Source organism: Blastococcus atacamensis, from assembly GCF_002938425.1.
Lineage (GTDB): Bacteria > Actinomycetota > Actinomycetes > Mycobacteriales > Geodermatophilaceae > Blastococcus > Blastococcus atacamensis.
This window is the reverse complement of record NZ_POQU01000005.1, coordinates 1-56,676: the sequence shown is the minus strand read 5'-3', so window position 1 is coordinate 56,676 and position 56,676 is coordinate 1. Positions and strand designations below refer to the sequence as shown.

Below are 56,676 nucleotides of genomic sequence, written 5' to 3'. Positions count from 1 at the left end.
ACGACCGTCGAGCAGGGAGCCCGTATGAGCAGCAGCGACATCCTCGAGCGCCCGGACGTCCGCGACGCGGACACCGGCAACGCCAACGAGGTCTTCCACTACGTCCGGAAGAACAAGATCGCCGAGAGCGCCGTCATGGGCACCATGGTCGAGGCCCTCTGCGGCGAGGTCTTCCCGGTGACGAAGAGCCCCAAGCCCGGCAGCCCGGTGTGCCCGGCCTGCAAGGAGGTCTACAACCAGCTGAAAAAGGACTGATGCCTGCGTTGGGCTGATGGTGGACCGGTTGCGGGGCCCGGAGGGCTCCCGACCGGGACATGGGCAGCGGCTCAGCGGTGCTGGGGTACGGCACATGGCCGCGGTGCGCTCCGGAGGGGCGCAATGTCATCGTCATAGCAGGCCGAGGCGCTTGGCTTCTTCCTCGAGCTTCGCCGCCCGCCGCGCCCGCCGCCGGCGGTCGTGCCGGCGCAGCGGGGCGGGCCACCGCGCCTGGATGGTCGTGTTGAGCTCCGCGCCGAGGAGCACGGCCATGCCGAAGAAGAAGCAGAACAGCAGCGCGCCGATGGGGGCCGCGAGCGCGCCGTAGGGCAGCGCCGTGGTCAGGATGTCGCCGATGTAGGCGCGCAGCAGCATGGCCGCCACGAGGAAGAAGCCCAGGCTGAGGAACGCGCCGGGCAGGTGGCGGCGCCAGGGCAGCCGGTGCGGCAGCACGACGTGGAAGAAGCTGGTCAACGCCAGCAGGAGCCCCACCAGGACCACTGGCCAGTAGACGGCGTCGATGAGCATCCCGGTGGTCGCGCGCCATTCCGGTGGCGGGAGTGCGACGAGCACGTCGCGACCCAGCACCAGCAGGGGCAGGGTGAGCACCGCCATCACCATGCCGACGATGAACAGCCACAGCGCCTTGAGGCGGGTGCGGATGGGCCCACGCACGTCGCGCTGGTCGTAGGCGATGACGATCGTGTTCATGAACGTGGCGGTGGCGGACGAACCCGCCCACAGGGACAGCAGGAAGCCCACGCTGACGACGTCCAGCCGACCGGACCCGAGGATGTCGGCGAGGGTGGGCGCGACCAGCGAGTCGACCACGCCGGGGGTCAGCGCCTCGGAGGACGCGTCCAGCAGGCGGTCCTCGATCTGCCGGACGGCGTCACCACCGATGACGTCGCCCAGGTAGCCCAGCGAGCCGAGCAGCCCGATGAGCAGCGGCGGGACCGACAGGATCTGCCAGAAGGCCGCCTCGGCCGACAGCCCGAGGATGCGGTCCTGCCAGGCCTTGGCGACGGCGCGGCCGAGCAACTGGAGCGGGATGCGGACGACGGCCGGCAGGCGCTCCATCCGGGACGGTGCCGGGGGCCCGGCGCGGGTGGCCCCGGCGGGCTCCTCGTCGTCCGGTGCCGTCGCGGGGTCCGTCCCGACCGCGGCGGCCGGGCCGCTGGGCAGGAGGGCGCTCACGTCGACAGTGTGCACGTCGTCGCGGCGGACACCGACGCGGTGCTCATCGGCGTGGGTCGGGCGCCGGAGGGGCACGGCCCGCTCAGGCGCTCCGGGGACGGCTGGCACGACGGCCACCGGCGGAGGGCTGGGCGGGCGGCGTGGTGCCGTCCGGAGCGGGCGCCGGGGGAGCCGGCTGCTCGACGCACCGGAGGACCGCCTCGGCGGCGTACCGGGTCCGGAAGTCCTCGCGCCTGATCTCCGAGCCGGTGCCCAGGTCGCGGAACACCCGGGTCACGGTGACGTCGAAGCCGCGGACGCCCGACTGCGGGATGCAGTTGTCGCCGGCCGGCTTCTCCAGCACCGCGGGCTCCCGGTAGTTGGTCCGCGGACCCTCGATGGCCTGGATCTCGTAGCGCTTGGTGCCGTAGAAGGTCACGGTGAGGCTGCTCGGCGTCCAGGCGGTGTCGACGTAGATGCCGGTGTCGCTGTCGTTGCGCCACTGCAGGTCGATCAGGCCCTCGTAGACCGTGGCCTCGCGGCCGGCGGGGTAGCGGTCGATGTAGAAGCTGTGCGGCTTGTGGTAGACGTCCTCGAGGCCGGCGAAGAAGACGGCGTTGAACATCGTGGTGGCGAACTGGCTCACGCCGCCGCCCACCGCCTTGGACAGCTGGCCGCCGCTGATGACCGTGGCCTCGACGTAGCCCTGCGCGGTCCCGCGGGGGCCGGTGTAGTCGTTCAGGCTGAAGGTCTCGCCGGGCTTGATCAGTGCGCCGTCGACCTCGGCGGCCGCCACCCGGATGTTGGTGCCGCTCACCGGGTTGCTGATCCGCGTGGTGAAGGTGCTGACCTGCTCCTTGATGCCCAGCGCCTGGGCCTCCTCGGTGGTCAGGTCCGCCGGGATCGGGCCCAGCTCGGCGGTGACGGTGCGGGGCGCGTCGGCGGTGAGCACCGGCAGGAGCTGCTGGGCGAGGTTCGCCGGGTCGATGCCCGTGCCGTCGACCGAGGGGACGACGGACACCGCGCCGCCGGAGACCTCGAAACCGGCGTCCTTGGCGGGCGTGCCGAAGCGGCCCAGCACGTCGCCCAGGGCGCCCTGCAACGTCGCCGGGTCGATGGCGACGGCCAGCGTGCCGTCCTCGCCCGGCGTGAAGGTGAGGGAGGCCGCGATCGCGCTGACCGGCACCTCGGCCGAGACGGCGCCGTCCTGGCTCACGATGGCCACCGGAGCCGAGAGTGCGGGGGTGACCGTCTCGTCGAGCACGCGCTGGGCCTCGGCCTCGTCGACGGAGACGCCCTGGACGTCGACGGGGAGGTCGATGGGCGTGGAGGGGTCCTGGCCGGTGGCGAGGGCCCCGAGGATCGCCTCGGCGGCGCCGTCGCGGTCCAGGGTCCGGCCGTCCTGGGGCGGGACGACCGAGGCGGTGCTGCCCTCGATGGCGATGGTGGCGTCGACCGGGGCGCGGTCGACCTGCTCGCCGAGGGTGTCCATCTGGGCGGCGAGGGCGGTGTCCTCACCGGTGAGGATGGCGTCGATCCGGCGCTCGGTGAAGAAGCTGGTCAGGCGGGTCCACGGGTTGAGCGGCTGGTCGTCGGCCGCGTCCACGGTCGCGTCGACGTCGAGTGCGATGCCGGCGGTAACCGGGGCGAAGGGCACGCTGACGTCGTCGGCCCGCACCTGGTGCTCGGCGGCGACGCGCTCGGCCAGCCGCTGCTCCAGGGTGTCGGCCGCGGCGGCGGGGGAGAGGCCCCCGATGTCCACGCCGGCCACGACGGTGGAGCGTGGGATGTCGCCGGAGGCGACGGCGAGGTCGACTCCGTAGGCGGCCGCCAGGACGGCCACCGCGCCGGCGGGCACCAGGACGGCCCGGCGGCGCCACCAGGGGCCCTGGGGGCCCGCAGGAGCCGCCGCGGCGGCGACCCCGTCATCGGCGGAGGAAGGGTCGGGCTCCTGGAGCAGTGGGACGACGGCGGTCCGCGCGGCGAGCTCGTCGTCGCCCAGGTCGATCCGCTGGGTCTCGCCGCTCTCGACCGTCCCGGCACCGGCACCGGCACCGGCACCGGCACCGGCGGGGGCGGGCGCGGGGGCCGGCTCGGCCGCCGGAGCCGGGCCCGGCTCGGGCGCGCCGCTCTGCCAGTCCCTGCTGACGGGCCGGGTGTCGTCGTGCTGCTCGCCGAAGGCCTGTGCGGGCACGGCCGGCGCGGACCGCTGGCCGCCGCCGTCGGCGGGCATGCGGACGGTCTCGTCCGATGCCGGGTACTGCTGGGACATGGGGGCTTCCTCCGGTCGCCGCGTACCGGGGGTTCCCGGAGACGACGGAGCCGCCGGCCCGACGTCCGCACGAGGCGGGAGATCGGACGCGGCGGCGTCGTCAGGTGAGGCGGTCATCGCGGGCGCGACGATAGCGCCTCGGTTACGCGGTCAGGTGCTGCTCGCCGTCTGTGTCGATGATGTCGACAGCAATGTCACGGAGCTTGCTCTCGTACTCACGGGCGTGGTGCCCGCAGAACACGAGGTCGCTACCGCTGGCGAGCACGACACGGACCTTGGCCAGGGCGCCACAACGGTCGCAGTGGAAGGGCACGACCAGGTCGTCGGCGGCGGGGGTCGTCGTCAGCGTCTGGGTCATCTGGGTCATCACTCGCTCTCTACCGCACGGACCCGCGGCTGCGGATCGGCCTCCTGCACAGCGCCAGGATGGCCCCTCGTGTTCCCGTTGCGGATGTGAAGGTCGCGGACTCGCCGAAAGAGATGAGTCCGTGACCGACGGGGCACCGGTCGGGTCCAGCAGGGGACGTCACTGGGTCTTGCTGATGGTGCACGTGCTGGTCGTCGCCGGAGCCTCGTGTGGGAGACCGGGACGACCGGTGGTCACCTGCTGTCTTGCTCCTCCCACGCTACGCCGTCTACCCGACAGGTGTCGGACTACACCGCTCGTCACCCAACCGACACCATGTGCTGCCCCGTTCGAGGGACGGCCGGCGCGGGACGACGACGGCCGGTGCCCCCGCAAGGGTCACCGGCCATCCGTGACGTGCTGGAACGGCCCCTGGAGAGGGGCCCTTCGTCAGTCGAGGTAGTCGCGCAGGACCTGGGATCGGCTGGGGTGACGCAGCTTCGACATCGTCTTGGACTCGATCTGGCGGATCCGCTCACGCGTCACGCCGTAGACCTGCCCGATCTCGTCGAGCGTGCGCGGCTGGCCGTCGGTGAGGCCGAACCGCAACCGGACGACGCCGGCCTCCCGCTCCGAGAGGGTCTGCAGCACGCTGGTGAGCTGGTCCTGCATCAGCGTGAAGCTCACCGCGTCGACCGCCACGACGGCTTCGGAGTCCTCGATGAAGTCGCCGAGCTGGCTGTCGCCCTCGTCGCCGATGGTCTGGTCGAGGCTGATGGGCTCCCGGGCGTACTGCTGGATCTCCAGCACCTTGTCCGGGGTGATGTCCATCTCCTTGGCCAGCTCCTCCGGAGTGGGCTCGCGGCCCAGGTCCTGGAGCAGCTCGCGCTGTATGCGGCCGAGCTTGTTGATGACCTCGACCATGTGCACCGGGATGCGGATGGTGCGGGCCTGGTCGGCCATGGCGCGGGTGATGGCCTGGCGGATCCACCACGTCGCGTAGGTCGAGAACTTGTAGCCCTTGGTGTAGTCGAACTTCTCGACCGCGCGGATCAGACCGAGGTTGCCCTCCTGGATCAGGTCCAGGAACGCCATGCCGCGGCCGGTGTAGCGCTTCGCCAGGGAGACCACGAGGCGGAGGTTGGCCTCCAGCAGGTGGTTCTTGGCGCGCTCGCCGTCGCGGACGATCCAGTTGAGGTCGCGGCGCATCTGCGGGGAGAGCTTGGTGCCCTCCTCCTCGACCTGGCGCAGCCGCTCGGAGCCGTAGAGACCGGCCTCGATCCGCTTGGCGAGGTCGACCTCCTCCTCGGCGTTGAGCAGCGCGACCTTGCCGATCTGCTTGAGGTAGGCGCGGACGGAGTCGGCCGACGCGGTGAGCTCGGCGTCCTTGCGCGCCTGGCGCAGCGCCTCGGACTCCTCCTCCTCGTCCCACTCGAAGTCGCCGGACTCGCCCTCGGCGGCAGCGGCGGGGGCCTCGGCCTCCGGGCCGTCGGCGCCCGAGACGACGGCCTCGTCCAGCTTGAGGCCCTCGGTGCCGGCGTCCACGACGGCGACGGCGGAACCGTCGCTCGCGACGGCGGTCAGCACGGTGCCCTCACCGGCGCCCGGGGACGGGGTGATGGCCGGCTTGGTGCGGCTCTTGGCCGGGGCCTTCTTCCGAGCGGAAGCCGGCTCGGCGGCCGCCTTCTTGGCGCGGGTACCGGTGGCGGCCGTCCTGGCGCGCGGGCTGGTGCTCGCGGCGGCTGCTTCCGGTGCTGGCTGGTCGGCGGGCACTCAGGTTCCTTCCCGTACTGGGTTCGTTCCCCGGGGGACCGTGTGGTCCGCGGGCAGCGGCTCCGGCCAGTGCCCCGGGCGGGGGAGGACCCGGCGAACCCATGCGGAGTTTGACCGCGACGGGAGCAGGGGATCCCTCCCGGCTCGAAGGGCTACGGGCTGGGGCTTCACCATTGTAACGGCGTTCCTCGGTGAAACCATCGCCCCGGATCCAGGACCCTCGCTCCGACGGGGCGGGCGGGGCCGACCCGGTGGGGTCACGCGGAGCCGCTCAGGGCGCCAGTCGCTCCACGGCGGCCAGTGCGGCGCCCACGATCCCGGCGTCGTTCTGCAGCTCGGCCGGGACGACCGGCGTGCGCGTGCTGAGCAGGGGCACCCACTTGCTCGCCTTCTTGCTCACACCGCCGCCCACGATGATCAGGTCGGGCCACAGACCGGCCTCGAGCACGTCGAGGTAGCGGTCGACCCTCAGCGCCCAGGCCGGGTAGCTGAGCTCCTCGCGCTCCCGCGCCGCGGCCGACGCCCGCCGCTCGCCGTCCTCGCCGTCGACCTGGATGTGACCGAACTCGGTGTTGGGCACCAGGCGGCCGTCGACGAACAGGGCGCTGCCGATGCCGGTGCCGAAGGTGAGCATCAGCACCACGCCGCCGCGGCCGCGGCCGGCGCCGTAGCGCATCTCGGCCAGGCCGGCGGCGTCGGCGTCGTTGAGTGTCTGCACCGCACCGGGGATGCGCTGCTCCAGACCGGCGTCCACGTCGGTGCCGATCCAGCTCTTGTCCACGTTGGCGGCCGTGTGCGCGACCCCGGCCTTCATCACCCCGGGGAAGGTCACACCCACCTGCCCACCCCAGCCGAAGGATTCCACGATGCCGGCGACCACTCCGTAGACGGAGTCCGGCAGGGACGGCTGGGGTGTCTCGATCCGCACCCGTTCGCCGAGGAGTCGTCCCTCGTCCAGGTCGACCAGGCACCCCTTGATGCCGCTGCCGCCGATGTCCACTCCGAAGCCCTGCACGGCGACAGGCTAGTGGAAGGCCCTCTGGCGCCCCGCCGCTCGCGTGGTCACCGACGGGCCCCGCCGATCGGGCCGGGGAGCGGGGCTGGGCAGGATCGTCGCGTGAGCACCCCCACGTCGTCCCAGCTGCTCGACGTGGCCGTGTCCGCGGCCCGGGAGGCGGCCGACCTCGTCGCCCGCGGCCGGGACGGCGCCGGAGCGCACGTGGCCACCAAGTCCAGCCCCGTGGACGTGGTGACGGCGGTCGACGCCGCCAGCGAGGAGCTGCTCGTGCGGCGGCTGCTGACCGCCCGCCCGGACGACGGCGTGCTGGGGGAGGAGGGTGCCTCCCGGAACGGCACCAGCGGCGTCCGCTGGATCGTCGACCCGATCGACGGCACCGTGAACTTCCTCTACGACGTGCCCGCCTACGGCGTCTCGGTCGCGGCGGAGGTGGACGGGTCGGTCCGCGCCGGGGCGGTGCTCAACGTCGCCACCGGCGAGCTCTTCACCGCCTCCGCCGGGGAGGGCGCATGGCTGTCCGCCCCGGGGCGCACCGTCCGACGGCTGCACACGGGCCGGCCGGCGTCACTGGAGCAGACGCTGGTGGCCACCGGGTTCGGCTACCGGGCGGAGCAGCGCCGGGCCCAGGGACGGGTGGTCGCCGAGCTGCTGCCGCGGGTGCGCGACATCCGGCGGTTCGGCAGCGCGGCGCTGGATCTGTGCGCGGTGGCGGCCGGACGCGTGGACGCCTACTACGAGCTGGGGCTCCACCCCTGGGACCACGCCGCCGGAGCGCTGGTGGCCGCCGAGGCGGGTGCGGTGGTGAGCGGTCTGCGCGGAGCCCCGGTGGGTGAGCCGATGGTGGTCGCGGTCGCGCCGTCGGTGGCCGAGCCGTTCCTCGACCTGCTGGCCGAGCTGCACCCCTGACCGGGGTCAGCAGCCGAGCGGGGCGTCGGCGCCTTCCTCGACCGCGGCGGCGACCTCCTCGGCGGAGGCCAGCGCCGTGAACTCCGGCCCGAGCACCAGGTCGACCTCCGCGGTCGCACGGGTGTCCTGGTGCTCGCCCGCACCGGGCAGGTAGGCGGCCACGAACCGGGCCTGCTCGCGGCCCCGGGCACCGAACCGCACCTCGCCCACCCCCTCGACCGTGCGCTCGCTGCTGTCGTTGGCCACCTCGCTGACGGTGAAGCCGCGGGCCTTCAGCTCCTCCGACACGTTCGTGGCCAGGCCGGGCAGGTCGGTGGCGTTGTAGATGCGCACCGACACGGTGCCGGGATCCAGCCCCGGCGGCGCCTCCTCGGCCTCGGCGCAGGCGGCGGCCTCGTCGGCCTCACGGGCGCGGTCCTGGCGGATCACCGTCCACCAGACGGCCCCGGCCGCGAGGGCGAGCACGAGCAGGAAGATCAGCGGCGGCAGCGGCCGGCGACCGCTCCGCGGGCGCACCGAGGGGCGGACGGCGGTGCGCTCGGTCACTGCATCTCCTCGACGAGGTCCCGGTGGGCGGCTGACGCCCGGAGCTTAGGGGCGTGGCCTGCTCCTAGATCGCACCGTCCTCCAGTGCGGCGCGTCCCAGCTCGACGCACGGGCCGATCCGGTCGGCGTAGCCGCTGGTGTCCTTGCCGGCCATCGCCCCGGCGGCCGACCGGGCGAGGATCCCGGCGATGATCGCGGCGAACTTGAAGAAGGCGAAACCCACGTACCAGTTGAGGTCCGAGAGGTCCGTGCCGGTGCGCGCGGCGTAGCGGTCGGCGACCTCGAGCCGGGTGGGGAAGCCGGGCAGCGTGGTGACCGGGCTGAGCGTCGATGGTCGCTGCTCGCCGGCCTCGGGCCAGTAGACGAACATCATCCCGATGTCGGTGAGCGGGTCGCCGAGCGTCGACATCTCCCAGTCGAGGACCGCCTTGATGCGGCCGGGTTCGTCCGGGTCGAGCAGGCAGTTGTCCAGGCGGTAGTCGCCGTGGGTGATGCCGGCGCGGGAGGTCGTGGGCACGGTGGCGGCCAACCGCGCGGCGAGTGCGTCGAGGTCGGGCCGGTCGCGGTCGCGGGTGGCCTCCCACTGCGTGGTCCAGCGGCGCACCTGGCGGGCGAGGAACCCCTCGGGCCGGCCGAAGTCGGCCAGGCCGACGGCGGCAGGGTCCACGGAGTGCAGGTCGGCCAGGGTGTCCACCAGCGCCTGACCGATGGCGCGCCGCTGCTCGGGGGCGTCGGCGTAACCGGCGGGCAGCTCGCTCACCACGTGGACGCCGACCACCCGCTCCATCACGTAGAACGGCGCACCGAGCACGGCGGTGTCCGTGCAGAGGTGCAGGGTGCGCGGCACGGGCACCGGCGTCGGGCCGAGCGCCGAGATCACCCGGTGCTCGCGGGCCATGTCGTGCGCCGTCGCGAGAACCGCGCCCGTCGGCGGGCGGCGGAGGATCACCGCGTCGTCCGGGTCCCCCTCCGCCGGCGTGACCACGTAGGTGAGGTTCGACATCCCCGCCGCGATGAGCTCGACGGTGACCGAACGCCATTTCTCGTGCCCCAGCGCGGAGGCCAGGTACGGGCCCACGACAGCTGGATCGGCACCCGGGGAAGTCGCCACGGCGGCAGGGTAACCTCTGCGGCTCCGTCGCCCGCCCGCCCGTCCACGGGCCCGACGTGCCTCCTCCCCGGAGTCGGGCACAAACCGGGCCCTGTCGGCGTTGGGGGGCCTGCCGGTCCTCTGCGAGGAGGTGCGGCGGTGGAGGGGAGCCCCAGCAACGGGCCCCGCCCACACGACCACTGGTCGCCCACCGGCGACCGGAAGGACGACGGCGCCGCACCCGGCGCCTCGTCAGACGAACGGGCACGACGCCCGAGAAATCCGGAGGAGGGGCACACCACATGGCCACCGACTACGACGCCCCACGCCGCAACGAGACCGACGAGCTCGGCGAGGACTCGCTGGAGGAGCTCAAGGCGCGGCGCGCTGAGGCGCAGTCCTCCTCGGTCGACGTCGACGAGACCGACTTCAACGAGAACCTCGAGCTCCCCGGCGCCGACCTCTCCGGCGAGGAGCTCACGGTCCGCGTGCTGCCCAAGCAGGAGGACGAGTTCACCTGCTCGCGCTGCTTCCTGGTGCAGCACCGCAGCCGTCTGACCTCCACCAAGGGCGACCAGCTCTTCTGCCGCGACTGCGCCTGAAAGGACCCCGTCCTCCCCACCCTTCGCAAGCTCAGGGCGGGACCCGGGACGGGGCCACACGGAAGGCCCGGCAGGGGGCCGTTCCAGCACCTCACCTGGGGGACGGATGACGGAGCCGCGCATGGGGGCGCCGCGTGAGGTGCCGCCGCCCCGGCCGGTCTCCCCGGCGGCGGAACCCGTCGAGGAGAGCCCGCTCGCGCGGGCCGGCCGCGCCGTGGCCGACGCCGTGGCCGGCGTGGCCGGCACGGCCTCCGGGCGGTCCGGCGCCGGCGGGCTCCGCGACGTCGTCGGCGCCGTGGCCGGCGCGGTCGCCGGCGCCTTCGCCGGTGCGCCGTCCGCGACCGGGGAGACCGGTCCGGCGGGCGGCCATCCCGGTGACCCCGGGGTGCCGCCGGCCGGTGGGCGCAGCCCGAGCGCGCTCCTCGGCGAGCTGCTGGCCGTCACCGCTCCCCGCCTGCCGGTGCGTGACCGGGAGCGCCTGCGCCGCGCCCATCCCGGTGCCTCCGACGACGAGATCGCCGAGGCGCTCGTCCAGCGCGCGGCCCGGGCCACCTCCGGGATCGGCGCGGCAGCGGGGGGTCTCTCGGCGGCCCACTGGCTGGTTCCGCCGTCCCTGATGGCGGTGCCCCTGGAACTGGGTGCCGAGACCGTGCTCGTGGCGGCCGTGGAGATCGTGCTGATCGCCGAACTGCACGAGCTGCACGACCGCCGCCCGCCCGGCGACGCCGCCCGGCGCGGAGAGGCATACCTCGCCGCCTGGTCCGAACAGCGAGCCGTGGGCGCGCAGGCCGCCGGTCTGGGTTCCCTCCTGGGCGCCGCCGGCATGCGCGCCCTGCGGCGGCGGCTGACCCGCCGGCTCGCCGGCGCGGTCCCCTCGGCCGCGCCCCTCCTCATCGGGGCGGCGCTGGCCGGGCGCGGCAACCGGCGCGCGACCGAGAACCTGGCCCGTCGGGTCCTCGCAGACCTGCGCCGGCTCCGCGGCTAGGGTCGCCGTCGTGCCCGAGCCACTCGTCGAGCCGGACGTGCCCGTCCTGCTGACCGGCCCCGGCGGCGCCGTGCCCCGCTACGCGCTGCCCGGTGACGCCGGAGCCGACCTCACCGCCGCCGAGGACGTCGAGCTGGCTCCGTTCGAGCGGCGTCTGGTGGGTACCGGGATCGCGGTCGCCATCCCCGACGGCTACGCCGGCTTCGTGCACCCCCGGTCGGGTCTCGCGCACCGGCTGGGGCTGAGCATGGTGAACGCACCGGGCACCATCGACTCGGGCTACCGGGGCGAGATCAAGGTCAACCTCATCAACCTCGACCCGCACAGCACGCTCCGGCTCAGCCGGGGCGACCGCATCGCCCAGCTGGTCGTCCAGCAAGTGGCCCGGGCCCGGTTCGTGCCGGTGCCCGAGCTGCCGGCCAGCGAGCGCGGCGAGGGCGGGCACGGGTCCACCGGTGGGCACGGGCCCGCCGATCCACCAGCACGTGAGGGGCGGAACTGACATGCCGTTCGGACGGCGGCGCAACCGCATCGACCGCAGCCTGCGCGAGCGCGGGGTGCCCCCGGAGCCGCAGCAGCGGGTCCGCGACGTCGAGGCCACGACGGGGCCCTACGACGAGGCCGACGCGCCCCAGGACGGTCTGGCGCGCATCGACCTCGGCGCCATCCGGCTCCCGGCCCTGCCCGGCATGGACCTGCGGGTGGAGCTCAACCAGCAGCAGCGGGTGGTCGCAGCGACCCTCCGCTCGGGGAAGTCGCTGCTGCAGGTCTCCGCCTTCGCCGCCCCGCGGGCCGCAGGGATCTGGGACGACGTGCGCACCGAGCTGGGGCGCAGCGCATCGGGCCAGGGCGCCTCGCTGCGCGAGGTCGAGGGCCCGTTCGGCATCGAGCTGTCCGGCACCATGATGGCCCCGGCCGCCGCGCAGCCGGGCGCCCCGGCACCGCAGCCGGTGCGCCGGCACGCGCGCTTCTTCGGCGTCGACGGCCCGCGCTGGTTCCTGCGCGGCCTGCTCAGCGGTCCTGTCGAGGACGAGGCGCGGGCGGCCGAGTCGCTGCTGGAGGAGGCGTTCCGCGGCATCGTCGTCGTCCGGGGCACCGAGCCCATGCCGGTGCGCGAGCCGCTGCCGCTGACGCTGCCCGCGCAGGCGGCCGCGCAGCTGGCGCAGCAGCAGGCGGCCGCCCAGCAGCCCGGGGACCGGCCCACCGCCGGCCCCGCCTGAGCGGCGCGCCACGATGGCAGCGGTGCCCGGCCCCGTCCGCGCGGAGCCGCACTACGCTGGAGGGGTGACCGAGACCCGACCTGCCGGCTGGTGGTCGCGCGCGATCCAGCGGATCACCGCGGACGACCAGGCGATCGACGCGCAGGAGCTGCGCGCGGAATCGGCCAGCGCCGGCTGCGACCGGGTCAGCGCCTGCCGCAAGGGCGAAGTCGTGACCGTGACCGGCCGGCTCAAGTCGGTCGTCTACACGCCGCGCGAGACGGTTCCCACGCTCGAGGCCGAGCTGTTCGACGGCTCGGGTTCGGTGACGCTGGTCTGGCTGGGCCGGCGGCGCATCCCCGGCATCGAGCCCGGGCGTTCGCTCACCGCGAGGGGTCGATTCGCGGCCTTCGACGGCCGGCAGGTCATCTACAACCCCTGGTACGAGCTCTGCTCCGGCTGACGCCCTCGCGGCAGGCGGGGCGGCGGCCGGCGCCGGACCGGACGTGGGGACGGGGGGAACCGGCGTGACCACAGCAGGCCCGGACGACGGCGTGACCGAGGGCACCGACCGCCGGGCGCCGATGTTCGACCGCGACATGGTGCTCGACCAGCTGGGTGGCTGGCGGGGCATGGTCGACGCGACGCTGCCCACGGTGGCCTTCGTCGTGGCCAACGGCATCGACGGGCTGCGCACCGGCATCTGGGCCGCCGTCGGAGCCGCGCTGGTGGTCTTCCTCCTCCGCGTGGTGCGCCGGCAGAGCATCCAGCAGGCGGTCAGCGGGCTGTTCGCCGTCGGCGTCGCCGTCGCCATCGCATCGGTCTCCGGTCAGGCCCGCGACTACTTCGTGCTGGGCATCGTCCGCAGTCTCGCGGTCGGCGTCGTGCTGCTGGGCTCGATCCCGTTCCGGTGGCCGCTGGTCGGCGTCGCGGCGGAGTTCCTGGCACCCAGCCACGTCGGGTCGCTGGCCGGCCGCACGCGGCCGTGGGAGAGGTCCCGCCGGCCGGTGGACGCGGAAGCCGCGGAGCCGGCCGTCGCCGCGACCGAGCCCGGGCGGCACTGGCGCGACGATCCGCGGCTGCTCCGGGCCTACGCCTGGCTGACCGTGCTGTGGGCGGCGAGCTTCTTCCTGCGCGCGGGCGTGCAGTGGATCTACTACCTGGCCGACGACGTCGAGCTCCTGGGCACGTTCTCGGTGCTGCTCGGTCTGCCGCTCACCGCCGTCGTGCTGCTGGGAACGCTGTGGGTGGTGGCCCGGCTGCACCGCCACCGCACGTCGGCGGAGGACGGACCCGCCGGCTGAACCTCCGCGGTCGGTCAGCCGGCGACCGAGCCGGGACCGCCCGGGGCGAACACCTGCTGGAGCTGGTCCTCGTTCTCGCCGTGCGAGACGAACAGCAGCTCGTCCCCGGACTCCAGCGGCTCGTCCGGCGTCGGGGTGATCACCCGGTCGCCGCGCAGGATCGTGGTGAGCACGGTCTCGCGGGGGAGCGGGACGTCGCGGAGCGGGTGACCGACCCAGGGGGTGTCGTCGCCGAGGGTGATCTCGACCAGGTTGGCCGCGCCCTTGCGGAAGCTCATGAGCCGGACGACGTCGCCGACCGTCACCGCCTCCTCGACCAGTGCGGCGAGCACGCGTGGCGTGGAGACGGCGACGTCGACGCCCCACGCCTCGGTGTAGAGCCACTCGTTGCGGGGGTCCTTGACGCGGGCGACCACCCGGTTGACGGCGAACTCGGTCTTGGCCAGCAGCGAGACGACGAGGTTGGCCTTGTCGTCGCCGGTGGCGGCCACCACGACGTCGCACGTGGCGAGCTGCGCCTCCTCCAGGGAGGTCACCTCGCAGGCGTCGGCCTGGACCCACTCGGCGCCGGGCACCGAGCGGGTGCGGACCTTGCGGCCGTCCTTCTCGATGAGCATCACGGTGTGCCCGTTCTCCAGGAGTTCCCCGGCGATGGAGCGACCGACGGCGCCGGCTCCGACGATGGCGACGCGCATCAGTGCTCTCCTCCCCGCGGACCCTGCTCGACGACCTCGTGCACGCGCGCGGTCAGCTCGTCGGTGGCGGCGACGACGAGCTGGTCGCCGTGCTGGAGAACCGTCGTCGGCGTCGGCAGCTGGGCCTCGCCGAACCGGATCAGCCACGAGGCACGCGCCCCGGTCGCCGTCTCCAGGTCCGCGAGCCGGCGCCCGACCCAGACCTCGGTGACGGTGACCCGCATGAGGAGCACCTTGCCGGTCGGCTCGCGCCAGAGCTCGCTGACCTTCACCGACAGCAGCTCGCGCAGCAGTCGGTTCACCGTCCACGGAACGGTCGCCACGCTCGGGATCCCCATGCGCTCGTAGACCTCGGCGCGCTTGGAGTCGTAGATGCGGGCCACGACGTGCTGCACGCCGAAGGTCTCGCGGGCCACGCGGGCGCTGATGATGTTGGAGTTGTCGCCGCTGCTCACCGCGGCGAACGCCCCGGCGGAGTCGATGCCGGCGTCGAGCAGCGTCTGGCGGTCGAAGCCCAGCCCGGTGATCTGACGTCCCGCGAAGTCGGGGCCCAGACGGCGGAACGCCTCGGGGTCCTGGTCGATCACGGCCACGCTGTGCCCGATCTGCTCCAGCCGACGGGCGATCGCCGAGCCGACACGGCCGCAGCCCATCACGACCACGTGCACGTGTCACTCCCTGCGGCAACGGTCGCGCGGGCGCCGTCCGCCCGCGTGTTTCCCGGCCGCGAAGCTACACCCGGTGCAGTGCCCGGAGGATGCAGGCGGGCGGGTTCCCCCGACGGGGCGGGGTGTGCCGAGTCACCCGCGCGGACGGTCCCCGGATCCGTACCATCGCCGCCGTGCCAAGCCTGTCCGACCTCGGACAACTCCCGAAACGCCTCGTCCTCGGCCGCCCCGTGCGCAGCGACCGGGCGGGGGAGTCCCTGCTGCCCAAGCGGCTCGCGCTCCCGATCTTCGCCAGTGACCCGCTCTCCTCCGTGGCCTACGCCACCCAGGAGATCCTCATCGTGCTCACGCTCGCCGGTACGGCATTCCTGTACCTGGCACCGTGGCTGGCCGCGGTGGTCGTCGTCCTGCTGGTGACAGTGGTGCTGTCCTACCGCCAGGTGGTGCACGCCTACCCCTCGGGCGGCGGCGACTACGAGGTCGCCATGAAGAACCACGGGCAGTTCGCCGGCCTGGTGGTGGCCAGCGCGCTGCTCACCGACTACGTGCTGACCGTCGCGGTGTCGGTCTCGGCGGGCACCGACAACATCATCTCGGCGTTCCCGTCGCTGAACTCCCACCGGGTGCTGATCGCGGTGGGCCTGGTCGCCCTGCTCGCCGCGGCCAACCTGCGCGGTGTGCGCGAGTCCGGCCGGGCCTTCGCCGTGCCGACGTACCTGTTCATCAGCGGCATCCTCGTGATGATCGTCACCGGCCTGGTCCGGTACTTCCTCACCGACGGGGGCCTCACTGCCGAGAGCTCCGGCTACTCGGTCACGCCCGAGCCCGAGTACACCCAGATGGCGGGGCTGGCGCTGATCTTCTTCGCCCTGCGGGCCTTCGCCTCCGGCTGCACCGCACTCACGGGTGTGGAGGCGATCGCCAACGGCGTCCCGGCCTTCCGACCGCCCAAGAGCCGGAACGCCGCGACCACGCTGGCGCTCATGGGCGGCATCGCGGCCACCATGTTCGTCGGCGTCACCGCCCTCGCCCTGCTGGCGGACGTGAAGTACGTCGAGCACCCCTGCGACCTGAACGGCTTCGCCGACTGCGAGACCGAGCCCCAGCGCACGGTCATCGCCCAGCTCGCCGCGGCCGTGTTCGGTGGGAACGGTTCGATCGGCTTCTACCTGATCCAGGCGGCCACCGCGTTGGTGCTCATCCTGGCCGCGAACACCGCGTTCAACGGGTTCCCGCTGCTGGGCTCGGTGCTGGCGCAGGACCGGTTCATGCCCCGGCAGCTGCACACCCGCGGCGACAAGCTGGTGTACAGCAACGGCATCCTGCTGCTGGCCGGGTTCGCAGCCCTGCTCATCGTCGCCTTCGAGGCCGACGTCTCGCGGCTGATCCAGCTCTACATCATCGGCGTCTTCACCAGCTTCAGCATCGGCCAGTGGGGCATGGTGCGGCACTGGAACCGCGAGATGCGGACGGCCGACCCGGCCGAGCGCGGGCGGATGCGCCGCTCGCAGATCATCAATGCCGTCGGCGGATCGATGACCACCGCGGTGCTGCTGATCATCGTCGTCACCAAGTTCACCCACGGCGCGTGGCTGGTGCTGCTGGCCATGCCGGTGCTGTTCGTGCTGATGAAGGCGATCTACAAGCACTACTGCCACGTCTCCGACCAGCTGCAGCCCGACTCGGACTCGCGCACGCTGCCGAGCAAGGTGCACGCCGTGGTGCTGGTCTCCAAGGTGCACAAGCCGACGCTGCGCGCGCTGGCCTTCGCGCGGGCGACCCGCCCGGACGCGCTGACCGCGCTCACGGTCAACGTGGACGACGCCGAGACGCGGACCCTGCAGGCGCAGTGGGACCGCTACGACATCCCGGTGCCGCTGACCGTCCTGGAGTCGCCGTACCGCGAGATCACCCGGCCGGTGCTGGACTACGTGAAGGGCATCCGCCGCGACAGCCCGCGCGAGCTCGTGGTCGTCTTCGTGCCCCAGTACGTGGTCGGTCACTGGTGGGAGAACGTCCTGCACAACCAGAGCGCGCTGCGGCTGCGCGCGCGGCTGCAGTTCCAACCAGGCGTCATGATCACCACCGTGCCCTGGCAGCTGGAGAGCAGCGTCGGTCACGACGACGACGGACGGGGCAGCGGCCCGGCACCCGGCGATCTCCGCCGCGGCTACACCGACGACCAGGCCGACGTGACGCCCTATGGCTGAAGGATCCCGTCCACCTCGCCCCTCGCAGGCTCGGCGCGGGCCCCTGCGGCGGGGCCGCTCCAGCACGTCACCTGACCGTGACGGCGGGTGGGTGGGGCAGGAGTTCGAGGTGACCGTCGGTCCGGTCGCACACGGTGGGCACTGCGTGGCCCGGCACGAGGGCCGGGTGGTCTTCGTCCGGCACACGCTGCCCGGTGAGCGGGTGCGGGTGCGGGTGACCGAGGACCGGCATGCCGGCTTCTGCCGCGCCGACGCCGTCGAGGTGCTCGAGGCATCGCCGGCACGCATCGAGCGGCCGTGCCCCTACAGCGGCCCGGGGAAGTGTGGCGGCTGCGACTGGCAGCACGTGGACCCGGCCGAGCAGCACCGGCTCAAGGCGTCCGTGGTGCGCGAGCAGCTGGTGCGGCTCGGGGGCTTGGACGCAGGGGACCCGGTGGTGGCCGGGCTCGTGGTCGAGGAGCTGCCCGGCGGGGCGTTGCGGTGGCGCTCGCGGGCCCGGTTCGCCGTCGACCGCACCGGGGCGCCCGGACTGCGGCGGCACCGCTCGCACGACGTCGTCGTCCTCGACGACTGCCCGATCACCGTCGAGCCGGCCGCGCAGGCCGTGCTCGCCCGGCGCTGGCCGGGTGCCGGCGCCGTCGACGTCTCGATCGACTCGACCGGGGCGGTGACCACCTCCCGGCTGGACCGTCGCGGCCGGCCGCAGGTGGCCGAGGTGCTGCAGGCCGGTGAGGAGCTGCCCGCGGAACCGGCCGGACGTGCCGAGCGCCGCGCCGGTGGTCGGGACTGGGAGGTGGAGGGCACCGGGTTCTGGCAGGTGCACCCCGCTGCGGCCGACGCCCTGGTCTCCGCCGTCGAGGACTTCGCCGCGGTGCTCCCGGGAGAGATCGTCCTGGACCTCTACGCCGGGGCCGGCCTGTTCGGCGGCGCCCTCGCCCCGCTGGTGGGCGAGGAGGGCCGCGTGGTCTGCGTGGAGTCCGACCCCGGCGCCTGCGCCGCGGCCGATGCCAACCTCTCCGCGCTCCCGCAGGCCGAGGTGTGGGAGGGCATGGTCGACGCCGAGGGGCTGGAGGAGCTGCTCGTCGAGGTGGGGTCGGTGCCGGACGTCGTCGTCCTCGACCCGCCGCGTGCCGGCGCGGGGAAGGCGGTCAGCCGGTTGCTCGCCGGCACCGGCGCACGGGCGATCGTCTACGTCGCCTGCGACCCGGCCGCCCTGGGCAGGGACGTCGCGGCGTTCGTCGGCGCCGGGTACCGCCTGGCGGGGCTGCGTGGGTTCGACGCCTTCCCGATGACGCAGCACGTCGAGTGCGTGGCGCTGCTCGTCCCCGCCTGACCCGGCGACGTCCCCCGCCGGGCCGCCTCGCTACCGTCTAGGGGTGCCCACGTGGGAATACGCCTCGGTCATCACCGCCAACGACGCCGAGTCCCAGCGCGCGGGGGTCAGCGTGAAGCTCCCCGGCGGTCAGTCGGAACGGCAGCAGGGCGACGTCAGCTCGGTGCTCAACAAGCTCGGTGCCGAGGGGTGGGAGCTGGTCAGCTACCACTCCAGCGGCGCCGGCACCTGGGGCTTCGAGCAGTTCTGGCTCAAGCGGCAGATGTCTGCCTAGCTCGGGCGCGCGCCGGTCGAACGGATGTTCGACCGATGGCGCAGAATGGTGCGGTGGACGGAACGGTGCCGCCGGGGTGGCCGGAGCAGGTGCGGCCTCCTGGTGCGCCCGACTGGGAGCGCACCGCCGTGGCCTGGCTCTTCGACCTCGTGCCGTCGGACTACCGGGCCCACGAGGTGCTCCGCCGGTACCCGGTCCTGCTGGCCCGTTTCGCCGGTGACCACGTCGCCGCCGGGCTGGAGGCCGCGCGTCGCGGCTGGCGGACGATCCGGGTGGAGCTGGCCGACCAGCTGCCCACCGAGGCGATCGAGGCGGCCATCGCGGCCTACGAGCGCGAGGGGACGAGGCTGGCGGCCGCGGCCCGCGGCGTCGAGGTGGTCGGCGGTGCCCTGCGCGGCGAGCGATGGGTGCCCCGGCTCTGACGCCGCTTCCGCCCACCGGCCAGGTGGCCGAACGCGACTACAGTGGGCGTGCGTCCTTCCCCCGGTCGCGCCGCCCATGGAGAGAGGACACCGCCGAGCCGTGCCGCTCCTGCGATCGCTCCGGAGCCCCGAGGACCTGCGTGCCCTCCCGGCCGAGCAGCTGCCCGCCCTCGCGGCGGAGATCCGCGACACCCTGGTCACCAGCGTGGCCAGGACCGGTGGCCACCTGGGCCCCAACCTCGGCTGCGTCGAGCTGACCATCGCGCTGCACCGGGTGTTCGACTCCCCGCGCGAGCCGATCGTCTTCGACACCGGGCACCAGTCCTACGTGCACAAGATGCTCACCGGCCGGGTCGAGGGCTTCGAGCGGCTGCGCCAGCGCGGCGGGCTCTCCGGCTATCCCAGCCGCGCGGAGAGCGAGCACGACTGGGTCGAGAACAGCCACGCCTCGACGTCGCTGTCCTACGCCGACGGGCTGGCCAAGGCCTTCGCCGTCCGCGGTGACGGCCGGCCCGTCGTGGCCGTCATCGGCGACGGCGCCCTCACCGGTGGCATGGCCTGGGAGGCGCTGAACAACATCGCCGCGGCCCAGGACCGCCCGGTCGTCATCGTGGTCAACGACAACGGCCGCTCCTACTCACCGACCATCGGCGGCGTCGCCGATGCGCTGGCCACGCTGCGGCTGCGCCCCGGCTACGAGAACGCGCTGCTCCAGGTGCGCCAGGCGCTGCACAAGGCGCCGGTCGTGGGCTCCGCGCTGTACGACGCGCTGCACGCGATCAAGAAGGGCCTCAAGGACGTCCTGTCGCCGCAGGGCATGTTCGAGGACCTCGGCATGAAGTACATCGGCCCGGTCGACGGGCACGACGTCGAGGTCATGGAGTCCGCGCTGCGCCGGGCCCGGTCCTTCGGGGGACCGGTGATCGTGCACGCCGTCACCACCAAGGGCTTCGGCTACCCGCCGGCGGAGACCGACCAGATCGACGCCTGGCACGCCACCGGCGTCTTCGACCCCGACAGCGGTGCCAGCGCGGCCGCGGCCCGCGACTGGACGACGGCGTTCTCCGACGAGCTGGTGCGGATCGGCGCCGAGCGCTCCGACGTCGTGGCGATCACCGCCGCGATGCTGCACCCGACCGGGCTGGCCGCCTTCGCCGAGCGGTTCCCGGAGCGCACCTTCGACGTCGGCATCGCCGAGCAGCACGCGCTGACCTCGGCCGCCGGCCTGGCGATGGGCGGCCTGCACCCCGTCGTGGCCGTCTACTCGACGTTCCTCAACCGGGCGTTCGACCAGCTGCTCATGGACGTCGCCCTGCATCGGCAGCCGGTGACCGTGGTACTCGACCGCGCCGGTGTGACCGGCACCGACGGCGCCTCGCACAACGGCATGTGGGACATGTCGATCCTGTCGGTCGTCCCCGGCCTGCGGCTCGCCGCGCCGCGGGACGAGCCGACGCTGCGGGAGGCGCTGCGCGAGTCGGTCGCGGTCACGGACGGGCCGACCGTCGTCCGCTTCCCGAAGGGCGCGCCGCCGGTCGGCATCCCGGCGCTGGAGCGGCGGGGGCCGGTGGACGTGCTCCGCCGTGACGAGCGCCGCGACGTGCTGCTGGTCGCCGTCGGCTCGATGGTGCCGATGTGCCTGGCCGCGGCCGACAGGGCCGCGGACCACGGCATCGGGGTCACCGTCGTCGACCCGCGCTGGGTGCTGCCGGTGGCTCCGGAACTGCTCGACCTGGCCGCCGGCTACCGGCTCGTGGTCACCGTCGAGGATGGCGGCCGGGCCGGGGGAGTGGGCACGACCGTCACCCAGGCGCTGCAGGACCGCGGCGTCGACGTGCCGGTGCGCGCCATGGGGCTGCCGCAGCAGTTCTTCGACCACGGCAGCCGTGGCCAGGTGCTGGCCGACGCCGGGCTGACGGAGCAGGACGTCGCCCGCCGGATCGCCGAGTGGACCTCCCGGCTCGCCGAGTACCGCGAGGACCACGTCGTCGAGCCCGTGGACGGGGCCCAGCAGTAGAAGGACCCCGTCGCTCCCCGCCGCTCGCGCGCCCCCGGCGGGTCCCTGCGGCGCGGTCATCCAGGAGGAAGAAGTGCTCATGATCGCCGAGATCCAGGTGGCGCCCTCACCCCCGGGCACCCCGGAGGACCCGCACGCCCACGTGGAGGCCGCGATCGCGGTGATCCAGGCGTCGGGGCTGCGCTACGAGGTCGGCGCGCTCGGCACCACGCTCGAGGGGGAGGCCGACGAGGTGTGGGCGACCCTGCGGGCGGCGCACGAGGCGATGATCGCCGCCGGCGCGACCGGTGGGCTCTCGCACATCAAGGTCGCCTCGGTGAACCGCACGATGGACAGCCTCACCAGCAAGTTCCGCTGAGCGATGACCCCGACGGGGAAGGTGGAACGGGGCATGCCGGCGAACGATGGCCGGCCGTACACGCACCTGGTCCCGCTGGTCGAGGACCTGGTGCGGCGGGGTGATCCGGTCGCTCGCCGGGGAGCAGAGGGCGGGGTCTGCTTCAGCAACCAGGGTGGCTAGCTGGCCATCCTCGAGCACCCCGTGGACATCGACTACATCCGGACCTACGACCTGACGGGGTTGCACTACCACCCCGACCAGGACCTGTTGTTCGACAGCCGGAACTGGGTGTCCCTCTACGGCAGCGCCGCCCGCCTGGCCTGACCGGGGTGCGGATCCTCCCGCGCGCCGTATCGACGTGAGATTTGCCGTCGACCGCGCACCCGGCTGCGACACGGCGAACCCGAGCCGCGGCCCGGGGCGGACCGCCGTCCACCCGCGGTCAGCACCCTCGCGGTGGGGTCGCCGTCGGCGCGTTCGGGCGCGGGGGTCGCGTGCCGCAGGTGATGTCGGTGGCCGAGGACGACGGACGGCCCCGCACGTCGCCGTTGACGTGCGAGGCCGTTCGCGTTCAGGGCGCTCAGGCGGGCAGCGAGGCCACGCCCTGCGGCAGGAACCGGGAGCCGGTCACCTTCTCCGAGACGCCGGTGCGGTCCAGATAGGCGGAGATGCCGCCCAGCCAGAACGGCCACCCGGCGCCGAGGATCATGGCCAGGTCGATGTCCTGCACCGCCTGCACCACGCCCTCGTCCAGCATCATCCGGATCTCCTGGGCCAGCGCCTCGACCGCCCGGTCGTGCACCTGCTCCTCCGTGAGCGGGGAGTCGCCGGCGAAGGCGTCCACGAGCTCGGGGTCGACGACGCCCGGCTCGCTGAACACGCTGGACTTGCCCAGCTCGACGACCTTGCGCAGCCCTTCGCCGACCGCGAACCGGTCGGGGAACGCCTCGTGCATGCGCTCGGCTACGTGCAGCGCCACCGCCGGCCCGACGAGCGAGAGCAGCTCGAACGGCGTCATCGGCAGACCCAGCCGGTCCAGCGCCTTCTCCGCCACAGGCACCGGGGTGCCCTGCTCGACGGCGGCGGTGACCTCACCCAGGAAGCGGGTGAGCAGCCGGTTGACCACGAACGCGGGAGCGTCGGCGACCAGGATGCAGGACTTCTTCAGCGACCTGCCGACGGCGAAGGCGGTGGCCAGCGACGCGTCGTCGGTCTGCTCGGCGCGGACGACCTCCAGCAGCGGCAGGACGGCCACCGGGTTGAAGAAGTGCAGGCCGACCACGCGCTCGGGGTGCTCGAGCTCGGATGCCATCTCGGTCACCGACAGCGCCGAGGTGTTGGTCGCCAGCACGCATTCGGGGGAGACGATGGCCTCCACCTCGGCGAACACCTGCTGCTTGACCGACATCTCCTCGAACACGGCCTCGATGACGAGGTCGGCGTCGGCGAAGACGTCCTTGGACAGCGAGCCGGTGACCAGTGCCTTGAGCTGGTTGAGCTTGTCGGCGCTGAGCCGGCCGCGCTGGGCGAGCTTGTCCAGCTCGCCGTGCACGTAGGCCACACCCTTGTCCACCCGGGCCTGGTCGACGTCGGTGAGCACGACCGGCACCTCGAGCCGGCGCACGAACAGCATCGCCAGCTGCGAGGCCATGAGCCCGGCGCCCACGACGCCGACCTTGGTGACCTTCCGGGCCAGCGCCTTGTCCGGTGCGCCGGCCGGCCGCTTGGCCCGCTTGTTGACGAGGTCGAACGAGTAGAGCGAGGCCCGCAGCGGGTCGCTCATCAGCAGCTCGGTGAGCGCGTCGTCCTCGGCGGCGGTGCCGGCGGTGAAGGCCTCGGCGTCCACGCCGTTGCGGGCCAGGTCGAGCAGGTCGACGGAGTGGACGGCGCCGGGGGAGGCGTTCCGGGTGCGCGCGGCGACGACGCCACGCGCCCGGGCGATGGCGTCGTCCCAGGCCGAGCGGTCGACCTCGGAACGCGCCACCGTGACCGAGCCGTCGAGCACGCCGACGGCCCACTCGAGCGAGCGCTCGAGGAAGTCGGCCGGCTCGAACAGCGCGTCGGCGATGCCGAGCGACGCTGCCTTCGGTGCCGGCGTCATCTTGTTCTGCGCCAGGGCGTTCTCGACGATCACCGTGACGGCGGCGTCGATGCCGATCAGGTTCGGCAGCAGCTGCGTGCCGCCCCAGCCGGGGACCAGCCCGAGGAACGCCTCGGGGAACGCGACGGCCGCGCCGCCGCTGATCGTCCGGTAGTGGCAGTGCAGCGCCAGCTCCAGGCCGCCGCCGAGGGCCACCCCGTTGACGAAGGCGAACGTCGGGACCGAGGAGTCCTTCAGCCGGCGGAACACCCGGTGGCCGGTCTCGGCGATCTCCCGCGCGGCGGAGGCGTCGGTCACCGACGGGACGCCGGAGAGGTCCGCGCCGACGGCGAAGATGAACGGCTTGCCGGTCACACCGATCGCCGCGGGGGCGGGGGAGTGCGCGGCGATCTCGTCCAGCGCGGCGTCCAGCGAGGCCAGGCCGCCGGGGCCGAACGTCGACGGACGGGTGTGGTCGTGCCCGTTGTCGATGGTGATCAGCGCGAACTCACCGGACAGTCCGGGCAGGTCGAGGAACCGGACCTTGGCCTCGGTGACGACCTCGGTCTCGAAGACAGCGGTGCTCACTTGTCGCCCTCCCAGTGGGGGTTCTCCCAGATCACGGTGGCGCCCATGCCGAGGCCGACGCACATGGCGGTGAGGCCGTAGCGGACGTCGGGGCGCTCGGCGAACTGCCGCGACAGCTGGGTCATCAGCCGGACGCCGGAGGAGGCGAGCGGGTGGCCGACGGCGATGGCGCCGCCCCACGGGTTGACGCGGTCGTCGTCGTCGGCGATGCCGAAGTGGTCGAGGAAGGCGAGCACCTGGATGGCGAAGGCCTCGTTGAGCTCGAACAGTCCGATGTCGTCGATGGTCAGGCCGGTGCGGGCGAAGGCCTTCTCCGTGGAGGGCACCGGGCCGATGCCCATGACCTCGGGCTCGACGCCGGCGAAGCCGTAGCCCACCAGGCGCATCCCGATGTTCAGGCCCAGTTCCTCGGCGACGTCCTCGGCCGCGAGCAGGCAGCTGGTCGCGCCGTCGTTCAGACCGGCGGCGTTGCCGGCGGTCACGTTCCCGTGCGGGCGGAACGGCGTCTTCAGCGTGCCCAGGCCCTCGAGGGTGGTCTGCGGCCGCGGCGGCTCGTCGACGGTCGCGACGCCCCAGCCGAACTCCTTCGACCGGGTGGCCATGGGAACCAGCTCCGGGCCGATCTTCCCGTTGGCGACGGCCTTGGCGTACTTCTGCTGGCTGGCCAGGGCGAACGCGTCGGCGCGCTCCCTGGTCAGGTGCGGAAAGCGGTCGTGCAGGTTCTCGGCGGTGGAGCCCATGACCAGCGCGGAGGGGTCGACCAGCTTCTCGCTGATGATCCGCGGGTTGGGGTCCACGCCCTCGCCCATGGGGTGGTTGCCCATGTGCTCGACGCCGCCCGCGATGGCGACGTCGTAGGCGCCGAAGGCGATGCCCGAGGCGGTGGTGGTCACCGCGGTCATGGCACCGGCGCACATGCGGTCGATGGAGTAGCCCGGGACGGACTTCGGCAGGCCCGCCAGCAGCGCGGCGGTGCGGCCGAGGGTCAGGCCCTGGTCGCCGATCTGGGTGGTGGCGGCGATGGCCACCTCGTCCACCCGGTCGGCCGGCAGGGCCGGGTTCCGGCGCAGCAGCTCGCGGATGCAGCGGACGACGAGATCGTCGGCGCGCGTCTCGGCGTAGACGCCCTTGGGGCCGGCCTTGCCGAAGGGAGTGCGTACGCCGTCGACGAAGACGACCTCACGCAGCGAGCGGGACATGTGACCTCCGCAGGATTCGTTACCGGCCCGGCAGGGTCCGGGCTCGTCCAAGTTACCCGTCGGTAACCGCGCGGCCAAGCGCGGCCCGCCCCCGTTCGGGGGGTGTCCGGATCACGGTCCGGCAACAGGGTGAAGGTGTGGTTGCGGCCACGGGGAGGGGGCGCGCAAGATGTGCCGCCGGAATTTCTCTGTAACCCCAACGAAATGGCAGGTCACCTCATGGTGCGACGGCGCACAGTGACGACGGCGATCGCCGCCGGTCTGGTCTTCGGTCTGGCCGCGTGCGGCGGCGACTCGGGCAGCGGCGGCAGCGGCGGCGGCGGCGGTGGCGGCGACGCGGCCGGCAAGGTCGGGGTGATCCTCCCCGACACCGAGTCCTCGGTCCGCTGGGAGAACTTCGACCGCCCCTACCTCGAGGAGGCCTTCGAGGAGGCCGGCGTCGAGGCCGTCATCCAGAACGCCGAGGGCGACGCCCAGCGGCAGGCCACCATCGCCGAGCAGATGATCACCGAGGGCGTCACCGTCCTGGCGATCGTCAACCTGGACTCCGCCTCGGGCGCGCAGATCCAGGAGAAGGCCACCGCCGAAGGCGTGCGGACCATCGACTACGACCGGCTCACCCTGGGTGGCTCGGCCGAGTACTACGTCTCCTTCGACAACACCGAGGTCGGCCGGCTGCAGGGCCAGGGCCTGGCCCAGTGCCTCGGCGACGAGCCCGCGAACATCGCCTTCCTCAACGGCTCGCCGGACGACAACAACGCCACCCTCTTCTCGGCGGGCGCCCACGAGGTGCTCGACGAGATGACGCAGTACACGCAGGTGGCGGAGCAGGCCGTGCCCGGCTGGGACAACCAGGAGGCCGCGACCATCTTCGAGCAGATGTACACGCAGGCCGGGGGCAACATCCAGGGAGTTCTGGCTGCCAACGACGGTCTGGCCAACTCGGTCATCCAGATCCTGGGCCGCAGCAACGCCGCGGGCGCCAACAACGTCACCGGTCAGGACGCCACCGTCGAGGGTCTGCAGAACATCCTCGCCGGCGACCAGTGCATGACGGTCTACAAGTCGATCCGCGAGGAGGCCAACGCGCTCGCCGACCTGGCCGTCGCGCTGATCAACGACGAGGAGGCCGAGACCACGGGCACCGTGGAGGACTCCGAGGGTGGCCGCGAGGTCCCGTCGGTCCTGCTCACCCCCGTCTCGATCTTCCGTGACAACGTCAAGGACGTCGTCGAGGACGAGTTCGTGACCGCCGAGGAGCTGTGCACCGGCGAGTTCGCCGCCGCCTGCACCGAGCTCGGCATCCAGTAACCCCTCCCGTCGGGGCGCCCTCCGGATCCGGAGGGCGCCCCGTTCGGCTTGTCGTCCAGAGAGGAAGCCTCGTGAGCGTGCCGCAGCCGGAGGACGGGACCCCCATCCTCGAGCTCCGTGGCGTCGACAAGAGCTTCGGCGCCAACCAGGTCCTCCACGGTGTGGACCTGAAGGTCTACCCCGGCAAGGTCACCGCGCTCGTCGGTGACAACGGCGCGGGCAAGAGCACGCTGATCAAGTCGATCGCGGGCATCCACCCGATCGACGGTGGTCAGGTCCTCTTCGACGGCAACCCCGTCGACATCTCCGGCCCACGGGACTCCGCGAGACTGGGGATCGAGGTCGTCTACCAGGACCTCGCGCTGGCCGACAACCTCGACGTCGTCCAGAACATGTTCCTCGGCCGCGAGCGCAAGAACGGCCTCCTGCTCGACGAGATCTCGATGGAGCAGGCGGCCCGCGACACCCTCGCGAAGCTGTCGGTCCGCACGCTGAAGTCCGTCCGCCAGCTCGTGTCCAGCCTCTCCGGTGGTCAGCGGCAGACGGTCGCGATCGCCAAGGCCGTGCTCTGGGAGTCCAAGGTCGTCATCCTCGACGAGCCGACGGCGGCTCTCGGCGTGGCCCAGACCCGCCAGGTGCTCGACCTCGTCCGCCGGCTGGCCGACACCGGTCACGCCGTCGTGTTCATCTCGCACAACATGGTCGACGTCTTCGAGGTGGCCGACCGGGTGGCAGCCCTGTACCTGGGGCGCATGGCTGCGGACATCCCGATCTCGCAGGTCAACCGCAGCCAGGTCATCGAACTGATCACCGCGGGCCGGTCGGGCGACATCGGCATCGCGCCCGCCCAGGCCGCGGCCGTGGAGGTCTGAACCATGTCGAGCAACACGATCTCCCAGCCCACCAGCGCCACCGAGCCCGGCGGCTTCGAGGCCGACCGTTCGGCCGACTCGCTCGGCGGCGCCGTCCGCGCGTACTTCGCCCGGGTGCGGGGTGGTGACCTCGGGGCGCTGCCGGCCATCCTCGGCATCGTCGCCCTGGGCCTGCTCTTCGTCGTCCTGCGGCCGGAGACGTTCCTGACCCCCCGCAACATGGCCAACCTGGCCGACCAGGCGGCGCCCATCATCATCCTGGCGATGGGCCTGGTCTTCATCCTGCTGCTCGGGGACATCGACCTGTCCGCGGGCGTGGTGAGCGGCGTCTGCGCGGCCGTCATGGCCAAGCTCCTCGCCGATGCCGGGGCACCCTGGTACGTGGCCGTGCTCGCGGCGGTCGTCACCGGTGCCGCCATCGGCCTGTTCACCGGCAGCCTCGTCGGGCTGATCGGGATCCCGTCGTTCGTCGTCACCCTGGCGCTGTTCCTGGGCTGGCAGGGTGTCACCCTGCGGCTCATCGGGCAGGGCGGCACCGTCCCGGTGCGCGACGAGGTGATCTCGGCGATCAGCGACCGGAACGTCCCGGTGACCCTGGGCTGGATCCTCGCCCTCGTCGTGATCGCCCTCTACGCCCTGCTGCAGATGAACCGCTGGCGCATGCAGAAGGCCAAGGGCCTGGCGCACCAGCCGCTCGCGGTGGTGCTCCTGCGCATCGCCGTGATCGCCGTGGTGGTCGTCCTGGTGACGGCAGTCCTCAGCGTGGACCGGGCTCCGGCCCCCGGGGTGGTGCTCGCGGGCATCCCCTACGCCATCCCGTTGGTGGTCGTCCTGCTGCTGCTGCTGACCTTCGTGCTGGGTCGCACCAGCTTCGGTCGGCACATCTACGCGGTCGGTGGGAACGCCGAGGCGGCGCGGCGGGCCGGCATCAACGTCACGAAGATCAAGGTCTCGGTCTTCGTCATCAGCTCCACGCTCGCGGCGATCAGCGGCATCGTCGCCGCGGCGCGGCTGGGGTCGGTGGCGCCTGGTTCCGGTGGTGGCAACACGCTGCTCTACGCCGTGGGCGCGGCGGTCATCGGTGGCACCAGCCTCTTCGGCGGCCGGGGTCGCGTGCGGGACGCCGTCCTCGGTGGCCTGGTGGTGGCGATCATCGCCAACGGGCTCGGCCTGCTCGGCACGGAGGCGTACCTGAACTTCATCATCACCGGTGGCGTGCTGCTGCTCGCCGCGAGCGTCGACGCACTGGCCCGGCGCCGGGCCGCCGCGACCGGCCACTGACTCCTGCCGCCCGCCGTGCCCAGCGCCGGCGGGCGGCAGGTGACCACGACGACGGGGCGTCGTCCGCACACCGTGGACGCGCCCCGTCGGCGTGAGCGGTCAGCGCAGGGCGGTGCGCAGGTCGTGCACCCCTGGTTCAGGACCGCGCGGATGCAGCGCAGCTCGAAGACCCACGGGACGTCGGCCGCGAACAGCTTCCGGTGACACCGGTCGGCCGTCCGTCCCCGGTCCCGCCACGGGACCCCGGTAGTTCTCCGCGACGTCCCCGGCGCCCGCGCAGCGAGGCCTGCGCCGGGCGGAAGTCCATCGTTCCGGCGCCGACGCCCTCATGCCCGAGCCCGGGCCACCCCGCGCGTGCAGCCTCGGCAGTGCACGCCTCGGAGGAGGGCCAGGTCAGCACCCGGCCGTCCCGGACGGCGACGCGGTCGAGCCCACCCTCGTGTCCCCGGAAGACGGTGACGTCCCGGTCGTCGAACCCCAGGGTGAGTTGCCTCGCCCCGGTCCACGGTCAGGCGCGGTTGGCGGCGTCGGTCAGCAGGTCGGCAGTCAGCTCGATCTGCCACTCGCGGGCGCCACCGGCGCGCATCGCGGCCTCGACGGCGGAGCGCTCACGCGGCTCGGGCGGACTCCACATGAGCCGGCGCACCAGGTCGGGGGAGAGGATGTTCTCCAGCGGGATCCCGCCGTGCTTCTCCTTGAGCTCCTCCAGACCCGTGCGGGCCACCTGCAGCCGGATGGCAGCGGCCGGATCGCGATCGGCCCAGCGGTTGGGTGCCGGCGGACCGTCGCCCGGAAGGCTGTGCGGGGGCAGCTGGTCCTCGGGCAGCGCCTTGCCCCGGGCCAGCGCGCTGAACCAGTGCGCCACGAGGCGGCGGTTCGCCCGCCCGCGGAACACCGGCAGTTCGAGCAGGGCGCCCTCGTTCTTGGGATCGGCCTGGACGGCGGCGACCATCGCGGCGTCGGGCAGGACCCGGCCGGGCGCGATGTCCCGCTTGCGGGCCAGCTCGTCGCGGGCCTCCCAGATGGCCCGCAGCATGCCCAGCTGCCGCCGGCTGCGCAGGTCCTTGGTCTTGGATCGCCGCCAGGGGTCCTGCTTCGGTACCGGGGGACCGGCGGCCAGGATCGCAGCGAACTCCTGCCGGGCCCATTCGGTCTTGCCCTGTTCCTCGAGGATGGCGGCGAGGGCGTCGCGCAGGTCGACCAGCACCTCGACGTCCAGCGCGGCGTAGACCAGCCACTCCTCGGGCAGCGGCCGGGTGCTCCAGTCGGCCGCAGAGTGCCCCTTGACCAGCGAGAAGCCCAGCAGGGACTCGACGACGGCGCCCAGACCGACACGGGGCAGCCCCGCCAGCCGGGCGGCCAGCTCGGTGTCGAAGATGCGGCCGGGCACCAGGCCGATCTCGGCGAGGCAGGGAAGGTCCTGGTTGGCCGCGTGCAGGACCCACTCGGCGTCGGCGATGGCATCCTGGATCACCGAGAGGTCCGGCAGCGGGATGGGATCGAGCAGCCCGGTGCCGGAGCCGTTGCGCCGCAGCTGGACCAGGTAGGCCTTCTGGCCGTAGCGGTAACCCGAGGCGCGTTCGGCGTCGACGGCGACCGGGCCGGTGCCGGAGCGCAGCGCGTCGGCGTACTCCACGAGCTGGGTGGAGGTCTCGATGACCGGGGGCAGACCGTCGCGGGGCGCGAGCAGGGGCGTCGCCTCCGGAGCGGTCACCTGCTCCGGCTCGGGAGTGGGCTCGGTGCTCAGTTGCCGTCCACCTTCTTGCCGGTCCTCGTCTCTCGGTCCGCCGGCGCCCGGCCGGGTCGCCGCGGTCGGGCCGCGGCATCCAGCGGGAAGGAGCACCGGCTCAGCGGGCTGGTGCCCGTCGCGCCGGTTCGATGTTAGAGAGTCTCGCTGCCGACGCGGTCGGAGGGACCCAGCAGCCGCACCCCGGGGGGCGGCAGACCGGCCGCGTTGCCCAGCACGTCGAGCCAGGCCTGCAGGTGCCGGCCCAGGTCGGTGTCCTCGGCGGTCCAGGAGGCCCGCATCTCGACGTCGACCGTGTGCTCCGGGCCGGCGAGCTCGCCGAACCGGGTCGAGGCGGTCCGCGTGACGGTGCCTCCGACCGCGTGGTGGCCGGCGCCGGTCTCGCCGAGGGCGTCGGTCAGCCAGCTCCACGCGACCTCGGAGAACATGGCGTCGTCGACCAGCTCCTCGTCGGTCTCCGCCGAGAGGTAGCCGACGCAGCGCATCGTCCCCTGCCACGACTCGTGGCCGTCGGGGTCGAAGAGCACGATGAACCGCGCACTGGCGATGTCGTCGTCCGCGGCGTCGGGATCGGCCACGTTGGCCCCGATCGCGTGCGCGAACGGCGCCAGGCGCTGCGGGGCGGGGATCGGCTCGAGCTCGATCTCCGGCCGGGCGCTCACCGCGGCCAACGACTCGAGGGCAGCGCGGAACTCGGCCGGGACGTCGGGGACGGCCCGGGAGGGTTCCCCGGCGTCTGCCAGGTTGCGCGGCTCCACGAGCGCAGACTAGGCCGGGTTCCCGCACTTGGCCGCAGACGCGCCGCACGTCCACCCGACGCGCCGGGCGACCACCAGTGAGTCGTCTGGGAGGATCGACGCTCGTGAGTGCTCCCGCGTCGGCGTCCCCGGCCGATTCCGATCTCGTCCGCGCCGCCCGTGGCCTCCCGGTGAGCCGGACCCCGGTGTGGTTCATGCGTCAGGCAGGGCGCTCGCTGCCGGAGTACCGGGAGCTGCGCGCCGGCACCAAGATGCTCGACGCCTGCCAGGACCCCGACCTGATCACCGAGATCACCCTGCAGCCGGTACGCCGGCACGGGGTGGACGCGGCGATCTTCTTCTCCGACATCGTGCTGCCGCTGGTCGTCGCCGGGGTCGACATCGAGATCAAGCCGGGTGTGGGCCCCGTCGTCGCGAACCCGGTCCGCTCGGTCGCCGACGTCGACACGCTGCCCGACCTCGAGCCCGAGCGCCTGGCCTTCCTGGAGACGGCGGTGCGCCGGCTGGTCGCCGAGCTCGGTGCGACGCCGCTGATCGGGTTCGCCGGTGCGCCGTTCACGCTGGCCACGTACCTGATCGAGGGCGGCCCGTCCAAGGAGCACGCGCGCACCAAGGCCTTCATGTACGCCGAGCCGGAGGCGTGGTCGCGGCTGCTGCAGAAGCTGTCGGTCTCGTCGTCGACCTTCCTGCGCACGCAGGTGGACGCCGGCGCCTCGGCGGTGCAGCTGTTCGACTCGTGGGCCGGCGTGCTCTCGGCCGCCGACTACGCCGAGCGCGTGCTGCCCCACTCCCGGGCCGTGTTCGACGGGCTCGGGGACAGGGACGTGCCGCGCATCCACTTCGGGGTCGGCACCGGTGAGCTGCTGCCGCTGATCGGGGACGCCGGCGCCGACGTCGTGGGGGTCGACTGGCGACTGCCGCTCGACGAGGCCGCTCGCCGGGTGGGCCCGGGGCGGTCGCTCCAGGGCAACCTGGACCCCGCGGTCCTGCTGGCCGACCGGGAGACCGTCGACCGCGAGGTGCGCCGGGTCGTGGAGCAGGGGAAGGCGGCCCGTGGCCACATCTTCAATCTCGGACACGGCGTGCTGCCCGACACCGACCCGGGCGTCCTGACCCACGTCGTCGAGCTCGTCCACGAGCTGACGGTGTCGTCCGCCTGCCCCACCACCCCGGGCGAATGACCCGCCGCCTCGTCGTCATCGGCGCCGGCATCACCGGCCTGGCCGCCGCGTTCGAGTGGCGTCGGCGGCGTCCGGACGACGAGATCGTCGTCCTCGAGGCCGGTGACCGGATCGGCGGGAAGCTGCAGCGCATCCAGCTCGCCGGTCACTGGTACGACACCGGTCCGGAGGCGATGCTCGCCCGGGTGCCCGAGGCCGTCGGCCTGGTGGAAACCCTGGGGCTCGGCTCCCGGCTGGTGGCGCCGGCGACCACGCAGGCCTCGGTCGTGCTGCCCGAGGGGCGCTTCCCGCTGCCGGCCGGCACCGTGCTCGGCGTTCCGGCGTCCGCCGACGGGCTCGAGGGGTTCCTGTCGCCCGAGGGCGTCGCCCGGGTGCGCGCCGAGGCCGGGCTGCCGCCGCTGGCCGTGGACGGCGACGTCGCCGTCGGGGGTCTGCTCCGCGAGCGGCTCGGCGACGAGGTGGTGGACCGGCTGGTCGAGCCGCTGCTGGGTGGCGTCTACGCGGGTCGGGCCGACGAGCTGTCGCTGCAGGCCACGATGCCGGCGCTGTTCGCGCACTTGTCGGAGGGCTCGGTGCTCGCCGCCGTGACCGCCGCCCGCGACGCCGGTGCCCGCAGCCGGGGCGACGCGGACGGCCCGGTGTTCCAGACCGTCGACGAGGGCATCGGCTCGCTCCCGGCCGCCCTGGTCGAGGCGGCCCGCGCCGACGTCCGGCTGCGCACCCCCGCGCACGCGGTCCGCCGGACCGCCACCGGCTTCGAGGTCTCGACCGGCCAGCTGGCCAGGCCGGAGGTGCTGACCGCCGACGCCGTGCTGGTCGCCGCACCCGCCGCCAAGGCCGCCCGGCTGCTCGGCGGGGTGGCGCCCGCCGCGGTGGAGCCGCTGCAGGGCATCCCGTACGCGTCGATGGCCGTCGTCGCCATGGCCTTCCCGGCACAGGACGTCGGCGCCGGCTCCGGGCTGCTGGTCCCCCCGGTGACCGGGCGGCTGGTGAAGGGCGTGACCGTGTCGTCGTCGAAGTGGCCGCACCTCGGCGGGGACGTGCTGCTGGTGCGCTCCTCGGTGGGCCGCTTCCGCGACGAGTCCGAGCTGCAGCGCACCGACGAGGACCTGTCCGCCGCGGTGGTCGCCGACGTCGCCGACCTGCTCAGCCTTTCCGACCCGGAGCCGATCCAGACCGCCGTGGTGCGCTGGGGCGGCGGCCTGCCGCAGTACCTCGTCGGTCACCCGGCCCGGGTCGACGCGATCCGCACCGCCGTCGGCGCGGTGCCCGGGCTGGGTATCGCGGGTGCGGCGTTCGCCGGAGTCGGCGTCCCGGCCTGCATCCGCGACGCCTACCGCGCCGTGGACGCGATGCTGTGAACGGGCATCACCGGTGGGCCGCCGACGTTGCACGACGCGTGAGCACCACGCACCACCCGAACCGACGTCCGTCCGTCCCCTCCGCGCTCGTCCGCTGCCTGCGCCACCACGTGTGGATGGCGGCCTGCACGGACTGCCGTGCCGCGCGCACCCGCCGGACCGACGCGTCCGGCGAAACCCAGCGACCGACCGACTGACCCGACCACCGATCCGCGCCCGGGCCCGGCGAACCCGCCGGGCCGGGCGAGGGACAATGGGCGCATGAGCGAGCAGCAGGTCGAGGAACGCAGCATCGGCAAACGGGCGAACGAGTTGAACGCCAGCATCCGCTACACGATGTGGTCGGTGTTCAAGCTGGCCCGGCCCTTCGGCGACGAGCAGCGGACCGGCGCCGGCGACGAGGTGGACGCCCTGATCGAGGAGCTGGCCGGCAAGGGCGTCGTCGTCCGCGGGACGTACGACCTCAGCGGGCTGCGGGCCGACGCCGACCTCATGGTCTGGTGGCACTCCTCCTCGGCCGAGGCGCTGCAGGAGGCCTACACGCGGCTGCGCCGCACCGCCCTCGGCCGCCGGCTGGAGCCGGTGTGGTCGCAGATGGCGCTGCACCGCCCCGCGGAGTTCAACCGCAGCCACATCCCGGCGTTCCTCGCCGACGAGGAGCCGCGGCGCTTCGTCTGCGTCTACCCGTTCGTGCGCTCCTACGAGTGGTACCTGCTGCCCGACGAGGAGCGGCGCGACATGCTCAAGGAGCACGGCATGCAGGCCCGGCCCTACCCCGACGTCCGTGCCAACACCGTCGCCTCCTTCGGACTGGGCGACTACGAGTGGATGCTCGCCTTCGAGGCCGACGAGCTGCACCGCATCGTCGACCTCATGCGCGACCTGCGCGCCAGCCGTGCCCGGCGGCACGTGCGCGAGGAGGTGCCGTTCTACACCGGCACCCGCAAGGCGGTCACGGAGCTCGTGGCGGACCTCCCGTAGCAGCGCTTGCACGCCGGAGGGCGGCCACCGATCGCTCGGTGGCCGCCCTCCGGCGTACGGGTGCGGTTACTCCGCCGGCTTCAACGTGATCGAGACGCTGTTGATGCAGTACCGGTCACCGGTGGGCGTCTGCGGGGCGTCGTCGAACAGGTGGCCCAGGTGGCTGTGGCAGGAGCCGCACAGCACCTCGGTGCGGATCATCCCGTAGCTGCGGTCCTCGCGGAGCACCACGTTGTCCTCGGCGGACGCCTCGTAGAACGAGGGCCATCCGCAGTGGGAGTCGAACTTGGTCTCGGAGCGGAAGAGCTCGGCGCCGCAGGCCCGGCACTCGTAGACGCCGACGGTCTTGGTGTCGACGTACTCGCCGGTCCAGGCCCGCTCTGTCCCCGCCTGACGGAGCACCGCGTACTCCTCGGGGGACAGCTGCGCGCGCCACTCCTCGTCGGTCTTGCTGACCTTGGGCTGGGATGCGGAGGTGGTCATGCCTCCACGGTACGGCGGGCCCGCCACCCCGGAGGGGGACCGCCCGGGCGGGAGCCGGGTCCCGGCGAGGAGACTGGGGCGGTGACCGCCTCACCCTTGCCCGACGCCTGGTTCACCCGCGACCTCCCGGTACTGCGGGCCATCGCCCGGCTGGTCGACGGCCCCGAGCACGGGGGCTCGCCCTACCTGCTGGGCGCGGTGGTCCCCGCCAGCGGGCTGCCCAAGGCGGAGGTGATCTCGGCCGCGAAGGCCCTGGCGGCCGCCGGATACATCGAGCCGATCACCAACCACGCCGGCGACATCGTCCGCATCACGGCGATCTCGGCCGAGGCGCGACGGCTGGCCGGCCTCTGGCCGACGCCGCAGGGGGAGTGGGACCGGCTGCAGGAGCAGCTGGTCGCCCGGGCGGAGAACGCGCCCACCGACGTGGAGCGGTCGCGCTGGCGGGCCCTGGCCGACGCGGCCTCCGCCGTCGGGCCCGACGCCGGGGCCCTCCTCATGCAGTCGTTGATCGGCGGCTACGTGCCGCGCGGCCGGTAGCCGAACCACGAACGACAGCGCCCCCGCCCGGAGGACCGGACGGGGGCGCTGTGCTGATCAGGCGATCAGTCCGATCCGGAGATCAGAGCGGGGTGACGTTCGCAGCCTGCGGGCCCTTCTGGCCCTGCTCGATGTCGAACGCGATCCGCTGGCCTTCATCGAGCGAGCGGTACCCGCTGGACTGGATGGCCGAGTAGTGGACGAAGACGTCCGGTCCGCCGCCATCGGGGGTGGCGAAGCCGAACCCCTTCTCGGCGTTGAACCACTTGACAGTTCCTTCGGGCATTGCTCGCTCCTAGCTGAGGTTGTGCATCGGGGTCCTGCCATAGCGCAGGGCCTTCCCGACGCCCCAACCCTAGCCAAAGATCGGCGGAAGGGAACACGCTGCGGCAGAACTGTGACCCGCAGCTCTTTCCGGACGCCTCCGACGGCGCCCGCACCGGTCACAGCAGGTGGCCGGGATCCTCGGGGAAGGACGGCGCGACCCGACGGCGGCGGGAGGTGTACGCGCCGACCGCGTAGGTGCTCCGGGTGGGGACCGGACGGGCGGCAGCGCTGGGCAAGGCGAGCGGCTCGGGCCGCCAGGAGCGGACGCCGATCGGTGCGGCGCGGGCCGGCTCGACCGACTCCCCGTCGTCGAACCGGAGGGCGAGGGACCGGCCCCACCGCTCGGCGCCCAGCCTGAGGCCCAGCAGGACGGCGAGGACGACGGAGACGGCGAGGAACGCGTCGGTCACCGCCGTCGCCACGTCGAGGGCGGTGACGCGCGGCCACCCGACGGACTCCAGGGAGGCGCCGACCATCTCGATGACGACGTAGGACACGCCGTACACCACCAGCCAGACCCTCACGTTCTCCCTCTCCGTCGGAACCTCTGACCTGCATCGGTCCCGGTTCCGCGGTGCCTGAGGAGCCCCGGGGGAGCGGGCACCCGGCGTCACCCGTGCGGGGGAGGACGCCGGGGCGCTCGCGCCGGGGACGGGGTCTTGCGGATTTCCTGCGCTTCTCTCGGCGTCACCGTGCGCCTGGGCCCGCACGGTGATCAGGCCGGACGGATCCGGCACCCTGCGCCGAACCAGGAGAACCACGATGCCCACCGCAGCCCCCTCCGCACCCGTCCCCCTCGCCCGGGACGGCCAGCTCGTGCCCCTGCGGGACGTCGACGACCTGCACGACGCCGATCTCGACCTCGTGCTCGCCGACCGGCTCGCCGAGTCCGCGGTGGTCCTGCGTGCGGCGGTCGCCGCCGCCACCCTGGCGATGGGTGTGACCGGCCCGGCCGCGCTCGCCGCGCACGCGTTCGGCGCGGACGCGCACCGCCTCGCCTCGTGAGCCGGCCCCGCCGCGGCTGTCACCCCATCGGGTGACGGCCGCCCGCCGAGGGGAAATTCCGGGAAGACGCCCGCCGATGCACACGGTGGAGGACGGCATGTCGTTCACTGTCCGCCACACGGCCGCCAGGCCGTCCCGTTGCTCGAGTGTGCAGGTGGAGGGTCCCGATGAGCGAGTCCAGCGCTGTCCGGCCGGAGGTGTCCACGTCCGCCGACGTCACGTTGGTGGCGCGCGGGATCACCGTGACCGCGTCGGTCGAGGTCTCGACCGAGTTCGTCATCTCGGTGCGGCCGCACGGCGAGGGCACGGCGTGGAAGACCTCGGTCAAGCCCGGTGACTCCGTCGAGCTCTACTGGGTCTCGGGCTACGAGGAACGCACGCTCCCGGCCAAGATCAGCGGCCTGGACGACGAGGGCGACGGCGTCCTCTGGAACCTGACGGCCACCGGTGCCGCCGAGCGCAGCCAGCGTCGTCGCGCCGTGCGGGCCCGCGCCGAGGTGCCGGTCACCATGCCGTGGACCGACGGCATGCTGTCCGGCCACACGGTCGACCTGAGCGAGGCCGGTATGCGCGCGCTCGTCGACGGCTGGGGCCTGCCGCCGGACAACGGTTGCGAGCTGAACGTGGCCATCTCCCTCAACGAGCGCACCGTGCACCTGAAGGGCGAGATCGTCCGGCAGACGGTGCAGGGACCGCGGTGGCTGCTGTCCGTGCGCTTCCTGGACGTGCCGGAGGCCGACGGCGACTCGCTGCGCCGCCGGGTGTTCCAGGCACTGCGCGAGGAGCGCGCCGCCGCCGACTGAGCCGACCCGGCCAGCCTCACAGTCAGCCCTCGGCCGCGGCGGCCTTCCGCGCGCGGCTGGGCTGCACCCGCATCGGCTCGCCGGGCATCTTCGGGTAGTCGGGGGGATAGGGGAGGTCGCCCATGCCGGCGTCGCTCTCCTGCTTCTCCGCGAGCTCCAGCAGCCCGGAGATGTCGTAGGCGTGGTCGGCCAGCCCGGCGTGCTTGTCACCGACCTCGCGGAAGCGCGCGGGCATGGTGCGCACGTCGAAGTCGAACGGTGAGACGTCGGGGAGCTCGTCCCAGTCCACCGGCGCCGACACCGGGGCGTGTGGCCGGGGCCGGATGGAGTACGCCGAGGCGATCGTGCGGTCCCGGGCCATCTGGTTGTAGTCGATGAAGATCTTCTCGCCGCGCTCCTCCTTCCACCACGACATGGTCACGCGGTCGGGGAGCCGCCGTTCCAGCTCGCGGCCGAAGGCGATGACCGAGCGACGCACCTCGGTGAAGGTCCACCGCGGCTGGATGGGCACGTAGATGTGCACGCCCCGTCCGCCCGAGGTCTTCGGCCAGCCCTCCATCCCGAACTCGTGCAGCAGCTCGCGCACGTGCGGGGCCACCCACACGGCGTCGGAGAAGTCGGTGCCCGGCTGCGGGTCGAGGTCGATGCGGATCTGGTTCGGCGACTCGACGTCGGCCTTGCCGACCGGCCAGGGGTGGAAGGTCAGCGTGCCCAGGTTGGCGCACCACGCCACGACGGCGACCGAGTCCGGCGCGATCTCGTCGGCCGTCCGCCCGCTCGGGAACGTGATGTGCGCCGTCGGCACCCACTCGGGGGCGTTCTTGGGCACCCGCTTCTGGTAGAACGCGTCGCCGGTGTTGTCCACGCGGGTGGAGATGCGGGCACCTTCGAAGACCCCGCCGGGCCAGCGCTCGAGCGTCGTCGGCCGGTCCTTCAGCGCGAAGAGGATCCCCTCGCCCACGGCGATGAAGTACTCGACGACGTCGATCTTCCGGATGCCCAGGTCCCCGAAGTACGGCTTCTCCGGGTTGGAGATGCGCACCTCGTGCCCGTCGACGTCGAGGACGACGGCGTCCTTGCTGCTGGCCATCGAGCCACTCCGCTCTGCCGGGGGGTCAGGCCGGGCAGGTCAGCCCGTCCTGCGGTGCCACCAGGTCGATCAGGTACGCGTTCACGGCGGCGGTGATGCAGTCGGTCTTCGGGTAGGCCGTGTGACCCTGACCCTGCCAGGTCAGCAGCACGCCCGCCGCCAGTTCCTCCGCCATGTCGACCGCGCCGGGCAGCGGCGTCACCGGGTCGCCCTGGTTGCCGACGACCAGGATCGGGGCGCTGCCGGCGGCGTCGCGCTCCGGGACCGGGGTCCGGTCGGCCTCCCACACCGAGCAGGTGTACAGCCCGGCGGCCGACCCGGCTCCGAAGAGCGGGTACTTCTGGCTCCAGTCGGCGACCACCGTGCGGATCTCGGTGGTCTCCACCGTCTCGTCGGTGTCGGCGCAGTTGATCGCCAGGTTGGCGTCGAGGAGGTTGGAGTACGTGCCGTCCTCCAGGCGACCGGTCAGCTCGTCGGCCAGGGAGAACAGCGCCTTCGAGTCGCCGTCCCGGGCGGCGCGCAGGCCCTGCGCCAGCTGCGGCCAGGAACCCGTGTCGTACAGCGCGGCCTGCACGGCCGTGAGGACGATGCCCGGCGTCGCCTGGCGGGTCTCGCCCTCCTCGCTGCTGGGGATCGGCGCCCCGGCCGCCTGGGCGAGCAGCTCCTCGACGAAGCGGCGCGGGTCGTCACCGAGCGGGCAGCCGGCGATCAGGCCCCTGCAGTTCTCCGCGAACGCGTTGAAGCCGGCCTCGAAACCGGCGGCGCTGGCCTCGGCGTCGGCCACCAGGTCGGGGTCCGGGTCGACCGCGGCGTCGAGCACCATGGCCCGGACCCGGTCGGGGAAGAGCTCGGCGTAGGTGGAGCCCAGCGTGGTCCCGTAGGAGTACCCGAGGTAGGTCAGCTGCTCGTCGCCGAGGGACTTGCGCAGCTGCTCCATGTCGCGGGCGGTGTCGACGGTGTTGAAGGTGCCCAGGGCGTCGCCGTACTCCTCGGCGCAGCCGTCGGCCACCTCCTGGGTGAGCGTGAAGACGGCGTCGAGCTGCTCGGCGGTGGTCGGCCGCGGCTCGGCGGCGATCACCCGGTCCTTGAGCTCGGCGGGGATGCACTCGACGGGCGTGGAGAGGCCGACGCCGCGCGGGTCGAAGCCGACGATGTCGAACCGGGCCAGGATCTCGGGGGGCAGGGTCAGCGCCAGGCCGATGGCGGCGTCGGCGCCGGAGCCGCCGGGGCCGCCGGGGTTGACCACCAGGGAGCCGATCCGCTCGGTCTGCCCGGCGGGGGTCGCCCGCACCAGGAAGAGCGGCAGGGTGGCGCCGGCGGGCTCCTCGTAGCTGATCGGCACCTCGGTGCGGCCGCACTCGAAGAGGAGGTCGCGCTCGCTGCCCGGCTGGCCCGCGATCAGCGGCTGGATCTGGGCGTCGCAGTCGCTCCACTCGATCTCCGCCGCCTCGGCCTCGGTGGGGGTGGCGTTGGCGGCAGCAGGCTTCTTCGGTTCATCGCCGAACGAGGTGCATCCGGCCAGTGCGAGCGGAAGGGCCAGCAGCAGGCTGGACGCGACGGCCGGGAGGCCACGGTGCAGACGCTTGATCACCTTCACGAGACTAGGAGGCGCGCGGCCCCCGTGCAGACGCGTGCTCCCGATCGGGCGACATCCCGGGGCCGTCGCCACCCCACGTCAGCCGTCCAGGACCTCGGCGAGGTCGTAGCGAACCGGCACGTCGAGCTGGTCGTACGTGCAGCTGCGGGGGTCCCGGTCGGGACGCCACCGGAGGAACTGACCGGTGTGACGAAGTCGTCGCCCTTCGAGCTGGTCGTACTTGATCTCGACGACCAGTTCGGGGCGCAGCGGCACCCAGGAGAGGTTCTTCTTGGCGTTCCACCGGCTGACGGCGCCGGGCATCCGCTGCTCGCCGTCGCCCTGCACCTGGGCGTTGGCCCAGTCCTGCCACGGATGCCCGTCGACGGCCTCGGCCCGGTAGGGCGCGAGCTCCTCGACCAGCTCGGCCCGGCGCTTCATCGGGAACGACGCCGCGACGCCGATGTGCTGCAGCTCGCCGTCGGAGTAGAGGCCCAGGAGCAGGGAGCCGACGATGGGGCCGCTCTTGTGCCAGCGGAAGCCGGCGACCACGCAGTCCGCCGTCCGCACGTGCTTCACCTTGGTCATCAGCCGCTGGTCGGGGCCGTAGGGGAGGTCCGCTGCCTTGGCGACGACGCCGTCCAGACCGGCGCCCTCGAAGGTCTCGAACCAGCGCTCGGCCGTGGCGGCGTCGCGGGTGACGCCGGTGAGGTGGATCGGTGCCCGGCTGTTCCGCATCGCGGTCTCCAGACGAGCCCGGCGCTCGGCGAACGGGGTCTGGAGCAGCGACTCGTCCCCCAGTGCGAGCAGGTCGAAGGCGACGAAGGAGGCCGGCGTCTGCTCCGCCAGCAGGTTGATCCGCGACTCGGCGGGGTGGATCCGCTGCAGCAGCGCCTCGAAGTGCAGCCGGTCGCCGCGCGGCACGATGATCTCGCCGTCGACGACGCACCGCTCCGGGAGGTGCTCCTTCACCGCGGCGACCACCTCGGGGAAGTACCGGGTGAGCGGGCGCTCGTTGCGGCTGCCCAGCTCCACCTCGTCGCCGTCGCGGAAGACGACGCAGCGGAAGCCGTCCCACTTGGGCTCGTACAGGAAGTCGCCGGTGGGCACCTTGGTCGCGGCCTTGGCCAGCATGGGCTTCACCGGCGGCATCACGGGCAGGTCCATGCGGCGTAGTCAAGCAGCCCGGGACGACGTCGACCGAGCCGGCGATCCGGTCGGGTGGCGTCGGGTCAGTCCGTCGCCGTCACCCACCCGGGGACGACCCTCGCCTGGCCTCCGGCGGTCGGGGACCTCCGGGCGGAGCTGCGGGGAACCGCTCGGGTGGAGGATTCGGAAGCCGTCCTCGCGGACGGTCCCGTCGCGCACGACGACGTACTCGTGGGCCGACCCGTCCGGGGTGATGGCCGTGACGGCCTCGGTGAGGTGGTGGAGCCCGTCCGCGAGAGGTCCGCGGTGAGCCGGAGGAACCAGCCCGTCTCCACGCGGACCGCTTCGGGGTCCGGCCCGGACAGCCGGATGCGGGAGCCGGTGTACGGCGGAGCCGGCTCCACCAGCATGCCGAAGTCGGTGAACCGCCGCCCGGCTCGACGGGACTGGACGCGGCCGGACGACTCGGGTGCGGGCCGCGTCGTTGTCGTCCGCTGACCCCGCGTGGGCCTAGGGGCGGGCGGCGCCGCCTACCCCGTAGCGGGTGAAGAGCATCCCGTCCTCCTCGAGCACCTGGCGCAGCGAGAGGCGCACCGCGACCGGGAGAGCGCCGTCGAGCAGCCGGGTCTCGCCCCCGACGAGCGCGGGAGAGACCGACAGGTCGAGCTCGTCGACCACCCCGGCAGCGACGGCGGTGCGGAGCAGCTGCGGCCCGCCCTCGCAGGTCACCTGCGCCAGGCCGCGCTCGGCGAGGGCGTCGAGCGCGGCCGGCAGGTCGACGTCGTCGTCGCCGCACACGAGGACGTCGACGCCCGCGTCGGTCAGGGCCGCGCGCCGGTCCGGATCGGCCGACGCGCAGGTGACCAGGATCGTGGGGGAGACGGCGTCGGTCACCAGCCCGCTCGCGGGGTCCAGCGACGCCCGCCGCGAGACCACGGCGACCGGCATGGCCGGGCTGCGGCCGATCGCCTCGCGCAGCCGCCCGACCGGCGAGTCCTGCGCCACGGGATGGTAGCCCTCGGTGGCCGCGGTGCCGTGCCCGACGAGGACGACATCGGCCAGGGCGCGGAGCACCCGGAACACCCGCCGGTCGCCCGGTGATCCCAGCCCCTCGCTGACCCCGCCGACGGTGATGGCGCCGTCGAGCGAGGCGATGAAGTTCATCCGCAGCCAGCGTCCCGCCGGGCAGCGGTAGGCCTCCACCAGGCCGCCGTCGTCCAGCTGGGTGTCGTCGGACCCACCTGACCCGGGGAACAGCCGCCGCACGTCAGCGCGTGGCCACGATCGCGGCGCTCTCCGCGGCCAGGGTGACCGTGGAGGCGTCGACGGTCGGCAGCTCCCCGGTGGTGAAGAGGACCTCGCCGGCCGGGACGTCGAGGTCGATCTCCCGCGGTGAGTCGGCCAGGTTGACCACCACCCGCAGCGAGCCCCGGTGCACCACCATCCAGCGGTCGGCGTCGTCCCACTCGACCTGGACGGCGGAGAGGTCGGCGTCGACGAGGTCGGGGTGGGCCTTGCGCAGGGCGAGCAGTGACCGGTGCACGGCGAGCAGCCGGTCGTGCGGCTCCTGCGCGAGCTCGGACCAGTCGAGCTTGGACCGGGTGAAGGTCTCGGGGTCCTGCGGGTCCGGGACGATCTCGGGGTCCCACCCGTGCTCGGCGAACTCGCCGATGCGCCCCTCGGCGGTCGCCTTGCCCAGCTCCGGCTCCGGGTGGCTGGTGAAGAACTGCCACGGCGTCCGGGCGCCCCACTCCTCGCCCATGAACAGCATCGGGGTGAAGGGCGCGGTCAGCACGAGGGTGGCGCCGACGGCGAGCAGCCCGGGGGAGAGGGTCTCGGAGATGCGGTCGCCGGTGGCGCGGTTGCCGATCTGGTCGTGGTCCTGCAGGTAGCCGAGGAACTTCCAGCCGGGCAGGCGGGCGGTGTCCACGGGGCGCCCGTGCGAACGGCGACGGAAGCTCGACCAGGCGCCGTCGTGGAAGAACGCGCCGGTCAGCGTCTTGGCCAGCCCGCCCAGGCCGGCCTCGGCGAAGTCGGAGTAGTACCCCTGGCCCTCCCCGGTCAGCGTGCTGTGCAGCGAGTGGTGGAAGTCGTCGCTCCACTGCGCGTGGATGCCGCTGCCCCCGGCGGCGCGCGGGGTGACCATGCGCGGGTCGTTGAGGTCGCTCTCGGCGATCAGCGTGAGCGGCCGGCCGACGGCGACGGAGAGCCGGTCCACCTCGGTCGACATCTGCTCGAGGATCGGCACCGCGCGCTCGTCGACCAGCGCGTGCACGGCGTCCAGCCGGAGGCCGTCGACGTGCATGTCGCGCAACCACATCAGCACGTTGTCGAGGATGTACCGGCGCACCTCGTCGGAGTCGGGCCCCGCGAGGTTGATCGAGTCGCCCCACGTGTTGGAGCCGCCCTCGGCGAAGATCGGGAAGAACAGCGGCAGGTAGTTCCCCGACGGGCCGAGGTGGTTGTAGACGACGTCCTGGATCACGCCCAGCCCGCGCTGGTGGCAGGCGTCGACGAACCGCTGGTAGGCCTCCGGCCCGCCGTAGGTCTCCTGGACGGCGTACCAGAGCACGCCGTCGTAGCCCCAGTTGTGCGTGCCGTTGAACGCGTTGACCGGCAGCAGCTCGATGAAGTCGACGCCGAGCTCCACCAGGTGGTCCAGCCGCTCGATGGCCGAGTCGAGCGTGCCCTCGGGGGTGTAGGTCCCGATGTGCATCTCGTAGACCACGCCGCCGGCCAATGGGCGCCCGGTCCACGCGGAGTCCCCCCACGAGTAGGCGGACGGGTCGAAGCGGCGGGACAGCCCGTGCACGCCCTCGGGCTGGCGGCGGGAACGCGGGTCCGGACGCGGTGTGTCGTCGTCCCCGAGCAGGAAGCCGTAGTCGGCGTCGGGTCGCGCCTCGACCGCGGCTCGCCACCAGCCGCCCTCGTCCCGGCTCATCTCGTGGACGGTGCCGTCGACCTGCACTCGCACGCGTTCGGGCAGCGGGGCCCAGACGGCGAACTGGGCGGGAGCGGGCATGCGGGAGCCTCCAGGAAGGGGGACGGCGGGGAGCGGAGGAGTTCTGCCCGCGTTGCGGCGGCCCAACCATCCCGGTGACCGAACCGGGCGCGTCCGCGTGCCGCGGCGGATTCGCGATCTGACCAGGCCCTCGGCCGCTATCGTCCCCGGCCACCGGTACCGCTGGGTACCCCATCCGCCGGAGGCCGCCCGTGGGCACGGTTCGCACCCTCGTCTTCCCTGCGCTGCGGCTGCTCGTCTGGGGGGTGATCGCCGCGGCGCTGGTCGTGCTCGCCTTCCGCGGCGGCGGGGAGACCGACACCGTGGCCGGGCCGGGTGCCCCGATGGTGGACCTCTCCACGCCGACGATGCCCGTCGCGCGCGGGACCGTCGCCAACACCGTCACCGTCAGCGGCACCGTCGTGGCCGACGACGCGGTGACGATCAAGGCGACCGCCGTCGGCACCGTCCGACGGATCGTGGCCGGGCAGGGGAAGACGGTCGCCGCCGGGCAGGCGCTGGTGGAGATCCGCGTCGAGGAGCAGTTCCCGCCGACTCCGGGCACAGACGCCGAGGGGAACCCGACGGTCACGCCCCGGCCGCCCAAGGTGCGCACGGTGACCGTGCCCGCGCCCACCGGCGGAACCGTCTCCTCCATGGACGCCCTGGTCGACCAGGTCGTGTCGGTCGGCGACAAGATCGGTGAGATCGCGCCCGGCACGCTGTCGGTGACCGCGACGCTGACCCAGAGCGAGCAGTTCCGGTTGCTCGCCCCGCCGTCGACCGCCGAGGTCACGGTGGAGGGCGGGCCGGCGCCGTTCACGTGCACCGGCCTCACCCTCGGTGCCGCCCCGACAGCCGCGGGCGGCGACCCGGGAGCAGGAGGCGGCTACCCGGGACCGCAGCCCTCCGGCGGCACGACCGCCCGGTGCGCGGTCCCCGGCGGGACCACCGTCTTCGCGGGCATGGCGGCCACCGTCGCCGTCAACGCCGGCACAGCCGAGAACGTGCTGGTCGTGCCCATCACCGCCGTCCAGGGCTCCGTCCAGCAGGGCAACGTGTGGGTCGTCGGTGAGGACGGGACCGAGGAGGAGCGTCCGGTCGTGCTCGGGCTGAGCGACGGCGACCAGATCGAGGTGCGCGAGGGACTGACCGAGGGCGAGCAGGTGCTCCAGTTCATCCCGGTGCCCGACGACTCCGTCGAGGAGCCGGGCATGGGGGGGCCGTACGGATGAGTCTGCTGTCGCTGAGCGGCATCAGCCGGGAGGTCGTCCTGCCCGACGGCAGCCTGCTGCCGATCCTCACCGGAGTCGACCTGGAGATCGCGCCGGGTGAGCACGTGTCGATCGTCGGCCGGTCGGGATCGGGGAAGTCGACGCTGCTCAACATCCTCGGGCTGCTCGACAACCCCACCGCCGGCACCTACCTGCTGGACGGCGAGCCGACCGACCACCTCCGGGCCCGGCGCCGGTCGCGGCTGCGCGGTGAGGTGTTCGGCTTCGTCTTCCAGCAGTTCAACCTGCTGCCGCGCCGCACCGCCGTGGAGAACGTGGCCGCGCCGCTGCTCTACGCCCGCGGCCGCGACTTCCTCCGCCGTCGCCGCACGGCCGCCGAGATGCTGGACCGCGTCGGGCTCGGAGCACGCGCCGACCACGTGCCGGAGCGGCTCTCCGGTGGCGAGCAGCAGCGGGTGGCGATCGCCCGCGCCCTGGTGCGGGCGCCGCGGGTGGTCCTCGCCGACGAGCCGACCGGTGCCCTCGACGTGGAGACCGGCGCCCAGGTGATGGCGCTGCTCGCCGAGGCGACGTCGGAGAACGGCGCCGCGCTCATCACCATCACCCACGACCTGTCGGTGGCCGCGCTGGCGAGCCGGCGGTACCGGCTGGACGGCGGCCGGCTCTCCCCGCTGGTGGAGGCCGGGTCCCTCGGCGCCGCGACGTCGGACCGGGGCACGGCATGACCGGCGTCCTCGGTGCGCTGTCGGAGGCCTGGGACGAGGTCCGGGTGCACAAGAGCCGGGTCGTGCTCTCGCTGGTCGGCGTCTTCCTGGCGGTGTTCGCGATGACCTCGGTGACGGCCATCGGCCAGATCGCCGCCCAGGTGCAGCAGGAGACCGCCGAGCGGACGGGGGGTCGGCCGGCCACCATCGCGGTCCAGGCCTTCGACCCCATGACCGGGATGCCGCCGGACGCCGAGGCGTGGGACGTGGCGGTCGCCGAGCTGACCGGGCGGTACGACCTGACGACGTCGGCCACGATCTCCTACGGCGAGGGGCTGTACCGCATGCCGGGCGGGACCCAGCGGGTGCAGACCGTGCGGGTGTCGCCGTCCTACGGGGAGCTGCACCGCAAGCAGCCCGTCGAGGGCCGCTGGTTCCGCGAGGGGGACCGCACCTCGCTGAGCCCGGCGCTGGTGGTCAACGAGGCGTTCCTGGAGGCGCTCGGAGTTCCGGACCTCTCGTCGCGGCCGACCGTGATGCTCGGCGGCCCCACTCCGGTGCGGGCGACCATCGTCGGGGTCCTCCGGGAGGGCTACGGCTCGGAGCTGGTCGCCTACCGGGTCGACAGGTCCGGCGGGTCCTGGGGCGACGCGGGGGCGGTCGATCCGATGCAGGCGATGTACGGCGGCCCGAGCACGCTGAAGCTCTGGGTGCACCCCGACCAGGTCGACCAGGTGATGGAGACCGTCCGGCGGGACCTCGGGTTGGCGCTGGACGGCGCCCAGGTCGATCCCTACCGGATGGACGCGGAGGGCGTCGAGGAGACCCTGGCCGTGCTGCGGTTGGCCATCCGGGGCGCCGGCGTCGTCGTGCTGATCCTCGGCGGGCTCGGAGTGCTCAACATCGGCCTGGTCACCGTGCGGCAGCGGATCCGCGAGATCGGCGTGCGGCGCAGCTTCGGGGCGACCTCCGGGCGGGTGTTCTCCGCGGTGATGCTGGAGAGCGTCTGCGCGACGGCTCTCGCCGGTGTGGCCGCGGTCGGCGCGGCCGTGGTGCTGGTCCGCAACCTGCCGGTCGAGCGGTGGTTCAGCGACGGCATCCCGCTGGCCGACGCGCCCGGCTTCCCGGTGGCCGCGGCGATCGAGGGGATGATCGCCGCCACCGCGGTCGGTGCGCTGGCCGGCCTGCTGCCGGCGATCATCGCCGTCCGCGCCAAGGTCATCGACGCGATCCGCTTCTGACCGCAGGGCAGCCGGGGCTGGGGCCCCGGCTGCCTTCGGGATCAGCGGGGGAGGACCAGCCGCTGGCCGACCCGGATCACGTCCGGGTTCGTCACCGTGGCGCGGTTGGCCGCCCAGAGTGCCCGCCAACCGCCGGCGACGCCGTGGGCGCGGGCGATCTTCGCGAGGGTGTCCCGCCGGCCCACGGTGTACCCCCCGGCGGCGGACGACGGAGAAGAGGGCACTGCCGGAGCGGCCGACGGGGCGGGGGCGGGAGCAGGTGCGGAGGCAGCCGGTGTCGTGCCGGGCCGCAGTTGCTTGCCGCACGTGGGCCAGGCGCCCGCGCCCTGGGTCAGCAGGACCCGCTCCGCGACCGCGATCTGATCCGCAGGACTGGCCAGGTCGGCCCGTGGAGCGAACTCGCCGCCGCCGTGGCCCAGCCATGTGGGCGAGCTGAACTGCAGTCCGCCGAAGTAGCCGTTGCCGGTGTTGATGGTCCAGTTGCCACCGGACTCGCACTGGGCGACGCCGGACCAGTCGTGGGCCGCGGCCTGCGCCGGCGCGGCGAGCACGCCGACGCCGATCGCCGCGGCGCCGACGACGAGGGCGCCCCTGCGGGCGCGCGTCATCGAGAGATGTGTGGACATGTGATCCTCCGATCACCGCCTGCGAGGTGAGCTGTCGGGTTCGGGCGAATCGGATGCCCGGCCGTCGTGCCGGTGGGCACGGAGCGGCTTCACCCCGAGGCGCGCGTACGCGCCGGGACGTGGGTCCCCCGCCCCCGTCCTGGGTGGGTCGGAGTCAGGTGTCCGGCGGACGGGGTTCGGCGGTCCGGCACCTCGCACCCGGCCGGGCAGGCCCGGGTGCGATCACGACGCTAGGGCCCGGATGCCGACCTGGCTGGCTCATCCGGAACGGTTCCGGGCGATTCGCCCCGGCGTGGCGGAGCCACGCCGGGGCGGGGTCCCGCCACGTGCCTGGACGACTCCGCAGGGTGCCTGCCGCCCCGATGAGCTCACCTGGCGGCGAAGGACCCTGGCCCTTCGTCAGTCGCGGACGAGGAGGGCGACGGGGAGCTTCGCCAGCAGCACGTCGGCGGCCACGCCGGCGACGTCCGAGACCACCCGCTCCCCGGTGAGCAGGTCCCGCCACGCACCGTTGGGCAGCTGCAGCGCGGTGTCGCCCCAGCCGCTCTCCGCCAGTTTGGCGGGGAGCCGGGTGGCCACCACGACCACGCCCGTGCCGTCCTCGGCGCTCCGGTCGAACGCGACGACGTGATCCGCACCCGAACCGGTCACCTCGACCGGCGCGTACCCGGCGAACCACTCGGGGTGGTCACGGCGGGCACGGAGCACCCTGGAGACGACGAGCAGCTTGGCCGCGCCGGTCTCGTCGACGTCGGGCACCTCGCCGGCGTCGAGCCGGGCGAGGAGGTCCCGGCGCAGCGTGTAGTCGACCGGACGGCGGTTGTCCGGGTCGACCAGCGAGTGGTCCCAGAGCTCGGTGCCCTGGTAGACGTCGGGCACGCCCGGCATCGTGAGCTGCAGCAGCTTCTGGGCCAGCGAGTTGGACCGGCCCAGCGGCGCGATCCGCGCGACGAACGCCTCGATCTCGGCCGTCGTCGTCGGGTCGTCGTACGCCGCGTCGACCAGCGCGTGCAGCTGCTCCTCGAACTCCTGGACGGGGTTGGTCCAAGTTGTGGAGGTGCCGGCCTCGCGGGCGGCCTTCTCGACGTAGGCGTGCGCCCGCTCGCGGGAGAGCGGCCAGGCACCGATGAGGTTCTGCCACACGAGGTGGGCCAGCGACCGGTCGGCCAGCGGGTGGCGGGTGAGCCAGCCACGGACCAGCTGCGCCCACTCCGAGGGCAGCTCGGCCAGCACGGCGAGCCGGGCCCGCACGTCCTCGCTGCGCTTGGTGTCGTGCGTCGACAGCGTGGTCATCGACAGCGGCCGCAACTCCTGCCGCCGCTGCTGCGCCGCGTGGAACCCGGCCACCGTGCCGCCGAACCGGGCCGGATCGGCGCCCACCTCGTTCAGCGCCACGAACCGGGCCCACCGGTAGTAGGCGCTGTCCTCCACGCCCTTGGCCATGACCGGGCCGCTGGTCTGCTCGAAACGGGTGGCGGCCTCGGTGCCGGCCTGCGACAGCACCGGGTGCAGGGCGTCCAGCGCCGCGGTCAGGTCGGGGCGGCGCTCGCGCACAGCGGCGACCGTGGTGTCGAGGTGCTCGCGGCCGTCGGGCAGGTAGCTGCGGTAGACGCCGAAACTCGCCAGCAGCTCGGCGAGCGCCTCCGTCTGCTGGGCGGGATCGATCCCGGGCAGCTCACCGATGACCCGCACCAGGCGGGCGACCTCCGAACCGAGCATGCCGTCGGTGACCTCGCGCTTGCAGTCGTGGACCAACTGCGCGTAGTCGACCTCCTTGCCCGCGAGCTCCGTGTCCAGGGCGGTGAAGGCCGGCTCGCCGGCCGGGTCGATGAGCACCTTGTCGACCTCGGCCAGCGCGTCGTACCCCGTGGTACCCGCCGTCCGCCAGGACCCGGGCAGGTCCTCGCCCGGCTCCAGGATCTTCTCGACGACCGTCCACCGGTTGTCCGACGCCTCGGCCAGCCGGTCGAGGTAGCCCTTGGGATCGGCGAGGCCGTCCGGGTGGTCGATCCGCAGACCGTCCACGGCGCCGGCGCGCACGAGCTGCAGCACCAGTTCGTGGGTGGCGTCGAAGACGCCGGGGTCCTCGACCCGGAGCCCGGCGAGGGTGTTGATGGCGAAGAAGCGCCGGTAGTTCAGGTCGGAGTCGGCGCGGCGCCAGTCCACCAGCTCGTAGTGCTGGCGCGCATGCACCTCCTGCGGGGTTCCCCCCTCGGTACCGGGCGCGATCGGGAAGCGGTTGTCGTAGTAGCGCAGCTCGCCGTCCACCACCTCCAGCTTCTCGACGTCGTCGGCCGACCCGAGCACCGGGATGCGGACCTTGCCGCCGCCGAACTCCCAGTCGATGTCGAAGGCGCCGGCGTGCTCGGAGTCCTGCCCGTGCTGCAGCACGTCCCACCACCACGGCGCGGCCGCGGGGTCGTCGACGCCCATGTGGTTGGGCACCAGGTCCAGGACCAGCCCGAGACCGTGCTCGTGCAGCGCGCCGACGAACCGGTCGAAGCCGGCCTGCCCGCCGCGGGCCTCGTCGATGTGGGCGTGGTCCACGGTGTCGTAGCCGTGGTTGCTGCCCTCGGCCGAGCGCAGCAGCGGAGAGGAGTAGGCGTGCGTGACGCCGAGGTCGGCGAGATACCCGGCGAGCTCGGCGGCGTCCTGGAGCCGGAAGTCCGCGTGCACCTGCAGCCGGTAGGTGGCCGCGGGCACGCCGCGACGGCGCTCCTCACCGGGGGCGAGCACCGGGCCGGTCACAGGGCCGGTCCGGTCAGCACGACGATGGCCCGGCCGTCGACGGTCACGGTCTCGCCCGGCTTGACCTCCACCGGCTCGGCCTCCTCCATCTCGGCGGTGTCCAGGACGACCGTCCAGGTCTGCCCGTAGTCAGAGCCCGGCAGCGTGAACTCGATCGGCTGGTCCGAGGCGTTGAACGCCAGGTAGAAGTGGTCGTCCTTGACGTACTCGCCGCGCTCGTCCATCTCCCGGATGCCCACGCCGTTGAGGTAGACGGCGAGGGACTTCGCGTAGCCGACGTCCCAGTCGTCGTCGGCCATCTGCTCGCCCTCGGGGGTGAGCCAGTCGATGTCCGGCACCGGCTCGCCCTGACCGCGGCGCACCGGGCGGCCGTGGAAGAAGCGGCGGCGGCGGAACGTCGGGTGGTCGCAACGCAGCTGGGTGACCTTCTTGGTGAACTCCAGCAGCCCTTCGTCGACCTTCTCCCAGTCGATCCAGGTCAGCGGCGAGTCCTGGCAGTAGCCGTTGTTGTTGCCGCCCTGCGACCGGCCCAGCTCGTCGCCGTGCAGGAGCATCGGCACGCCCTGGCTGAGCATCAGGGTGGCGATGAAGTTGCGCTGCTGGCGGGCTCGCAGGTGCAGGACCTGCGGGTCGTCGGTCTCGCCCTCGACGCCGCCGTTCCAGCTGCGGTTGTGGCTCTCGCCGTCGTTGTTGCCCTCGCCGTTGGCCTCGTTGTGCTTCTCGTTGTAGGAGACCAGGTCCCTCATCGTGAAGCCGTCGTGCGCGGTGACGAAGTTGATGCTGGCGACGGGACGGCGCCCGGAGTGCTGGTAGAGGTCGGCCGAGCCGGAGATGCGGTCGGCGAACTCGCCGATCGTCCCGCCCTCGCCCCGCCAGAAGTCACGGACGGTGTCGCGGTACTTGCCGTTCCACTCGGTCCACAGCGCCGGGAAGTTGCCGACCTGGTAGCCGCCGTCCCCGATGTCCCAGGGCTCGGCGATCAGCTTGACCTGGCTGACGACGGGGTCCTGGTGCACCAGGTCGAAGAACGCAGACAGCCGGTCGACCTCGTGGAACTGGCGCGCCAGGGTGGAGGCGAGGTCGAAGCGGAAGCCGTCGACGTGCATCTCGGTGACCCAGTAGCGCAGCGAGTCCATGATCAGCTGCAGGGACTGGGGGGCCCGCACGTTGAGCGAGTTCCCGGTCCCGGTGGTGTCCATGTAGTACTGCTCGTCGCCCTCGACCAGCCGGTAGTAGGTCCGGTTGTCGATGCCCTTGAACGACAGCGTCGGGCCCAGGTGGTTGCCCTCGGCGGTGTGGTTGTAGACGACGTCGAGGATGACCTCGATGCCCGCCTCGTGCAGGGCGCGGACCATGCCCTTGAACTCCTGCACCTGCTGGCCGTTGGCGGTTTGGGCGTACTCGTTGTGCGGCGCGAAGAAGCCGATCGTGTTGTAGCCCCAGTAGTTGCGCAGCCCCTTCTGCAGCAGGGTGTCGTCCTGCACGAACTGGTGCACCGGCATGAGCTCGATGGCCGTGACGCCCAGGTCCTGCAGGTGCTCGATGACCGCCGGGTGCGCGATGCCGGCGTAGGTGCCGCGCAGCTCCTCGGGAACCCGCGGGTGGGTCATCGTCAGGCCCTTGACGTGGGCCTCGTAGATGACCGTCTTGTTGTAGGGCGTCCTCGGCGGGCGGTCCACGCCCCAGTCGAAGAACGGGTTGACGACGACGGACCTCGGCATGTGCGCGGCCGAGTCCTCGTCGTTGCGCTCCTTGGTCTCGAAGTCGTAGCCGAAGACCGACGGGTCCCAGTCGATCTGGCCGTCGATCGCCTTGGCGTACGGGTCGAGCAGCAGCTTGTTCGGGTTGCAGCGCAGGCCCTGCTCCGGCTCGTAGGGCCCGTGCACGCGAAAGCCGTACTTCTGCCCGGGGTGGATGCCGGGGAGGAAGGCGTGCCAGACGTAGCCGTCCATCTCGGGGAGCCGGATCCGCTCCTCGTTGCCCTGCTCGTCGAAGAGGCACAGCTCGACCTTCTCGGCGACCTCGCTGAAGATGGCGAAGTTCGTGCCGGTGCCGTCGTAGGTGGCGCCGAGGGGGTAGGCGCTACCCGGCCATACCTGGGTCATCGTGTGGTGTTCCTCCTGCGCAGGGGCCCCGGGGGCGCGGGGCGGTGGCCGGCGCGCGTGCTGACGCCACCGGCCGGGGACGGACGTCGGAGACCGGTTGCCCGCGCGGGGGCCCCGCCACACCTGGACCGGGTGTGAGTCGTGCCGGGTTCCTGACCAGGCGGGAGCCGGTGCGCTGCCGGCGACGACGACGCCCCCGCGGCAGTGCCGCGGGGGCGTCGGGCGCAGGTCCGGCCAGGGGTGCAGGCGCAGCGGGGCCGACCTCGCCCGGGTCGAGGCCCGGGTGGCGCTGGTCCCCGAGCGGACCGCTCCTGCGTGCAGGCACGCTAGGGGGTGACGGCGGAAGGAGACAAGTACCCGCTCTGTCCCGTCCTCCCCGGCCGTCCCGTCGGCTGCCCGACACCGCTCGCGACGCGTTCTGTCACACCACCGACGTACCGTCGTCCCCGTGCGCACGACCACCGACCTCCGGCCCACCCAGGGGCGTTTCCGCGTCGTCAGCGAGTTCCAGCCCGCCGGTGACCAGCCGGCCGCCATCCAGGCGCTCGCCGAGCGGGTGAACTCGGGCGCGCAGGACACCGTGCTCCTCGGCGCGACGGGTACCGGCAAGTCGGCGACGACCGCCTGGCTCATCGAGCAGGTGCAGCGGCCCACGCTCGTCATGGCGCCCAACAAGACGCTCGCCGCGCAGCTGGCCAACGAGTTCAGGGAACTGCTGCCCGACGCGGCGGTGGAGTACTTCGTCTCGTACTACGACTACTACCAGCCCGAGGCCTACGTCCCGCAGACGGACACCTACATCGAGAAGGACTCCTCCATCAACGAGGAGGTCGAGCGGCTGCGGCACTCGGCGACCAACAGCCTGCTCACCCGGCGCGACGTCGTGGTGGTCTCGACGGTCTCCTGCATCTACGGCCTGGGCACGCCGCAGGAGTACGTCGAGCGGGCGCTGAAGATCAAGCTGGGGGAGGAGCGGGACCGCGACGAGCTGCTGCGCACGCTGGTCACCGAGCAGTACACCCGCAACGACCTCTCGTTCACCCGCGGCACCTTCCGGGTCCGGGGCGACACCATCGAGATCTTCCCGGTGTACGAGGAGCTCGCCGTCCGGATCGAGATGTTCGGTGACGAGGTCGAGCGGCTGTACTACCTGCACCCGCTCACCGGTGAGGTCGTGCGCGAGGTCGAGGAGCTGTTCGTCTTCCCGGCGAGCCACTACGTCGCGGGTCCCGACCGCATGGAGCGGGCCATCCGCGGCATCGAGGCCGAGCTCGAGCAGCGCCTGGCGGAGCTGGACAGGCAGGGCAAGCTGCTGGAGGCGCAGCGGCTGCGCATGCGCACCACCTACGACATCGAGATGATGCGCCAGGTCGGCTTCTGCTCCGGCATCGAGAACTACTCGCGGCACATCGACGGCCGGAAGCCCGGCTCGGCCGGCGCCTGTCTCATCGACTACTTCCCCGACGACTTCCTCCTCGTCGTCGACGAGTCGCACGTGACCGTGCCGCAGATCGGCGGCATGTACGAGGGCGACATGAGCCGCAAGCGGACGCTGGTCGAGCACGGCTTCCGGCTGCCGTCGGCGATGGACAACCGCCCGCTGAAGTGGGAGGAGTTCACCGACCGGATCAAGCAGACCGTCTACCTCTCGGCCACCCCGGGTGACTACGAGCTCGGCAAGGTGCAGGGCGACGTCGTGGAGCAGGTCATCCGGCCCACCGGCCTGATCGACCCCGAGGTCGTGGTCAAGCCGACCAAGGGCCAGATCGACGACCTCGTGCACGAGATCCGCATCCGTACCGAGAAGGACGAGCGGATCCTGGTCACGACGCTGACCAAGAAGATGTCCGAGGACCTCACCGACTACCTGCTCGAGCTCGGTATCAAGGTGCGGTACCTGCACTCCGAGGTCGACACGCTGCGCCGCGTCGAGCTGCTCCGCGAGCTCCGGCAGGGCGAGTACGACGTGCTGGTCGGCATCAACCTGCTGCGCGAGGGCCTCGACCTTCCGGAGGTGTCGCTGGTCGCCATCCTCGACGCCGACAAGGAGGGCTTCCTGCGGTCGGGCAAGTCGCTGATCCAGACCATCGGCCGCGCGGCGCGCAACGTGTCGGGCCAAGTGCACATGTACGCCGACAAGATCACCCCGTCGATGGCGCAGGCGATCGACGAGACCAACCGGCGGCGCGAGAAGCAGATCGCCTACAACACGGCGCACGGCGTCGACCCGCAGCCGCTGCGGAAGAAGATCGTCGACATCCTCGACGGCATCTACAAGGCAGCCGAGGAGACCGAGGCGGCGACCGAGCTGCTGGGCGGCTCGGGGCGCCAGCAGTCGCGCGGGAAGTCGCCGGTGCCGGGGCTGTCGTCCAAGGCCAAGGCCAAGGCCGGGTCGATCGACGTGCAGGGTCTGCCTCGGGCCGAGTTGGCCGACATGATCCAGGCGATGAACGAACAGATGCTGGCGGCGGCTCGGGAGCTGCAGTTCGAGGTGGCCGCGCGGCTGCGCGACGAGCTGAACGAGCTGAAGAAGGAGCTCCGCCAGTTCGACGCCGCGCACGCCTGAGCCAGGCCCGGCGGGGCCGGAGCGCACCCCGCCGGAAAGCCTCAGTCGTGCGGCGGGGCGAGGGTGCGGGCCGCGCAGGTGTTGGCCAGCTCCTCCGCGTCCAGTGACGGGTAGGCCCGCGCGCACCACAGCTCGACGTCCTCGCTGCCGCTGAACCCGGCGTCCACCAGGGTCACCCAGTACGGCTCGCCGTCCGCGGCGAACGACCGCTTCCCGAAGTCGGTGGACGTGAGCACCAGCACCGGGGCGCCGTCGGCCACGGAGAAGGCGGCGTTGCTCTCGGCCAGGATGTCGGCCGCGTAGAAGGTGTGCGTCCCGTTCTGCGCCGTCTGCAGGGGATCGGTGATGCCGACGCTCTTCGACGCCACCTGGGCCACCCAGCGCTCGTCCAGGACGAGGTCCGAGAGGGAGTCCGACCGTGCGGCCGCCAGCTGCAGGAGCGCCTCGTTCTCGGACGGGGTGGTCGCGGAGGAGCTGCTCCCCGACGGGGTGCTCGACCAGGGCGACGACGGGGCGGCGGACCACGGGGACGAGGGTGAGGGGCGGGTCGACGGCTGTCACTTATACGCATCTGACGCTGTCGACGAAGAGGATCGTGTAGATCCTCATGGTAGCCGTATCTTTTATGACTAAATATAAAGTAAGATAGAAACATAGCCAAGTCGAGACACATCATGTGTAACATAA

General features: G+C 72.9%; 54 protein-coding genes and 1 riboswitch. Of the genes, 29 read left to right on the top strand and 25 right to left on the bottom strand.

What is annotated here, in order from left to right:
* Positions 1–24 precede the first annotated feature (24 nt).
* Positions 25–255: a DUF3039 domain-containing protein gene (locus tag C5508_RS02615; protein WP_104523322.1), complete on the top strand. Its 231-nt coding sequence runs from the start codon at positions 25–27 to the stop codon at positions 253–255.
* Between the two features lie 132 nt (positions 256–387).
* On the opposite strand, the gene C5508_RS02610 is transcribed toward C5508_RS02615, so the two are convergent.
* From C5508_RS02610 to ppgK, 5 genes are all read right to left on the bottom strand, one after another.
* Complete coding sequence (locus tag C5508_RS02610) at positions 388–1,452, bottom strand: YihY/virulence factor BrkB family protein (protein WP_232796872.1); 1,065 nt, start codon at positions 1,450–1,452, stop codon at positions 388–390.
* Positions 1,453–1,534: 82 nt separating this feature from the next.
* Positions 1,535–3,703 (bottom strand): VanW family protein, encoded by a 2,169-nt coding sequence (locus C5508_RS02605; RefSeq protein ID WP_104523320.1) that lies wholly within the window; start codon positions 3,701–3,703, stop codon positions 1,535–1,537.
* A gap of 142 nt (positions 3,704–3,845) precedes the next feature.
* A complete protein-coding gene (locus tag C5508_RS02600) occupies positions 3,846–4,070 on the bottom strand; it encodes a DUF7455 domain-containing protein (RefSeq protein ID WP_104523400.1) in 225 nt (74 codons plus the stop codon).
* A 429-nt stretch (positions 4,071–4,499) separates the two neighbouring features.
* Positions 4,500–5,822 (bottom strand): RNA polymerase sigma factor, encoded by a 1,323-nt coding sequence (locus C5508_RS02595; protein ID WP_104523318.1) that lies wholly within the window; start codon positions 5,820–5,822, stop codon positions 4,500–4,502.
* Positions 5,823–6,093: 271 nt separating this feature from the next.
* On the bottom strand, positions 6,094–6,837 hold the full coding sequence (gene ppgK / locus C5508_RS02590; protein ID WP_104523316.1) for a polyphosphate--glucose phosphotransferase: 744 nt from the start codon (positions 6,835–6,837) through the stop codon (positions 6,094–6,096).
* Between the two features lie 102 nt (positions 6,838–6,939).
* Here ppgK and C5508_RS02585 point away from each other — a divergent pair, with 102 nt between their 5' ends.
* Positions 6,940–7,746, top strand: a complete 807-nt coding sequence (locus C5508_RS02585; RefSeq protein ID WP_104523314.1) for an inositol monophosphatase family protein — start codon at positions 6,940–6,942, stop codon at positions 7,744–7,746.
* A 6-nt stretch (positions 7,747–7,752) separates the two neighbouring features.
* On the opposite strand, the gene C5508_RS02580 is transcribed toward C5508_RS02585, so the two are convergent.
* A complete protein-coding gene (locus tag C5508_RS02580; RefSeq protein WP_104523312.1) occupies positions 7,753–8,292 on the bottom strand; it encodes a LytR C-terminal domain-containing protein in 540 nt (179 codons plus the stop codon).
* 64 nt (positions 8,293–8,356) lie between these two features.
* Complete coding sequence (locus tag C5508_RS02575) at positions 8,357–9,403, bottom strand: phosphotransferase family protein (protein ID WP_104523310.1); 1,047 nt, start codon at positions 9,401–9,403, stop codon at positions 8,357–8,359.
* A gap of 281 nt (positions 9,404–9,684) precedes the next feature.
* On the opposite strand from C5508_RS02575, the gene C5508_RS02570 reads away from it, so the two are divergent.
* From C5508_RS02570 to C5508_RS02545, 6 genes are all read left to right on the top strand, one after another.
* A complete protein-coding gene (locus tag C5508_RS02570; protein ID WP_104523308.1) occupies positions 9,685–9,984 on the top strand; it encodes a DUF4193 domain-containing protein in 300 nt (99 codons plus the stop codon).
* Between the two features lie 121 nt (positions 9,985–10,105).
* On the top strand, positions 10,106–10,969 hold the full coding sequence (locus C5508_RS02565; protein WP_104523306.1) for a hypothetical protein: 864 nt from the start codon (positions 10,106–10,108) through the stop codon (positions 10,967–10,969).
* 10 nt (positions 10,970–10,979) lie between these two features.
* Positions 10,980–11,471 carry a dUTP diphosphatase gene (dut, locus tag C5508_RS02560; protein WP_104523304.1) on the top strand — a complete coding sequence of 164 codons (492 nt, stop codon included), beginning with the start codon at positions 10,980–10,982 and terminating at the stop codon, positions 11,469–11,471.
* A 1-nt stretch (position 11,472) separates the two neighbouring features.
* A complete protein-coding gene (locus C5508_RS02555) occupies positions 11,473–12,189 on the top strand; it encodes a DUF3710 domain-containing protein (RefSeq protein WP_104523302.1) in 717 nt (238 codons plus the stop codon).
* Between the two features lie 64 nt (positions 12,190–12,253).
* Positions 12,254–12,631 carry an OB-fold nucleic acid binding domain-containing protein gene (locus tag C5508_RS02550; protein WP_104523300.1) on the top strand — a complete coding sequence of 126 codons (378 nt, stop codon included), beginning with the start codon at positions 12,254–12,256 and terminating at the stop codon, positions 12,629–12,631.
* A 64-nt stretch (positions 12,632–12,695) separates the two neighbouring features.
* Positions 12,696–13,472 carry a DUF3159 domain-containing protein gene (locus tag C5508_RS02545; protein WP_232796871.1) on the top strand — a complete coding sequence of 259 codons (777 nt, stop codon included), beginning with the start codon at positions 12,696–12,698 and terminating at the stop codon, positions 13,470–13,472.
* Between the two features lie 14 nt (positions 13,473–13,486).
* On the opposite strand, the gene C5508_RS02540 is transcribed toward C5508_RS02545, so the two are convergent.
* Both C5508_RS02540 and C5508_RS02535 read right to left on the bottom strand, forming a co-directional pair.
* Positions 13,487–14,167, bottom strand: coding sequence for a potassium channel family protein (locus C5508_RS02540; RefSeq protein WP_104523298.1), 681 nt, complete (start codon positions 14,165–14,167; stop codon positions 13,487–13,489).
* Positions 14,167–14,835 (bottom strand): potassium channel family protein, encoded by a 669-nt coding sequence (locus tag C5508_RS02535; protein ID WP_104523296.1) that lies wholly within the window; start codon positions 14,833–14,835, stop codon positions 14,167–14,169. Before C5508_RS02535 ends, C5508_RS02540 begins: the two co-directional genes overlap by 1 nt.
* A 173-nt stretch (positions 14,836–15,008) precedes the next feature.
* Here C5508_RS02535 and C5508_RS02530 point away from each other — a divergent pair, with 173 nt between their 5' ends.
* The 8 genes from C5508_RS02530 to C5508_RS20460 all read left to right on the top strand — a co-directional run bounded on the left by C5508_RS02530 (position 15,009) and on the right by C5508_RS20460 (position 21,755).
* Positions 15,009–17,045, top strand: coding sequence for an APC family permease (locus C5508_RS02530; protein ID WP_104523396.1), 2,037 nt, complete (start codon positions 15,009–15,011; stop codon positions 17,043–17,045).
* Positions 17,038–18,378: a class I SAM-dependent RNA methyltransferase gene (locus tag C5508_RS02525; protein WP_104523294.1), complete on the top strand. Its 1,341-nt coding sequence runs from the start codon at positions 17,038–17,040 to the stop codon at positions 18,376–18,378. Before C5508_RS02530 ends, C5508_RS02525 begins: the two co-directional genes overlap by 8 nt.
* Before the next feature lie 43 nt (positions 18,379–18,421).
* Positions 18,422–18,652: a DUF4177 domain-containing protein gene (locus tag C5508_RS02520; RefSeq protein ID WP_104523292.1), complete on the top strand. Its 231-nt coding sequence runs from the start codon at positions 18,422–18,424 to the stop codon at positions 18,650–18,652.
* A 35-nt stretch (positions 18,653–18,687) separates the two neighbouring features.
* Entirely contained in the window at positions 18,688–19,074 is a 387-nt protein-coding gene (locus tag C5508_RS02515; RefSeq protein ID WP_104523290.1) for a hypothetical protein, read from the top strand.
* A gap of 100 nt (positions 19,075–19,174) precedes the next feature.
* Positions 19,175–21,091 carry a 1-deoxy-D-xylulose-5-phosphate synthase gene (gene dxs / locus C5508_RS02510; protein ID WP_104523288.1) on the top strand — a complete coding sequence of 639 codons (1,917 nt, stop codon included), beginning with the start codon at positions 19,175–19,177 and terminating at the stop codon, positions 21,089–21,091.
* Positions 21,092–21,170: 79 nt separating this feature from the next.
* A complete protein-coding gene (locus C5508_RS02505) occupies positions 21,171–21,449 on the top strand; it encodes a thiamine-binding protein (protein ID WP_104523394.1) in 279 nt (92 codons plus the stop codon).
* Positions 21,450–21,482: 33 nt separating this feature from the next.
* The gene (locus tag C5508_RS20465) at positions 21,483–21,611 is read left to right on the top strand and encodes a hypothetical protein (RefSeq protein WP_269801742.1); all 129 of its coding nucleotides are present in this window, start codon (positions 21,483–21,485) and stop codon (positions 21,609–21,611) included.
* Between the two features lie 21 nt (positions 21,612–21,632).
* Positions 21,633–21,755: a hypothetical protein gene (locus C5508_RS20460; RefSeq protein WP_269801741.1), complete on the top strand. Its 123-nt coding sequence runs from the start codon at positions 21,633–21,635 to the stop codon at positions 21,753–21,755.
* A 256-nt stretch (positions 21,756–22,011) separates the two neighbouring features.
* Here C5508_RS20460 and C5508_RS02500 read toward each other — a convergent pair whose 3' ends face one another.
* Both C5508_RS02500 and C5508_RS02495 read right to left on the bottom strand, forming a co-directional pair.
* Entirely contained in the window at positions 22,012–24,099 is a 2,088-nt protein-coding gene (locus C5508_RS02500; RefSeq protein WP_104523286.1) for a 3-hydroxyacyl-CoA dehydrogenase NAD-binding domain-containing protein, read from the bottom strand.
* On the bottom strand, positions 24,096–25,298 hold the full coding sequence (locus tag C5508_RS02495; RefSeq protein WP_104523284.1) for a thiolase family protein: 1,203 nt from the start codon (positions 25,296–25,298) through the stop codon (positions 24,096–24,098). Before C5508_RS02495 ends, C5508_RS02500 begins: the two co-directional genes overlap by 4 nt.
* A gap of 219 nt (positions 25,299–25,517) precedes the next feature.
* Between C5508_RS02495 and C5508_RS02490 the strand changes: the two genes are divergently transcribed.
* The 3 genes from C5508_RS02490 (at position 25,518) to C5508_RS02480 (ending at position 28,762) form a co-directional block, all read left to right on the top strand.
* A complete protein-coding gene (locus C5508_RS02490; protein WP_104523282.1) occupies positions 25,518–26,609 on the top strand; it encodes a sugar ABC transporter substrate-binding protein in 1,092 nt (363 codons plus the stop codon).
* A 71-nt stretch (positions 26,610–26,680) separates the two neighbouring features.
* Positions 26,681–27,481, top strand: a complete 801-nt coding sequence (locus C5508_RS02485; RefSeq protein ID WP_232796869.1) for an ATP-binding cassette domain-containing protein — start codon at positions 26,681–26,683, stop codon at positions 27,479–27,481.
* 3 nt (positions 27,482–27,484) lie between these two features.
* Positions 27,485–28,762, top strand: coding sequence for a sugar ABC transporter permease (locus tag C5508_RS02480; RefSeq protein ID WP_104523280.1), 1,278 nt, complete (start codon positions 27,485–27,487; stop codon positions 28,760–28,762).
* A 508-nt stretch (positions 28,763–29,270) separates the two neighbouring features.
* Here C5508_RS02480 and C5508_RS02475 read toward each other — a convergent pair.
* The gene (locus tag C5508_RS02475) at positions 29,271–30,476 is read right to left on the bottom strand and encodes an HRDC domain-containing protein (protein ID WP_232796868.1); all 1,206 of its coding nucleotides are present in this window, start codon (positions 30,474–30,476) and stop codon (positions 29,271–29,273) included.
* A gap of 167 nt (positions 30,477–30,643) precedes the next feature.
* A complete protein-coding gene (locus C5508_RS02470; protein WP_104523278.1) occupies positions 30,644–31,267 on the bottom strand; it encodes a DUF3000 domain-containing protein in 624 nt (207 codons plus the stop codon).
* Between the two features lie 104 nt (positions 31,268–31,371).
* Here C5508_RS02470 and hemE point away from each other — a divergent pair, with 104 nt between their 5' ends.
* The 3 genes from hemE to hemQ all read left to right on the top strand — a co-directional run bounded on the left by hemE (position 31,372) and on the right by hemQ (position 34,790).
* On the top strand, positions 31,372–32,448 hold the full coding sequence (hemE, locus tag C5508_RS02465; RefSeq protein WP_232796867.1) for a uroporphyrinogen decarboxylase: 1,077 nt from the start codon (positions 31,372–31,374) through the stop codon (positions 32,446–32,448).
* The gene (gene hemG / locus C5508_RS02460) at positions 32,445–33,809 is read left to right on the top strand and encodes a protoporphyrinogen oxidase (protein WP_104523276.1); all 1,365 of its coding nucleotides are present in this window, start codon (positions 32,445–32,447) and stop codon (positions 33,807–33,809) included. The genes hemE and hemG overlap by 4 nt, the downstream gene beginning before the upstream one ends.
* Positions 33,810–34,070: 261 nt before the next feature.
* A complete protein-coding gene (gene hemQ / locus C5508_RS02455; RefSeq protein WP_104523274.1) occupies positions 34,071–34,790 on the top strand; it encodes a hydrogen peroxide-dependent heme synthase in 720 nt (239 codons plus the stop codon).
* Positions 34,791–34,856: 66 nt separating this feature from the next.
* On the opposite strand, the gene msrB is transcribed toward hemQ, so the two are convergent.
* On the bottom strand, positions 34,857–35,273 hold the full coding sequence (gene msrB / locus C5508_RS02450; RefSeq protein ID WP_104523272.1) for a peptide-methionine (R)-S-oxide reductase MsrB: 417 nt from the start codon (positions 35,271–35,273) through the stop codon (positions 34,857–34,859).
* Positions 35,274–35,354: 81 nt separating this feature from the next.
* On the opposite strand from msrB, the gene C5508_RS02445 reads away from it, so the two are divergent.
* A complete protein-coding gene (locus C5508_RS02445; RefSeq protein WP_104523270.1) occupies positions 35,355–35,813 on the top strand; it encodes a hypothetical protein in 459 nt (152 codons plus the stop codon).
* Between the two features lie 82 nt (positions 35,814–35,895).
* On the opposite strand, the gene C5508_RS02440 is transcribed toward C5508_RS02445, so the two are convergent.
* Both C5508_RS02440 and C5508_RS02435 read right to left on the bottom strand, forming a co-directional pair.
* The gene (locus C5508_RS02440; protein ID WP_014377016.1) at positions 35,896–36,099 is read right to left on the bottom strand and encodes a cold-shock protein; all 204 of its coding nucleotides are present in this window, start codon (positions 36,097–36,099) and stop codon (positions 35,896–35,898) included.
* Positions 36,100–36,256: 157 nt separating this feature from the next.
* Positions 36,257–36,664, bottom strand: coding sequence for a hypothetical protein (locus C5508_RS02435; protein WP_104523268.1), 408 nt, complete (start codon positions 36,662–36,664; stop codon positions 36,257–36,259).
* Between the two features lie 238 nt (positions 36,665–36,902).
* Between C5508_RS02435 and C5508_RS02430 the strand changes: the two genes are divergently transcribed.
* Both C5508_RS02430 and C5508_RS02425 read left to right on the top strand, forming a co-directional pair.
* Positions 36,903–37,145, top strand: coding sequence for a hypothetical protein (locus C5508_RS02430; RefSeq protein ID WP_113684634.1), 243 nt, complete (start codon positions 36,903–36,905; stop codon positions 37,143–37,145).
* Positions 37,146–37,312: 167 nt separating this feature from the next.
* Positions 37,313–37,948 carry a PilZ domain-containing protein gene (locus tag C5508_RS02425; RefSeq protein ID WP_104523264.1) on the top strand — a complete coding sequence of 212 codons (636 nt, stop codon included), beginning with the start codon at positions 37,313–37,315 and terminating at the stop codon, positions 37,946–37,948.
* A 22-nt stretch (positions 37,949–37,970) separates the two neighbouring features.
* Here the strand turns inward: C5508_RS02425 and C5508_RS02420 are convergent, their stop codons facing one another.
* From C5508_RS02420 to treZ, 5 genes are all read right to left on the bottom strand, one after another.
* Entirely contained in the window at positions 37,971–39,038 is a 1,068-nt protein-coding gene (locus tag C5508_RS02420; protein WP_104523262.1) for a DNA polymerase domain-containing protein, read from the bottom strand.
* A gap of 25 nt (positions 39,039–39,063) precedes the next feature.
* A complete protein-coding gene (locus tag C5508_RS02415; protein ID WP_232796866.1) occupies positions 39,064–40,629 on the bottom strand; it encodes an alpha/beta hydrolase in 1,566 nt (521 codons plus the stop codon).
* A gap of 84 nt (positions 40,630–40,713) precedes the next feature.
* The gene (locus tag C5508_RS02410; RefSeq protein ID WP_104523260.1) at positions 40,714–41,781 is read right to left on the bottom strand and encodes an ATP-dependent DNA ligase; all 1,068 of its coding nucleotides are present in this window, start codon (positions 41,779–41,781) and stop codon (positions 40,714–40,716) included.
* 492 nt (positions 41,782–42,273) lie between these two features.
* Positions 42,274–43,029 (bottom strand): pyrimidine reductase family protein, encoded by a 756-nt coding sequence (locus C5508_RS02400; protein WP_104523256.1) that lies wholly within the window; start codon positions 43,027–43,029, stop codon positions 42,274–42,276.
* Position 43,030: 1 nt separating this feature from the next.
* Entirely contained in the window at positions 43,031–44,785 is a 1,755-nt protein-coding gene (gene treZ / locus C5508_RS02395) for a malto-oligosyltrehalose trehalohydrolase (RefSeq protein ID WP_104523254.1), read from the bottom strand.
* A 191-nt stretch (positions 44,786–44,976) separates the two neighbouring features.
* On the opposite strand from treZ, the gene C5508_RS02390 reads away from it, so the two are divergent.
* Genes C5508_RS02390 through C5508_RS02380 form a run of 3 tightly spaced genes read left to right on the top strand, consistent with a single transcriptional unit; the run spans position 44,977 to position 47,944 of the window.
* Positions 44,977–45,999 carry an efflux RND transporter periplasmic adaptor subunit gene (locus tag C5508_RS02390; protein ID WP_104523252.1) on the top strand — a complete coding sequence of 341 codons (1,023 nt, stop codon included), beginning with the start codon at positions 44,977–44,979 and terminating at the stop codon, positions 45,997–45,999.
* Entirely contained in the window at positions 45,996–46,724 is a 729-nt protein-coding gene (locus C5508_RS02385; protein WP_104523250.1) for an ABC transporter ATP-binding protein, read from the top strand. Before C5508_RS02390 ends, C5508_RS02385 begins: the two co-directional genes overlap by 4 nt.
* The gene (locus tag C5508_RS02380; protein ID WP_104523248.1) at positions 46,721–47,944 is read left to right on the top strand and encodes an ABC transporter permease; all 1,224 of its coding nucleotides are present in this window, start codon (positions 46,721–46,723) and stop codon (positions 47,942–47,944) included. The genes C5508_RS02385 and C5508_RS02380 overlap by 4 nt, the downstream gene beginning before the upstream one ends.
* A gap of 41 nt (positions 47,945–47,985) precedes the next feature.
* Here the strand turns inward: C5508_RS02380 and C5508_RS20455 are convergent, their stop codons facing one another.
* The 3 genes from C5508_RS20455 to glgX all read right to left on the bottom strand — a co-directional run bounded on the left by C5508_RS20455 (position 47,986) and on the right by glgX (position 53,423).
* Entirely contained in the window at positions 47,986–48,570 is a 585-nt protein-coding gene (locus C5508_RS20455; protein WP_104523246.1) for a LysM peptidoglycan-binding domain-containing protein, read from the bottom strand.
* 1 nt (position 48,571) lies between these two features.
* Positions 48,572–48,731, bottom strand: a riboswitch (cyclic di-AMP (ydaO/yuaA leader).
* A gap of 238 nt (positions 48,732–48,969) precedes the next feature.
* A complete protein-coding gene (treY, locus tag C5508_RS02370) occupies positions 48,970–51,318 on the bottom strand; it encodes a malto-oligosyltrehalose synthase (RefSeq protein ID WP_104523244.1) in 2,349 nt (782 codons plus the stop codon).
* Entirely contained in the window at positions 51,315–53,423 is a 2,109-nt protein-coding gene (gene glgX, locus C5508_RS02365; RefSeq protein ID WP_104523242.1) for a glycogen debranching protein GlgX, read from the bottom strand. Before glgX ends, treY begins: the two co-directional genes overlap by 4 nt.
* A gap of 448 nt (positions 53,424–53,871) precedes the next feature.
* Here glgX and uvrB point away from each other — a divergent pair, with 448 nt between their 5' ends.
* A complete protein-coding gene (gene uvrB, locus C5508_RS02360) occupies positions 53,872–55,989 on the top strand; it encodes an excinuclease ABC subunit UvrB (RefSeq protein WP_104523240.1) in 2,118 nt (705 codons plus the stop codon).
* A 41-nt stretch (positions 55,990–56,030) separates the two neighbouring features.
* On the opposite strand, the gene C5508_RS02355 is transcribed toward uvrB, so the two are convergent.
* Positions 56,031–56,366 (bottom strand): hypothetical protein, encoded by a 336-nt coding sequence (locus C5508_RS02355; protein ID WP_104523238.1) that lies wholly within the window; start codon positions 56,364–56,366, stop codon positions 56,031–56,033.
* Positions 56,367–56,676: the final 310 nt, after the last annotated feature.

Excerpts from the sequence above, each read along its gene's own strand:
- C5508_RS20455 (WP_104523246.1), bottom strand. The coding sequence starts at position 48,570 with ATGTCCACACATCTCTCGATGACGCGCGCCCGCAGGGGCGCCCTCGTC.
- C5508_RS02555 (WP_104523302.1), top strand. The coding sequence starts at position 11,473 with ATGCCGTTCGGACGGCGGCGCAACCGCATCGACCGCAGCCTGCGCGAG.
- C5508_RS02570 (WP_104523308.1), top strand. The coding sequence starts at position 9,685 with ATGGCCACCGACTACGACGCCCCACGCCGCAACGAGACCGACGAGCTC.
- C5508_RS02490 (WP_104523282.1), top strand. The coding sequence starts at position 25,518 with ATGGTGCGACGGCGCACAGTGACGACGGCGATCGCCGCCGGTCTGGTC.
- C5508_RS02410 (WP_104523260.1), bottom strand. The coding sequence starts at position 41,781 with ATGGACCTGCCCGTGATGCCGCCGGTGAAGCCCATGCTGGCCAAGGCC.
- C5508_RS02565 (WP_104523306.1), top strand. The coding sequence starts at position 10,106 with ATGGGGGCGCCGCGTGAGGTGCCGCCGCCCCGGCCGGTCTCCCCGGCG.
- C5508_RS02425 (WP_104523264.1), top strand. The coding sequence starts at position 37,313 with ATGAGCGAGTCCAGCGCTGTCCGGCCGGAGGTGTCCACGTCCGCCGAC.
- C5508_RS02505 (WP_104523394.1), top strand. The coding sequence starts at position 21,171 with ATGATCGCCGAGATCCAGGTGGCGCCCTCACCCCCGGGCACCCCGGAG.
- hemG (WP_104523276.1), top strand. The coding sequence starts at position 32,445 with ATGACCCGCCGCCTCGTCGTCATCGGCGCCGGCATCACCGGCCTGGCC.
- C5508_RS02495 (WP_104523284.1), bottom strand. The coding sequence starts at position 25,298 with ATGTCCCGCTCGCTGCGTGAGGTCGTCTTCGTCGACGGCGTACGCACT.
- C5508_RS02600 (WP_104523400.1), bottom strand. The coding sequence starts at position 4,070 with ATGACCCAGATGACCCAGACGCTGACGACGACCCCCGCCGCCGACGAC.
- C5508_RS02525 (WP_104523294.1), top strand. The coding sequence starts at position 17,038 with ATGGCTGAAGGATCCCGTCCACCTCGCCCCTCGCAGGCTCGGCGCGGG.
- treZ (WP_104523254.1), bottom strand. The coding sequence starts at position 44,785 with ATGCCCGCTCCCGCCCAGTTCGCCGTCTGGGCCCCGCTGCCCGAACGC.
- C5508_RS02430 (WP_113684634.1), top strand. The coding sequence starts at position 36,903 with ATGCCCACCGCAGCCCCCTCCGCACCCGTCCCCCTCGCCCGGGACGGC.
- C5508_RS02515 (WP_104523290.1), top strand. The coding sequence starts at position 18,688 with ATGGCGCAGAATGGTGCGGTGGACGGAACGGTGCCGCCGGGGTGGCCG.
- C5508_RS02380 (WP_104523248.1), top strand. The coding sequence starts at position 46,721 with ATGACCGGCGTCCTCGGTGCGCTGTCGGAGGCCTGGGACGAGGTCCGG.
- C5508_RS02420 (WP_104523262.1), bottom strand. The coding sequence starts at position 39,038 with ATGGCCAGCAGCAAGGACGCCGTCGTCCTCGACGTCGACGGGCACGAG.
- C5508_RS02385 (WP_104523250.1), top strand. The coding sequence starts at position 45,996 with ATGAGTCTGCTGTCGCTGAGCGGCATCAGCCGGGAGGTCGTCCTGCCC.
- C5508_RS02605 (WP_104523320.1), bottom strand. The coding sequence starts at position 3,703 with ATGTCCCAGCAGTACCCGGCATCGGACGAGACCGTCCGCATGCCCGCC.
- C5508_RS02615 (WP_104523322.1), top strand. The coding sequence starts at position 25 with ATGAGCAGCAGCGACATCCTCGAGCGCCCGGACGTCCGCGACGCGGAC.
- glgX (WP_104523242.1), bottom strand. The coding sequence starts at position 53,423 with ATGACCCAGGTATGGCCGGGTAGCGCCTACCCCCTCGGCGCCACCTAC.
- C5508_RS02480 (WP_104523280.1), top strand. The coding sequence starts at position 27,485 with ATGTCGAGCAACACGATCTCCCAGCCCACCAGCGCCACCGAGCCCGGC.
- C5508_RS02540 (WP_104523298.1), bottom strand. The coding sequence starts at position 14,167 with ATGCGCGTCGCCATCGTCGGAGCCGGCGCCGTCGGTCGCTCCATCGCC.
- C5508_RS20465 (WP_269801742.1), top strand. The coding sequence starts at position 21,483 with ATGCCGGCGAACGATGGCCGGCCGTACACGCACCTGGTCCCGCTGGTC.
- C5508_RS02440 (WP_014377016.1), bottom strand. The coding sequence starts at position 36,099 with ATGCCCGAAGGAACTGTCAAGTGGTTCAACGCCGAGAAGGGGTTCGGC.
- msrB (WP_104523272.1), bottom strand. The coding sequence starts at position 35,273 with ATGACCACCTCCGCATCCCAGCCCAAGGTCAGCAAGACCGACGAGGAG.
- hemQ (WP_104523274.1), top strand. The coding sequence starts at position 34,071 with ATGAGCGAGCAGCAGGTCGAGGAACGCAGCATCGGCAAACGGGCGAAC.